At 71.3% G+C, this 57,671-nt stretch carries 50 protein-coding genes (1 of these 50 running past the window's edge); 18 read left to right on the forward strand and 32 right to left on the reverse strand.

The genetic code is table 11. The features are described 5' to 3' along the window. The first annotated feature begins 289 nt into the window (after positions 1 to 289). From DMB66_RS22515 to DMB66_RS22525, 3 genes are all read left to right on the forward strand, one after another. Entirely contained in the window at positions 290 to 772 is a 483-nt protein-coding gene (locus DMB66_RS22515) for a response regulator transcription factor (RefSeq protein ID WP_125806101.1), read from the forward strand. 157 nt (positions 773 to 929) lie between these two features. Next, the gene (locus DMB66_RS22520; protein ID WP_125806102.1) at positions 930 to 2,471 is read left to right on the forward strand and encodes a DHA2 family efflux MFS transporter permease subunit; all 1,542 of its coding nucleotides are present in this window, start codon (positions 930 to 932) and stop codon (positions 2,469 to 2,471) included. 73 nt (positions 2,472 to 2,544) lie between these two features. Then, positions 2,545 to 3,588, forward strand: a complete 1,044-nt coding sequence (locus DMB66_RS22525) for an LD-carboxypeptidase (RefSeq protein ID WP_125806103.1) — start codon at positions 2,545 to 2,547, stop codon at positions 3,586 to 3,588. A gap of 33 nt (positions 3,589 to 3,621) precedes the next feature. On the opposite strand, the gene DMB66_RS22530 is transcribed toward DMB66_RS22525, so the two are convergent. The 5 genes from DMB66_RS22530 to DMB66_RS22550 form a co-directional block, all read right to left on the reverse strand. After that, positions 3,622 to 4,242 (reverse strand): TetR/AcrR family transcriptional regulator, encoded by a 621-nt coding sequence (locus tag DMB66_RS22530; RefSeq protein WP_125806104.1) that lies wholly within the window; start codon positions 4,240 to 4,242, stop codon positions 3,622 to 3,624. Positions 4,243 to 4,279: 37 nt separating this feature from the next. Next, a complete protein-coding gene (locus DMB66_RS22535; protein ID WP_125806105.1) occupies positions 4,280 to 5,092 on the reverse strand; it encodes a hypothetical protein in 813 nt (270 codons plus the stop codon). A 3-nt stretch (positions 5,093 to 5,095) separates the two neighbouring features. After that, positions 5,096 to 6,805 carry an RICIN domain-containing protein gene (locus tag DMB66_RS22540; protein ID WP_125806106.1) on the reverse strand — a complete coding sequence of 570 codons (1,710 nt, stop codon included), beginning with the start codon at positions 6,803 to 6,805 and terminating at the stop codon, positions 5,096 to 5,098. A 113-nt stretch (positions 6,806 to 6,918) separates the two neighbouring features. Then, complete coding sequence (locus DMB66_RS22545; protein ID WP_125806107.1) at positions 6,919 to 7,542, reverse strand: response regulator transcription factor; 624 nt, start codon at positions 7,540 to 7,542, stop codon at positions 6,919 to 6,921. A 159-nt stretch (positions 7,543 to 7,701) separates the two neighbouring features. Next, on the reverse strand, positions 7,702 to 8,043 hold the full coding sequence (locus tag DMB66_RS22550) for a hypothetical protein (protein ID WP_125806108.1): 342 nt from the start codon (positions 8,041 to 8,043) through the stop codon (positions 7,702 to 7,704). A gap of 391 nt (positions 8,044 to 8,434) precedes the next feature. Between DMB66_RS22550 and DMB66_RS22555 the strand changes: the two genes are divergently transcribed. The 5 genes from DMB66_RS22555 (at position 8,435) to DMB66_RS22575 (ending at position 18,037) form a co-directional block, all read left to right on the forward strand. Continuing rightward, the gene (locus DMB66_RS22555) at positions 8,435 to 10,762 is read left to right on the forward strand and encodes a BTAD domain-containing putative transcriptional regulator (protein WP_125806109.1); all 2,328 of its coding nucleotides are present in this window, start codon (positions 8,435 to 8,437) and stop codon (positions 10,760 to 10,762) included. Positions 10,763 to 10,809: 47 nt separating this feature from the next. Continuing rightward, on the forward strand, positions 10,810 to 14,292 hold the full coding sequence (locus tag DMB66_RS22560; RefSeq protein ID WP_125806110.1) for a BTAD domain-containing putative transcriptional regulator: 3,483 nt from the start codon (positions 10,810 to 10,812) through the stop codon (positions 14,290 to 14,292). A 68-nt stretch (positions 14,293 to 14,360) separates the two neighbouring features. Continuing rightward, positions 14,361 to 14,813, forward strand: coding sequence for a DUF4913 domain-containing protein (locus tag DMB66_RS22565; protein ID WP_125806111.1), 453 nt, complete (start codon positions 14,361 to 14,363; stop codon positions 14,811 to 14,813). Between the two features lie 812 nt (positions 14,814 to 15,625). After that, positions 15,626 to 16,552 (forward strand): hypothetical protein, encoded by a 927-nt coding sequence (locus DMB66_RS22570; protein WP_125806112.1) that lies wholly within the window; start codon positions 15,626 to 15,628, stop codon positions 16,550 to 16,552. 99 nt (positions 16,553 to 16,651) lie between these two features. Further along, positions 16,652 to 18,037 (forward strand): glycoside hydrolase family 19 protein, encoded by a 1,386-nt coding sequence (locus tag DMB66_RS22575; RefSeq protein ID WP_125806113.1) that lies wholly within the window; start codon positions 16,652 to 16,654, stop codon positions 18,035 to 18,037. On the opposite strand, the gene DMB66_RS22580 is transcribed toward DMB66_RS22575, so the two are convergent. The 12 genes from DMB66_RS22580 to DMB66_RS22635 all read right to left on the reverse strand — a co-directional run bounded on the left by DMB66_RS22580 (position 17,980) and on the right by DMB66_RS22635 (position 31,403). Beyond that, positions 17,980 to 19,854 (reverse strand): type IV secretory system conjugative DNA transfer family protein, encoded by a 1,875-nt coding sequence (locus DMB66_RS22580; protein ID WP_125806114.1) that lies wholly within the window; start codon positions 19,852 to 19,854, stop codon positions 17,980 to 17,982. The two genes, DMB66_RS22575 and DMB66_RS22580, sit on opposite strands and share 58 nt — an antisense overlap. Continuing rightward, positions 19,851 to 21,620, reverse strand: a complete 1,770-nt coding sequence (locus DMB66_RS22585) for an ATP/GTP-binding protein (protein WP_233624771.1) — start codon at positions 21,618 to 21,620, stop codon at positions 19,851 to 19,853. The genes DMB66_RS22580 and DMB66_RS22585 overlap by 4 nt, the downstream gene beginning before the upstream one ends. Next, positions 21,617 to 23,110, reverse strand: a complete 1,494-nt coding sequence (locus DMB66_RS22590) for an SCO6880 family protein (RefSeq protein ID WP_125806115.1) — start codon at positions 23,108 to 23,110, stop codon at positions 21,617 to 21,619. The genes DMB66_RS22585 and DMB66_RS22590 overlap by 4 nt, the downstream gene beginning before the upstream one ends. A 59-nt stretch (positions 23,111 to 23,169) precedes the next feature. Continuing rightward, a complete protein-coding gene (locus tag DMB66_RS61300; protein ID WP_158647323.1) occupies positions 23,170 to 24,681 on the reverse strand; it encodes a hypothetical protein in 1,512 nt (503 codons plus the stop codon). 1 nt (position 24,682) lies between these two features. Further along, positions 24,683 to 25,423: a hypothetical protein gene (locus DMB66_RS22600; protein ID WP_125806116.1), complete on the reverse strand. Its 741-nt coding sequence runs from the start codon at positions 25,421 to 25,423 to the stop codon at positions 24,683 to 24,685. A 41-nt stretch (positions 25,424 to 25,464) separates the two neighbouring features. Continuing rightward, entirely contained in the window at positions 25,465 to 25,794 is a 330-nt protein-coding gene (locus DMB66_RS22605; protein WP_125806117.1) for a hypothetical protein, read from the reverse strand. Positions 25,795 to 25,838: 44 nt separating this feature from the next. Continuing rightward, positions 25,839 to 26,525 carry a hypothetical protein gene (locus DMB66_RS62655; RefSeq protein ID WP_199752573.1) on the reverse strand — a complete coding sequence of 229 codons (687 nt, stop codon included), beginning with the start codon at positions 26,523 to 26,525 and terminating at the stop codon, positions 25,839 to 25,841. Then, positions 26,522 to 27,046 carry a DUF6668 family protein gene (locus DMB66_RS22615; protein WP_233624772.1) on the reverse strand — a complete coding sequence of 175 codons (525 nt, stop codon included), beginning with the start codon at positions 27,044 to 27,046 and terminating at the stop codon, positions 26,522 to 26,524. Before DMB66_RS22615 ends, DMB66_RS62655 begins: the two co-directional genes overlap by 4 nt. A 72-nt stretch (positions 27,047 to 27,118) precedes the next feature. Next, positions 27,119 to 27,631 carry a DUF6668 family protein gene (locus DMB66_RS22620; protein WP_125806118.1) on the reverse strand — a complete coding sequence of 171 codons (513 nt, stop codon included), beginning with the start codon at positions 27,629 to 27,631 and terminating at the stop codon, positions 27,119 to 27,121. A gap of 97 nt (positions 27,632 to 27,728) precedes the next feature. Further along, complete coding sequence (locus DMB66_RS63930; RefSeq protein ID WP_125806119.1) at positions 27,729 to 29,369, reverse strand: beta-1,3-glucanase family protein; 1,641 nt, start codon at positions 29,367 to 29,369, stop codon at positions 27,729 to 27,731. A gap of 87 nt (positions 29,370 to 29,456) precedes the next feature. Continuing rightward, a complete protein-coding gene (locus tag DMB66_RS22630; protein WP_370318984.1) occupies positions 29,457 to 30,899 on the reverse strand; it encodes a zf-HC2 domain-containing protein in 1,443 nt (480 codons plus the stop codon). A gap of 234 nt (positions 30,900 to 31,133) precedes the next feature. Beyond that, entirely contained in the window at positions 31,134 to 31,403 is a 270-nt protein-coding gene (locus tag DMB66_RS22635; RefSeq protein ID WP_125806121.1) for a hypothetical protein, read from the reverse strand. A 107-nt stretch (positions 31,404 to 31,510) separates the two neighbouring features. Between DMB66_RS22635 and DMB66_RS22640 the strand changes: the two genes are divergently transcribed. Then, positions 31,511 to 31,783 carry a response regulator transcription factor gene (locus tag DMB66_RS22640; protein ID WP_125806122.1) on the forward strand — a complete coding sequence of 91 codons (273 nt, stop codon included), beginning with the start codon at positions 31,511 to 31,513 and terminating at the stop codon, positions 31,781 to 31,783. Here DMB66_RS22640 and DMB66_RS22645 read toward each other — a convergent pair. The 4 genes from DMB66_RS22645 to DMB66_RS22660 form a co-directional block, all read right to left on the reverse strand. Beyond that, a complete protein-coding gene (locus DMB66_RS22645) occupies positions 31,780 to 33,249 on the reverse strand; it encodes a S8 family serine peptidase (RefSeq protein WP_125806123.1) in 1,470 nt (489 codons plus the stop codon). The two genes, DMB66_RS22640 and DMB66_RS22645, sit on opposite strands and share 4 nt — an antisense overlap. Positions 33,250 to 33,257: 8 nt before the next feature. Further along, positions 33,258 to 34,022: a zf-HC2 domain-containing protein gene (locus DMB66_RS22650; RefSeq protein ID WP_125806124.1), complete on the reverse strand. Its 765-nt coding sequence runs from the start codon at positions 34,020 to 34,022 to the stop codon at positions 33,258 to 33,260. After that, positions 34,015 to 34,650, reverse strand: coding sequence for a sigma-70 family RNA polymerase sigma factor (locus tag DMB66_RS22655; protein ID WP_233624773.1), 636 nt, complete (start codon positions 34,648 to 34,650; stop codon positions 34,015 to 34,017). Before DMB66_RS22655 ends, DMB66_RS22650 begins: the two co-directional genes overlap by 8 nt. A gap of 147 nt (positions 34,651 to 34,797) precedes the next feature. After that, positions 34,798 to 36,615 carry a S8 family serine peptidase gene (locus DMB66_RS22660; protein WP_125806126.1) on the reverse strand — a complete coding sequence of 606 codons (1,818 nt, stop codon included), beginning with the start codon at positions 36,613 to 36,615 and terminating at the stop codon, positions 34,798 to 34,800. 422 nt (positions 36,616 to 37,037) lie between these two features. Here DMB66_RS22660 and DMB66_RS22665 point away from each other — a divergent pair, with 422 nt between their 5' ends. Next, positions 37,038 to 39,791: an AbfB domain-containing protein gene (locus DMB66_RS22665; protein WP_125806127.1), complete on the forward strand. Its 2,754-nt coding sequence runs from the start codon at positions 37,038 to 37,040 to the stop codon at positions 39,789 to 39,791. A 53-nt stretch (positions 39,792 to 39,844) separates the two neighbouring features. Beyond that, complete coding sequence (locus DMB66_RS22670) at positions 39,845 to 40,252, forward strand: thiol-disulfide oxidoreductase DCC family protein (RefSeq protein ID WP_125806128.1); 408 nt, start codon at positions 39,845 to 39,847, stop codon at positions 40,250 to 40,252. A gap of 5 nt (positions 40,253 to 40,257) precedes the next feature. Here the strand turns inward: DMB66_RS22670 and DMB66_RS22675 are convergent, their stop codons facing one another. The 5 genes from DMB66_RS22675 to DMB66_RS22695 form a co-directional block, all read right to left on the reverse strand. Next, a complete protein-coding gene (locus tag DMB66_RS22675) occupies positions 40,258 to 41,163 on the reverse strand; it encodes an aminoglycoside phosphotransferase family protein (RefSeq protein WP_125806129.1) in 906 nt (301 codons plus the stop codon). A 15-nt stretch (positions 41,164 to 41,178) separates the two neighbouring features. After that, the gene (locus tag DMB66_RS65585) at positions 41,179 to 41,925 is read right to left on the reverse strand and encodes a hypothetical protein (protein WP_125806130.1); all 747 of its coding nucleotides are present in this window, start codon (positions 41,923 to 41,925) and stop codon (positions 41,179 to 41,181) included. Positions 41,926 to 42,249: 324 nt separating this feature from the next. Further along, complete coding sequence (locus DMB66_RS22685) at positions 42,250 to 42,945, reverse strand: zf-HC2 domain-containing protein (RefSeq protein WP_125806131.1); 696 nt, start codon at positions 42,943 to 42,945, stop codon at positions 42,250 to 42,252. Then, entirely contained in the window at positions 42,942 to 43,463 is a 522-nt protein-coding gene (locus DMB66_RS22690; protein ID WP_125806132.1) for a sigma-70 family RNA polymerase sigma factor, read from the reverse strand. The genes DMB66_RS22685 and DMB66_RS22690 overlap by 4 nt, the downstream gene beginning before the upstream one ends. Positions 43,464 to 43,591: 128 nt before the next feature. Then, complete coding sequence (locus DMB66_RS22695) at positions 43,592 to 44,620, reverse strand: neprosin family prolyl endopeptidase (RefSeq protein ID WP_125806133.1); 1,029 nt, start codon at positions 44,618 to 44,620, stop codon at positions 43,592 to 43,594. Between the two features lie 393 nt (positions 44,621 to 45,013). Between DMB66_RS22695 and DMB66_RS22700 the strand changes: the two genes are divergently transcribed. Next, the gene (locus DMB66_RS22700) at positions 45,014 to 45,952 is read left to right on the forward strand and encodes a magnesium transporter CorA family protein (protein WP_233624774.1); all 939 of its coding nucleotides are present in this window, start codon (positions 45,014 to 45,016) and stop codon (positions 45,950 to 45,952) included. Here the strand turns inward: DMB66_RS22700 and DMB66_RS22705 are convergent. Further along, positions 45,878 to 47,125, reverse strand: a complete 1,248-nt coding sequence (locus DMB66_RS22705) for a glycosyltransferase family 4 protein (protein ID WP_233624775.1) — start codon at positions 47,123 to 47,125, stop codon at positions 45,878 to 45,880. The two genes, DMB66_RS22700 and DMB66_RS22705, sit on opposite strands and share 75 nt — an antisense overlap. 70 nt (positions 47,126 to 47,195) lie before the next feature. Between DMB66_RS22705 and DMB66_RS22710 the strand changes: the two genes are divergently transcribed. From DMB66_RS22710 to DMB66_RS22720, 3 genes are all read left to right on the forward strand, one after another. Further along, the gene (locus tag DMB66_RS22710; RefSeq protein ID WP_125806135.1) at positions 47,196 to 48,935 is read left to right on the forward strand and encodes a serine/threonine-protein kinase; all 1,740 of its coding nucleotides are present in this window, start codon (positions 47,196 to 47,198) and stop codon (positions 48,933 to 48,935) included. Between the two features lie 289 nt (positions 48,936 to 49,224). Continuing rightward, the gene (locus tag DMB66_RS22715) at positions 49,225 to 49,698 is read left to right on the forward strand and encodes a cysteine dioxygenase family protein (RefSeq protein ID WP_125806136.1); all 474 of its coding nucleotides are present in this window, start codon (positions 49,225 to 49,227) and stop codon (positions 49,696 to 49,698) included. Continuing rightward, positions 49,695 to 50,111: a rhodanese-like domain-containing protein gene (locus tag DMB66_RS22720; RefSeq protein WP_199752574.1), complete on the forward strand. Its 417-nt coding sequence runs from the start codon at positions 49,695 to 49,697 to the stop codon at positions 50,109 to 50,111. The genes DMB66_RS22715 and DMB66_RS22720 overlap by 4 nt, the downstream gene beginning before the upstream one ends. A gap of 114 nt (positions 50,112 to 50,225) precedes the next feature. Here DMB66_RS22720 and DMB66_RS22725 read toward each other — a convergent pair whose 3' ends face one another. Together DMB66_RS22725 and DMB66_RS22730 are read right to left on the reverse strand one after the other, a co-directional pair. Beyond that, positions 50,226 to 50,927, reverse strand: a complete 702-nt coding sequence (locus DMB66_RS22725; RefSeq protein WP_233624776.1) for an anti-sigma factor — start codon at positions 50,925 to 50,927, stop codon at positions 50,226 to 50,228. Then, complete coding sequence (locus DMB66_RS22730; protein ID WP_125806138.1) at positions 50,924 to 51,475, reverse strand: sigma-70 family RNA polymerase sigma factor; 552 nt, start codon at positions 51,473 to 51,475, stop codon at positions 50,924 to 50,926. Before DMB66_RS22730 ends, DMB66_RS22725 begins: the two co-directional genes overlap by 4 nt. 202 nt (positions 51,476 to 51,677) lie before the next feature. Here DMB66_RS22730 and DMB66_RS22735 point away from each other — a divergent pair, with 202 nt between their 5' ends. After that, positions 51,678 to 52,445 carry a hypothetical protein gene (locus DMB66_RS22735; RefSeq protein ID WP_125806139.1) on the forward strand — a complete coding sequence of 256 codons (768 nt, stop codon included), beginning with the start codon at positions 51,678 to 51,680 and terminating at the stop codon, positions 52,443 to 52,445. Here the strand turns inward: DMB66_RS22735 and DMB66_RS22740 are convergent. After that, positions 52,439 to 53,365, reverse strand: a complete 927-nt coding sequence (locus DMB66_RS22740) for a DUF1996 domain-containing protein (protein ID WP_125806140.1) — start codon at positions 53,363 to 53,365, stop codon at positions 52,439 to 52,441. The genes DMB66_RS22735 and DMB66_RS22740 overlap by 7 nt on opposite strands. Before the next feature lie 153 nt (positions 53,366 to 53,518). Here DMB66_RS22740 and DMB66_RS22745 point away from each other — a divergent pair, with 153 nt between their 5' ends. After that, the gene (locus tag DMB66_RS22745; protein WP_233624778.1) at positions 53,519 to 55,078 is read left to right on the forward strand and encodes a diguanylate cyclase; all 1,560 of its coding nucleotides are present in this window, start codon (positions 53,519 to 53,521) and stop codon (positions 55,076 to 55,078) included. A gap of 46 nt (positions 55,079 to 55,124) precedes the next feature. Continuing rightward, entirely contained in the window at positions 55,125 to 55,643 is a 519-nt protein-coding gene (locus DMB66_RS22750) for a GNAT family N-acetyltransferase (RefSeq protein WP_199752575.1), read from the forward strand. A 257-nt stretch (positions 55,644 to 55,900) separates the two neighbouring features. Here DMB66_RS22750 and DMB66_RS63940 read toward each other — a convergent pair whose 3' ends face one another. Beyond that, complete coding sequence (locus tag DMB66_RS63940; RefSeq protein WP_233624779.1) at positions 55,901 to 56,335, reverse strand: transposase family protein; 435 nt, start codon at positions 56,333 to 56,335, stop codon at positions 55,901 to 55,903. 815 nt (positions 56,336 to 57,150) lie between these two features. Next, positions 57,151 to 57,671: the 3' portion of a 4,5-DOPA dioxygenase extradiol gene (ygiD, locus tag DMB66_RS22760; RefSeq protein ID WP_125806141.1), read on the reverse strand. It continues 334 nt past the right edge of the window; only the last 521 of its 855 coding nucleotides appear in the window; its start codon lies beyond the right edge, outside the window; the stop codon is at positions 57,151 to 57,153.

Raw genomic sequence — 57,671 nt, forward strand, 5'->3', positions numbered from 1 at the left:
GGCGAAAACCCCGCGAAAGCCCGGCGAAAGCCCGACGGAAGCCCGGCGAAAAGCCCGACGGAAGCCCGGTCGAAAGCGCGGCGAAAAGCCTGGCGAAAGCCCGGCGAACTCGGCACGCGCCCGCGGCCACGCGTCGACCCGGCGGCGGCAGGGCGACGGGAGGCAACGGCCGGGGCCAGGGTGACCGCTGAGGCATTCGGCAGGGCCAATACCCGAGAACGCCTCAGCGACCGGAACAGGTGTGCCGAACAGTCCTGCAGATCCTGGACCAATGGCTGGAGGTGTTGCCGTGACTACCGTGCTCATCGCCGACGATGACGCCGACCATCGTGAGCTGATCACGCTCGCGCTGGCCCGGCTCGGCCACGACGTCGTACAGGCCGCCGACGCCGAGTCCGCGCAGCGGGCGGTCGACGCCGGCGGAATCGACGCCGTGCTGCTTGACGTGCGGATGCCGGGCACATCCGGCATCGAGCTGTGTCAGCGGCTGCGCGCCGAGCCGGCCACCGCGCACCTGCCGATCATGCTGGTCAGCGCCGACGTCAACAATCACCGGATCCTCGCCGGGATAGACGCGGGCGCCGACGACTATCTGACGAAGCCGTACCACCGGACCGAGTTGCAGAACCGGCTGGAAATGTTGCTGGCCCGGCGCGGCGGCGTCGTGACCAAGCCGGCGACCGCGGCCAACGCCGCGCTGTTCGCGGCTCGGGCGGCCCTGCCCCGCGGCCTGCCGGTTCCGCTGCCCCGGCCGGTCAGCCACACCGCCTGACCGGCCCGGCGAGCGGCACCGGACTACCGTCGCCTGACGGATGCAGGGCGCGGCCGGCCGGGCGTAGGGTCCGGATTATGGATCTCGGGCTGGCTTGCAGAGCGGCGGTCGTCACCGGCGCCACCTACGTGATCGACCGCGGCCGGGCAGGCGGGCTGTGACGGCCGCCCCGATCGCCTATCGCAGTCCCGCCGGGCGGTGGGTGCTGCTGGCCACCGTGCTGGGGTCGAGCCTGGCGTTCATCGACTCCACGGTCGTCAACATCGCCCTTCCGGCGATCGGCGAGGACCTCGGCGGCGGCGCGGCCGGCCTGCAATGGACCGTCAACGGGTACGCCCTGACCCTGGCCTCCCTGATCCTGCTCGGCGGCTCGCTCGGTGACCGCTTCGGTCGCAAACGGGTGTTCCTGATCGGGGTCGGCTGGTTCGCGGTGGCGTCCCTGCTGTGCGGCCTGGCGCCGTCCACCGAGGTGCTCGTCGCCGCCCGCGGGCTGCAGGGCATCGGCGGCGCCCTGCTGACGCCGGGTGCGCTGGCGATTCTCGAGGCGTCCTTCGCCCGCGAGGATCGGGCCAAGGCGATCGGTGCCTGGTCCGGGCTGGGCGGCATCGGCGGTGCGCTCGGCCCGTTCCTCGGCGGCTGGCTGATCGAGGTGGGCAACTGGCGGCTCATCTTCCTGATCAACGTGCCGATCGCGGCGCTGGTCATGCTGGTCGCGGCCCGGCACATCCCGGAGACGCGCAACCCGGCCGCACCCCGCGAGTTGGACGTCGCCGGCGTGCTGACCGGCGCGGCTGGGCTGGGCGGCCTGACGTACGGCTTCACGGCCTGGCCGGCCAACGGCCCCGGCAGCCCGCAGGTGCTGATCTCGCTGCTGATCGGCGTGGCGGGCCTGGTCGCCTTCGTGCTGACCGAACGCCGCTCGCGGCACCCGATGCTGCACCTCGAGATCTTCGGCGCCCGGGCCTTCACCGGCGCCAACCTGGTGACTTTCTTGGTATACGCGGCCAACGGCGGCGTCTTCTTCCTGGTGGTGCTCAACCTGCAGGTGGTGGCCGGCTTCAGCCCGCTGGCGGCGGGCCTGGCGCTGCTGCCGGTGACCGTGCTGATGCTGCTGCTGTCGGCTCGCGCGGGTGCCCTGGGCCAGCGCATCGGCCCTCGCATCCCGATGACGGTGGGCCCGGTGATCTCCGCGGCGGGCCTGCTCTGGATGAGCCGCATCGACGCGGGCGCGGACTACTGGACGGACGTGCTGCCCTCGGTCATCGTCTTCGGGGTGGGCCTGTGCCTGCTGGTGGCCCCCCTGACCGCAACGGCCCTGGGTGCCCTGGACGACCGGTATGCGGGCGTCGCCAGCGGTGTGAACAACGCGGTGGCCCGAGCCGCCGGCCTGCTGTCGGTGGCGATCCTCCCGCTAGCGGCCGGCATCGGCACCGGCGACCTGACGAACGCGGCGGACCTCCACCCGACCTATCGCAACTCCCTGATGATCTGCGCGGCCCTCATGATCGCGGGTGGCGGCGTGGCGGTGGTCCTGATCCCCGCCCGCCTCCGTGCCCACGCCCCCACCCCAGCGCCTCCGCCGGCCGACCGCGACGCCGGCCCGGTGCGAACCATCAGCGCGGCGACGGCATCAGCCAGCCCGATCCGCACCTACTGCGACATCTCGGGCCCACCGGTCCACCCCCGCAGCAAACCCTGAACACCTGGCCGGGATGAGGATCGGCATTGTCGCCGCGCCCCAAATCAGTTGCCCGGCGTATTTGAATAGTCCTATGCGTCCTGACTTCAGCCCTCCGCCCAAGCTCTCCCCCGGCGACCGGGTGGCCGTCGTGTCACCCGCCTACGCCGCCCCGGCCGACTTCCCCGCCGTGCACGAGCAGGCGATGCGGCGCATGCGGGAGATCTTCGGCCTGGAGCCGGTCGAGTATCCGACCACCCGCCGGCACTCCTCCGCCGAAGCGCGGGCCCAGGATGTGATGGCCGCCTACGCGGATCCGGACATCCGCGCCGTCTTCGCCACGATCGGCGGCGACGATCAGATCACCGTGCTGCGGCACCTGGATCCGGGGCCGTTCCGGGCCGATCCCAAGCCGTTCTTCGGCTATTCCGACAACACCAACCTGTTGAACTGGCTCTGGACCCACGGCGTAGCCGCCTATCACGGGATGTCCACGATGGTGCAGCTCGGCCGGGGCGGCGGGGTGCAGCAGGCCACCGTCGATTCGTTGCGGGCGGCGCTGTTCACCGGCGGTGAGCTTGAGCTTCCTCCGGTGGAGACGTTCAGCGACGAGGAAGTGTCGTGGGGCGAGCCGAACACGCTGACCGAGGCGCCCGTCCCGTACGCCAGTCCGGGCCGGGTGTGGCACCAGGCCGACCGGGTGATCAGCGCGCCGACCTGGGGTGGCAATCTCGAGATCCTGCACTGGACGCTGGCCGCCGACCGGTGGGTGCGGCCGGTCGAGGACTACGCCGGGTGTGTGCTGCTGCTGGAGACCTCCGAGGAGATGCCGTCCGACGTGGAGGTGTTCCAGATGCTGCGCAACTTCGGGGAGCGTGGCCTGCTGGAGCAGTTCCCGGCGATCGTCGTGGGCACCGCCAAGGGCACCGTGTTCACCAGCCCCCGGCCGATGGCGGAGCGAGTCCGGTACCGGGAGGATCAGCGGGCGGCCGTGCTGCGGGCCGTCGAGAGCTACCACCCGGGTGCCATGGTCGTCTTCGGGGTGGATTTCGGGCACACCAATCCACAGTGGGTGGTGCCTTACGGCGGCCGGCTCACCGTCGACGGGCCGGCGCAGCGGATCATCGCGCACTTCTGAGCCCACCCGCGGCGGAAAGCCCAGGCGAATTCGTTACCTGAGCGCGTCGACCTCCGTCGCGAAGATGTGGTCGGGGTCGAGGCCCATGGTGCGGAACTTGCCCTCGATCTCTAGGCTCACGAAGCCGTGCAGTCGGCTCCACGCGGTGACCGCCTGCAGCGCCACCGCCGGGTCGACGCCCTCCGCGCCCTGCTCGCGCACCCAGCCGCGCAGGTCGCCGGCCAGCGCGGGCGTCGGCTCCGGGCCCGGGCCGACGCAGGAGATCAGCACCGCCATCGTCCGCCGCGCCGCGCCGGTCAGCCGCTCGTCGGGATCGTCATGGCCGAGCGGAGGCGCGCCGAACAGCAGCCGGTAGCGGTGCGGGTGGGCCGTCGCCCAGGACCGGTAGGCCGCCGCGAAGGCCGGCAGCCGGCCGGCGGTGGCGGAGATCTCCCTGGTCAGGTCGGCGTAAGCGTCCAGGATCAGCTCGGTGAGCAGCGCGTCCCGGCCGGCGAAGTAGCGGTAGAGCGCCGGGCCGGAGACTCCCAGTTCCTTGGCGATCGCGTTGATGGACAGCGCGCCGGGGCCACCCTCCGCGAGCTGGCGCAGCGCCGCGTCCTTGACCTCCTGGCGCATCTGCGCCCGGAACCGGTCCCTGATCCCTCCTGCGGTCATCCCGCAACGTTACAACCAGGACTCAAGGTGAGAACCCCTAACCAGTCGGCACCGCGGGGAACATGCCGGGCACGGCCGTGAAACGATGCAGCGCCGCCGGACCCACGACCGAGGGCAGCCCCGGCGCCCGCCACTGCTCGACCGCCCGGTGCAGCGCCGCCGCCGTGAGGTCGTCGAACGGGACGTGGCCACGATCGGGCTCGTCGGCCGCGACCTCGCGCAGCAGCAGCCTGCCGCGCATGCCAGGGCCGGGCTCGGCGGCGTCCAGCACCTTGAACGACGTGCCGGGCAGGAACACCACCCGGTCGTCCGCCCGATGGCCGTCCCGCGGTTCGAGCAGCCGCGTGCGGCGCGCGGACAGCGACCAGATCAGCACGTCTGTGCCTCCGGACAGGCCGGCGTGCGGTTCGGCCAGGGCCTGGGTGAAGCCCCAGTCCGTGAGGATCCGGCGCTGCCGGATCTCGGCCAGGTCGTCGGCCGTCAGCCCGGCGGCCAGTACGGTCGCTCCCCGGTACGCCGGCAGCCGGCTCAGGCCACCGGAGACGCAGCGGGCGAAGGGCACCTGCGGCCCCGGCTCCCCGTTGCGCAGCACCGCGTCGAGCCCGTCGCCGAGCGCACCGAGATAGAGCCGGACGGCGATCGCGTCGGCCATCGTGTCCGGGCCCGGCCGGAAGCCCGGGTGCCCCGCCAGCACCCCGGCCACCTCGGCCGACGCCGCCTCGAACTCGGCGGGCAGCGTGCTCCGCAGCCACGCCCGCTCGTCAGCCAGGCCGTACCGGGTCGGCAGGGCCCGGGCGTCGGGCTCCGGGGTGACCTGGAAGACCGGCCGGTCCGTCACGTACGCCGGCATCGGTCACCACTCCGACTTCTGGATCAGCGACCAGTCGTGGTCGTTCTTCGCCCGGCAGGGCGACAGGGCCAACTGGATGTCCTTGGCGGCGTCGGCGTTGCCCGGCACGTCCAGGCAGTAGCCCGAGGCCGCGTTGCGGATCCAGTAGTACTGGATCTTGCCGACCTTGACGCTCTTCTGCAGCCGCCAGTCCTGGTTGTCGTTCTGGAAGCAGCCGGTCTCGACCAGCCTGCTGCCGTCCGCGGGTGCGCCCAGTCCGGGCAGGTCCAGGCAGTAGCCGCTGTCGATGTTGCGGATCCAGTAGAGCTGGTTGCCGTCACCGTCGACGAAGCTCGGCACGAACGAGAACTCCTGGTTGTCCACAGTCTTGGGCTGGCAGGTGAACTGGGTGACCTTCCCGTCCCGCGGGCCCGCCCCGAAGTTCGGAATGTCCATGCACAGGTCGGTGCCGAGGTTGTGGATGAAGTAGGCGCCGTAGACCCGGCCCGAGCCGTCGCCGTCGGCCGCCTTGATCGGGGGCTGGTTGGAGCGCTCCGATGCGGGGGCCTTCGTCTTGGTGGGCTTCGGCGCGTTGGGCTTGGCCGGCTCCGTCGGCTTGCCGGCCGACGGGGCGGGCTTGGCCGAGGCGATCGGCTTGGGCGCGCCCGGCACCGCCAGCCGGGCGTCCTTGGCGTACTCGCCCTCATAGCGGGCGACCAGCGCGACCAGGGCGGTGAGGCTCTTGGAGGCGGCGACGTCGGCCTTGGTCCGGACCGACGCGTCACCCCGCTGGAAGGCGGCCAGGGCGACCGGGTACGCGGCCTTGCCCTGCTTGGCCTGCTCCTTGACCATGGCGCACATCGTGGTGCCCAGCGCGCGCACCGCCGCCACGCCGCTCCACGGGGTCGACGTGGTCTGCGGGACGTACCTGACCCAGATCTGCGGCAGGAACTGGCCGATGCCCTGCTGACCCGCCGGGCCGAGCTTCTGCGCGTCGAACGCGGAGGTGGCCATGATCTGGGCGGCGATCCGGGCCGGCGGTACGGCCGCACAGAACCGGCCGGCCTCGACGACGGCGGCCACGTACTGGTCGGGCACCGGAAGCGCCGGCACGTCGACCACCTCGGGGTCGGTCGGCGAGCTCACCGGCGCGGGGTCGCCCGAGCCACCGAACTGCGGCTGCAGGGCATACCAGACGGCGTAGCGCTCCACTGTGTCCACGTACTCCCGGGCGCCGGCCGGGACCGTCGCGGCCTGGATGACCGGGGCCATCCCGACCCGGTGCGCCGCCAGCGCGAGGCGCCACTGGTCACCGGCCAGGTTGACCACCCGGAGCTGGCCGACGAGGTCGCACATGCCGTGGGCCAGGGCCACGATGCTCGCCTTGTTGTCGGTCTGCTTGGCGTTCTGCCAGGGCGCCCACTTGCGCCAGGTCTGCGGGGTGAGGCCCGCGGGCCCGCGGCCGCCGGCCGCGCTGACCGCGTGCACCGGGTCGCCGCTGAACTGGGACGCGGCCATCACCTGCCCGGCCAGCCGGGCCGGGGTCAGCGCCGGGCAGGACTTGGCGGCCTCGACGAGGATGCCCAGGTCGGCGTCGGAGACCTCGGTGCCGGGCAGCGCGGGTACGGCGTACGCCGAATCTGGCCGCGCGGACGCGGCCAGGGTGATCAACGCGGCCAGTCCCAGCACGGTCACCATGACGAGCTTGCGGCCACCCGGTGTCGGTCTCTTCATCCCTGCTGTCTCCTGTAGAACGTGCTGACGCACTATCAAGAACGGCCGTGGTCAACCCCATGACGGACGCGAGGCGTCCCCGGTTCACGAAAACCCGCGACAATCGGTGAGGGTCAGATCATTCCGGTCCGCAACGCGTACGCGACGGCGTGCGAGCGGTTGCGCAGCTTCAGCCGGTGCGTCAGCCCGTAGATGACGTTCTTCACGGTGCGCTCCGAGTAGCACAGCTCACCGGCGATCTCGCTGGTGTCGAAGCCGTCCGCCATCAGCCGCAGCACGTCGATCTCGCGCGGGGTCAGGCCCGAGGAGTTCAGCCCGTGCGGGGTGAGCACGTCGCGCTGCAGGCGCTCGATGTGCTTGAGCAGCTCGCCGACCAGGTTGGGGGGCATCACGCCGCCGCCGGAGGCCGCCGCGAGCACGCTGTGCACCAGGCGCTCGGCAGTGACCGCCGCCCGGGGCAGGACCGCGACCACCCGGCACTCGACCGCGGTGAGCAACTCCGTCTCGTTGATCTCGTTCGTGATCAGCACGACCGGCACGCCGCTGTCGGCGGCCGAGCGCCGCAGCGTGGCCACCACGTCGGTGCTCAGGCGGTCGGTCGACAGGACGAGCACCTTGGCGTCCGCCCGCTCGGCGGTGCGAAGCAGGGTGAGCTCCGGACGGGACTGAAGAAAACTGGCAAGCCCCGCGTGGCTGAGCGGGTCCATCGCTTGCAGGGCGACCCGAACCTGGTCCACTGCTACCTCCGGTTGATCGATATGGCTGGGCCAGTCTCCGGAAGCGGTCTTCAGAAAATCTTCACGGAACCTTCATGGCCACCGATCCGCCGTGAAGATTAGGAGATCGACGCAGCTCTCTGCCGATCTCTTAACCTGTTTTTCGGTCGGGCATCCCGGCTATTCGCGCGGGGATCCGCCGGAGCGGGCGCGCCGCAGGGCCTCGATGTACTTCGGCAGTTCGGCTGCCGCGCGTTCTAATTGACCGGGCGCCAATTGGTCGACGAATACCGCGTCGACGACGTCCTGCACCAGTTCCGCCGGCAGTTCACCCACGCGCTGGGCGGGCTGCTGCTGCCAGATCCGGATGACCCGCAGCCGCGCGCGGATCTGGGCGAGGGTGTGCTCCAGGCCGGCGATGACCTCGTCCGCGCGGCCCGCGTCGACGACCAGCCGGCCCTCCTGGGCCAGGTTGAGAAAAAGCTCACCGGCGAAGGGCAGGGGAGATGCGTCCCCACTCATGTGGCCTCCTCGCCCGGGTCGCCGACCGGCCCGCGGAGTGCGGCGCCGGCCCGCACGTCACCGGGGAGTCCATCAAGGTCACCGCGCCCACGGAACCCCGCGCCACCCGAAGTGCCCTGTCCCACCAGCAACCTTGCCCAGCCGCCCCGCCGCCAAAAACCGCCCGATGTCCGCTCGATGTCCGCCGAACGTCCCGGCCCGGTTACGGAAAGACGCGTAGTGATTGCGTTACAGAAAGACGGCGAGTCGCGAATATCACTTGCGACGATATGCTTCCGGGCGGGCGGCTCATATACACGCTTGCGGGCATTGGCTAGAAATGGTGGGCAGTAGCCGTGACAGCACACCCGACGAGGGACATTGACCGACGGTGAACATAGAGCACGAAGGCATGGACCTCCGCCTGCTGGGGCCCGTACGGGCGTGGCGGGACGAGACCGAGCTTCAGCTTGGATCGGCGCGCCGCGGTGCGGTGCTGGCCGTGCTGGCCCTGCACGCGGGCCACGCGGTCTCGCGCCAGCAGCTCGTGACCGCGCTGTGGGGTGACGAGCCGCCCGCGAGCGCGACCGGCAACGTCTATACCTACGTCTCCACCCTGCGCCAGGTGCTGGAGCCGGGGCGGGACCGCTGGGCCGCCGGCCAGCTGCTCACCTCCGGCGGCGGCACCTACTGCCTGCACATCCGCAAGCAAGACGTGGATGTGTTCCGGTTCGAGTCGCTGCGCGAAGAGAGCCGGCGCCACCGCAGCGCCGGTGACCGGCTCGCCGAGCTGGCCGCGCTGGAGGCCGCGATGCAGCTGTGGCAGGGCGAGGCGCTGCTCGGCCTGCCCGGCCCGTATGCCGTGGCCCAGCGCCTGCGCCTGGCCGAGTTGCGGCTGGCCAGCGCGGAGCGGCATGCCGCCCTGCTGCTGGAGATGGGCCGCAACGAGGAGGCCATCGCCGCGCTGCGACTGCTCGTGGAGGCCTATCCGTTGCAGGAGGCACTGCACGGGATGCTGATGACCGCGCTGCACGCCAGCGGCCGCCGGGCCGAGGCGCTGCGGGTGCACGACCACCTGAGCAACGTGCTGCTGGAAGAGACCGGCACCGAGCCCGGCGCCGCGCTGCGGGCCATGCGGCTGCGGATCCTCACCGGCACCAACGACCAGTCGGCACCGGCCCGGATCGCGGTCGCCCCGGCCGCGCCCGCCGAGCCGTTGCCACTGATCGGCCGGGATTCCCAAACCCGCCTGCTACGCGGCGCCCTGCTCGACGTGGCCGCCGGCCGGGGCCGCAGCATCCGGGTCGAGGGCACCCCGGGGATGGGCAAGTCGGCCCTGCTCACCGTCGCCCTGCGGACCAAGCTGCCGCCCGGCTGCCGGGTGGGCTGGGGCGTCGGTGACGAGCTGGCCCAGCGGATGCCGCTGGGTGTCCTGCTCGAGTGCGTCGAGTCCGCGATGTCCGGCGACGCGACCCGCGGCCTGGTGCGGCAGCTCTTCACGGTGGCCGCCGACGCGCTCGACGGTCCCGGCCCGCAGACCGTGGAGCGGGCGGTGGCCCTGGTCCGGCAGGCCGCCACCGAGACCCCGCTGATCCTCGTCGCCGACGACCTGCAGCGGGCGGACAGCACCACCCTGCGCGTCTGGGCCGCCCTGCACGAGCTGACCCGCGAGCTGCCGCTGCTGCTGGTCGCCTCCGCCCGCCCCGGCAACCCGGGGCTGTACGGCGTGCCCGCCGACGAGCTGCTCACCCTGGCGCCGCTGACGGCGGAGGAGGCGACGGCGCTGGTCCGCGCGGTCTCGCCCGAGCCGTTCGACCCGCGGATCCTGCGCCGGCTGCTGTCCGACGCCGGCGGCAACCCGTACTACCTGCGGCATCTGGCCGCGACCCCGCGGGCCGGAGCCGGCTATCGCGGCGCGCCGCCGGCCGAGTTGGTCGCCGCCGTGGACGCGCACCTGGCCACGTTCGGCGAGGAGACCCGGCACATGCTGCGGGCCGCCGCGTTCCTCGGTGGCAACTGCACCGTGGCCGAGATAGCAGCCGTCACCGGTCGGCCGGCGGCGGAGCTGGCGGTCATCATCCAGCCGGCCCGGGCCGCCGGTGTGCTGACCGACGACCCGGAGACCCTGGCCTTCCGGCACCGGATCGTGTCCCGGGTGCTGCACGAGAGCACCCCGGCGGCGCTGCGGATCATGCTGCACCGCTCGTTCGCCGGGAAGATCGCCGAGGTGGGCGGGGCGCCGGAGCGGGTGGTCGGGCAGCTGCTGGCCGGCCCGGTGCCGCTCGACGGCGCCGCGAGCCGCTGGCTCGCCCAGCACGTCGAGCAGCTCTCGGCGCGGGCTCCGCAGGTCGCGGTGAGCATGCTCAAGCGGGTGCGCACGGAGTACGCCCTGGACGAGGAGACCCGTCTCGAGCTGACCGCCTGGCTGGCCCGCCTGCTCGACAAGCAGCTCGAGAACGCGGTCGCCGAGGCCGGCTGGGTCGCGGCCCGCACCACGGACGTGGGGCTCGAGGCCGAGATGCAGTGGATCATGGCGAGCAGCCACGACCGGCAGGGCGAACACGTCGCCGCGGCCGACGTGGCCAGGTCCGTGCTGAGCGCCCGCCGGCTGCCGGAGCCTTGGCTGCACCGGTTCCGGATGCTGATCGCCCAGCTCCGGCCGCACCTGCCCGGTGAGCCGACCGCGCCCCACCTCAGCCGGTCGATGCTCCTCGGTGGCAGAGTTCCTGTCATCCGTTGACCGGGCCGTGGTCTCAGCCCGGCCCCCGGCGCGGAAACGGAGGACAGATGTCGGACTCCCCGGACGAGCAGCTCCGGGTCTCGGTCCTGGGCCCGCTGCGGGCGTGGTACGGCGACCGCGAGCTCAGTCTCGGCCCGGCCCGGCAACGCTCGCTGTTCGCCGTGCTGGTCGCCGACGCCAACCGACTGGTCAGCCGGGACGAGATCATCGAGGCGGTCTGGGGTGCCGCCGCGCCCGCGACGGCACCCGGGAGCGTCTACACCTACATCTCCGGCCTGCGGCGGGTGCTCGCCTCGGGCCCGGACCGCCGCCCGGCGGCCGACGTGCTGACCTCCGGCCCGGCCGGGTACGCGCTGCGGATAGCGCCGGGAAACCTCGACAGCGACCGGTTCGCCGAGCTCTGCGCCCGGGCCGAGGAGCAGCAGGCGGCGGGTGACCCGGCGGCCGCGGCTGCCACGCTCGACGAGGCGCTGCGGCTCTGGCACGGCGACGCGTACGCCGGGATCCTCGGCGACCGGATCGAGCTGGAGCGCACCCGCCTGACCGAGCGGGCGCTGGCGGCCGTCGAACGGCGCGCCCGCATCACCATGGACCTGGGCGACGACAGCCTGATCGCGGAGCTGGCCGGGCTGGTCAGCGCCCACCCGCTGCACGAGCCGCTGCACGAGTTGCTGATCCAGGCGCTGTACCGGGCCGGCCGCAGCGCGGAGGCCCTGGAGGCGTTCCAGGCCGCCCGCCGCACCCTCAGGTCCGAATTGGGGGTCGAGCCCGGCCCCGCGCTGCGCGAGCTGCAGCGCCGGGTGCTGGACGGCTCGATGGCCGAGGCCGAGCCGCCGCCGGTGCCGGCCGCGGTCGTGCCCACCCAGGTCGCCCGCGCGATCCGCGACGGGCTGACCGGCCGGCCGCTGTTCGGCCGCGCCGACGAGGTCACGATGTTGCGCGGGCTGGTCGCCGCGGCGGCGGAGGGCGCCGGCGCGGCGGTGTGGCTCGAGGGCGAGCCCGGCATCGGCAAGACCGAGATGCTGACCAGCGCCTTCTCCGACGCTGACCGGGCCGGCTGCGGGCTGTTCTGGGGCGTGGCGAGCGAGCTCGACCGGCACGTGCCGCTGCAGGTGCTCACCCGCGCGCTGGGTCTCGCGCCGACCTCGGCGGATCCCCGCCGCGCGGCGCTGGCCGCCGAGCTGCACGGGGCCTCCGGCGACGGCGAGAGCGACGACGCCGGGCCGGCGATCGCGGCCGAGCGGGTGCTCGCCTACCTGCGGGCCGCCTGCGCGGTCACGCCGATCGTGCTGGTCGTGGACGACATGCAGTGGGCCGACGAGGCCAGCGTGCTGCTCTGGGACCGGCTGGTCGCGGCGACCCGGCACCTGCCGCTGCTGCTGGTCGCCGCGGCGCGGCCGGAGCCGAACGGGCGCGAGCTGGGCCAGTTGCGGCGCAGCGTGCAGCTGCGCGGGGGCCACGTGCTGAGCCTCGAGCCACTGCCGGCGGAGGCCACCGAGGAGCTTCTCGCCACGGTGGTGGGCGCCCCGGTCGGCCCGCACCTGCGGAAGGTGGTCGCGCACTCCGGCGGCAATCCGCTCTGCGCCCGGGAGATGGCCGCGGCGCTGGTCCGTCGCGGCGTCGTGACGATCACGAACGGCCGGGCCGACATCGACGAGTCGGTGCCGGTGGAGGCGCCGGGGTCGCTGCTGGCGGTGATCCGGACCACTCTGGACTTCCTCACCGACGACACCCAGGAGGTGCTGCGGCAGGCCGCGCTGCTGGGCTCCGAGTTCGCCGTCGACGACGTGATCGCGGTGACCGGGCGGCCGCCGTTCGGCCTGATGGCCAACCTCGAGGAGGCGCTGGCCGCCAACATCGTGGTGGACGCGGGCACCGACCTGGCGTTCCGGCACCCGTTCCTGCGCGAGGCGCTGTACAACAGCATCCCGCGGGCGATCCGGTCGATGCGGCACAGGCAGACGGCCGAGATCCTCGCCCGCGGTGGCAGCCCGGTGACCAGGGTCGCCGAGCAGCTCGCCGCCGGGACCCCGGTGCTGGACGCCTGGGTGGTCGGCTGGCTCACCGAACACCACGCCGAGGTGATCAAGCGGCTGCCCAGGACCGCCCGCGAACTGATCAGGCAGGCGCTGGGCACCGGCCTGCCGAGCGCCGAGCAGCGGGAGACCCTGCTGGTCGCCCTGGTCAAGCTGGAGTTCCGGGACGGGAGCTACCCGATCGACGAGGCCCGCGAGGCGCTGGCCAGCGCCACCGACCCGGCCGACCGGGCCGAGATGCGGCAACTGCTGGCGGCGATGCGATTCCGGCAGGGCGAGACCGGCGAGGCGATCGAGCTGCTGGCCGGTGCGGTCGACGACCCGGCGACGCCGGAGATCTGGCGCACCCGGCACCGAGTGCTGCTGGCCAACTTCCGCCGCGGCAGCCTGGACGACCTGGACCGCGCGGACCGCAACGCCCGGCGGGTGCACGACGAGGCGGTGACCGCGCAACAGCCGTACGAGGCGGCCTTCGCCCTGCAGACGACGTGGCTGACCAACTCGATCCGCCGCGACCACGAGCGGGCGCTGGAGTACGTCGACCGGGCGCTGGACATCATGCGGGACCACCCGGCCTTCGCCGGCATGTACTTCGACCTGCTGGACAACCGGATGTTCACGCTGCAAAACCTGGACCGGCTGGACGAGGCCGAGCGAACCCTGCGCGAGGCCGCCCTGTTCGCGATCCGCCACCGGCTGCCGGCCAGCCTCCAGGTCGCCTCGGCGGTGCAGTACTACTGGCTGGGCCGCTGGGACGACGCGACCGCCGAGGTCAGCGCGGTCACCGACGACGCACCCGGCATCACCTTCCTGGGCATGCGCGAGCCGGGCGCGGTGGGCATGCTCCTGCACGGCGTCGCGGCGCTGATCGCCGGCCACCGGGAGGACCGGGGCCTGGCCACCGCGCACCTGGACGCGGCCAACGCGCTGCCGGTGACGGACGCGGAACGGGAGAGCTGCGACTTCCTGCTGGTCGCCCGGGCCCTGGTCGCGGAGCAGCAGGACCGGGCCGGTGACGCCCTGGATGAGCTGGCGCCGCTGCTCACCCCCGAATACGCCCCGATGATGCTGCGCCACCAGTGGCTGCCGGACATCGTCCGGCTCGCCTCGCACACCGGCCGTCGAGACCTGGCCGAACGAGCGGCGGCGATCTGCGTGGCCGAGGCGGCCAAGGAGGTACGGCCGGCGCGGGCCTTCGCGGCGGCCGCACGGTGCCGGGCGCTGTTGAACGAGGATCCGGCACCGGCGCTGGCGGCGGCCGCGCACTACCGGGCCGTGGGCCGGGTGCCCGAGTTGGCCGCGGCGCTGGAGGACGCAGCGGTGCTGCTGGCGGCGAACCGGCGCCCGCACGAGGCGGCCCGGACCGGCGGGGAGGCAGCAGAGCTGTACACAGTGCTCGGTGCTCGGTGGGACCTGCACCGTACGAGACGCCGGCTCAGCGAGTACGGCGTCGACCCGTCCCGCGGTCCGACACCCACGATGTCGCCCCGCTGATTGAACCGGGTCGTCGTCCCATCCGTCGTTGCGTTGACAGCTGACGCAATGAGATGGAGCAACTGACCATGACGCAAGTCGCCCAGCCGGAGACCGACGAGACCGGCGGCTCGGACACCCCGCCTCAGCAGCCGGCGGGGGACGGCCAGAAGAAGCCGTTCTTCATCCTGTACCTGAACGGCGAGGAGTACTTCGCCGAACTCCGCCAGCTGGCGTTCTGGGTCGACCATCTGTTGATCCCCGTGTACGGCAAGGAGGTCACCTCCAGCGCGCCGTGGTGTCCACGCTGGCGGGAACACCCGGAGGCGATCGCGCAACTGCACGGACTCTGGCTCGCTTGGCAGTCACTGACCGGGCCGAACGCGGAGGTGACGGGTCCCGCGCAGTGGCACCGGGACTATCTCGGAATGATCATGGACGCTCTCCGCAACCCGTCCGGGCCCTTCGCGGGCTGCAAACCGGGATCGCATCGCGAGGTCGCGAGGCCGCCGGTCGCTGACGACGGTTTCCTGGACCCCTAGGCACGGAAAAGTCCGGCCGGCGTGAACCCACGCCCCCGCTCCCCCGTTCGGTCAGTAGCCAATCGGCTGCACGACGATCTCCGACGGAACGGGAGAGCCGGCTATGTACGAACCGAATGATCTGGACAATCCGGATCGAACAACGCCTCCGCAGAACTGGCAGCCCAGCCAGCCGATCTACGCGAACAATTACCCCGCACAGCGGGACGCCGAGCGGTCTCAGCAGTTCGTTGGGGGGAGCACCCTCCCGGCAGGGGGTTATCAGCCGCAGCAATACATGGGTCAGGCCTACGGTCAACAGCAGGCCTATCAGCAGCCGGGCCAGCAGCCGGCATATGCGTTCCCCGCCTACCAGGAGCCGGCGCCGGGCTCGGACGGCCAGTACGGACAGCAGGACGCACAGCCAGATATGGGTTCGATGACGTCCAGCTCCGACAGCTGGCAGCCGCCCCCGCCGCCGCGGCAGCCCGCCCAGCGGGAGCGCGCCCAGGACCGCGCCCAGCGTGACCGCGGCGGCGAGAGGCGCCCCCGGGACCGCGATGCCCGCGGTGGACAGCGCGGTGGTCAGCAGCCGAGCCGGGGTCGCGGAAATTCCTACAGCGCGGCAAGCAGCGCGTGGCAGGCGGATTCGACGCGGCGGGACGCTGCGGCGGCCTCGGGACGCGGAAGGGGGGACTCCAACCCTGCGGCCGTAGCCGCCGCCAAGGCAGCCGCCAAGGCCGCACGACGTGGCTGACGGCTCACTTGCTCGTTGATGCGGGGCGGGGCACGCCGCCCCGCCCCGCATCAGCACGTCCGGAGGGAGAACCCGAATGTCCGGTGGCCAAGACCAGGACACCCAATATCAGCATTGGTATCAGCAGCAACAGGAATGGCAGAACGCGGGGACCGGCTCCAGCGATTCCGCACCGAACTACCAGTACCCGGGGAGCGACAGCTCCAACGTCAGCCCCTTTGACGTCGGCCCCGACCGGTCCGGTGGTGACGGCCAGGGGTTCGGTGGCCCTCATGACCTGGCCAGGCCTCGCACGCCGGACGAGGACCTGAACGCCCTCCGCAGCATGGCGGGCAAGATCATCAGAGGCATCGACAGCCTGGTGGACAAGGGAAGCAAGCTGACGCCCGACAGCATCCAGCGGATCGCAAAGCCCTTTCAGAGCATCTACCAGGATTTCGCCCCTGAGGTCAAAGCCATCATCCCCTCGGCGTTGATGCTGTATTCGGCGAGCGAGAAGGTCGGGAACAACATCGCGCTCGTGAGTGGAATCGCCGGCATGGCGAACACGTCCGCCCAGCTCGGTTACCAGGCCCTCACGGACATCAGGGACGGCAACTTCGTCGTCCAGCTTCCCCAGAACATCGCCACCGCGGCGGGTGTCTCGATGGACGTGCTGACCGCGGTGCATGCCAACCCCAACACCTCGCTTGCCGCGTTGATCACGCACGGTTTTGCGCCCCAGGCGGGCAAGCGGGCAACCGAGGCCCTGAGCAACATCAAGGCCGCCTACCAGCACACCGCCGACATGATGTTCAGGGAGCAGCGAAACACACTGCCTCAGCAGGAGGACGTCAATCGCGCGAGGCAGAACGTCGCGGGGATTCCCGACAACACCTTCGCTTCCTCCGCGAATCACAGGTCGGGTGCGGACCTGCAGACGCAAAGCGTGAGCGTTTCCCGGCCGGGTCGGGCGTACCGGCCGGAATCCAGTGGCCGTCAGCGGTCGGGCGCGCCGAAGTAAACGTGAGTCTCCTCCGGCCGGCTCCGCACCCCGTGGAGCCGGCCGGAACCGTGGCTGGTGATCCGCAGGACGCAAGGCCGGACGAGCGCGAGGGAACACATGGTTGTCAGCAAACTGCAGAAGGCGCGCCAGGCCCAGCAGGCCGCCAAGAACCCGTTGGACGCCACCCAGCTGGCCTGGTTCGCCGTGACCGCGCTGGGGCTCGGCCCCGCCCTCGGCGTGGTGCTGGTCTGCCTGGTCGGCGTCATCGTCCTGACCGGATCGTCCGGGCTGAACGGGAGCGCCGATCCCTCGGCCTCCGGCTCCGCCGTCGACGGGTCGGCCTACGTCGCCGCGATGAGCGGCGGTGACGGCAAGGGTGCGCTCGCCGAGGACAAGGTGCCGGATCCGTTGCTGGTGGAGACGCTCAAGGAGGCCGCCAAGGAGTGTGATCTGCTCGGCCCCGCCGTGCTCGCCTCGCAGATCGAGGTCGAGTCGCAGTGGGATGCGAGCACGGTCGGGCCGGACGGTGAGAAGGGCCTCGCCCAGCAGAAGACCGCCGACTTCGAAAAATTCGGCAAGGACGATGACAAGAACGGCAAGATCTCCGCGCTCGACGCCAAGGACGCCATCTTCGCCCAGGCCCGTCAGCTCTGCTCGCTGGGCACCGAGATCAAGAAGCTGCTCGACGACAAGAAGATCATCGGCGATCAGCTGACCTTGACGCTGCTGGCCTGGGACTACGGCGTCGACGCCGTCAAGGGCGCCGGCGGGGTCGCGATGCCCAGCATGGACAGCTACCCGATGATGGTCCGGACCCTGTTCAAGAAGTACGAAGGTGACGGCAAGGCCGCGTCGGCCTCGCCGTCGGTGACGTCGACCGGGGGATCCCCGGGGGTCACCGAGGCCCAGTTCCAGAAGATGTTCCCGAGCCGCAGCACCTTCTACTCCTACGCGGGTCTCACCGCGGCGATGGGCAAGTTTCCCACGTTCGCGGCGGTCGGTGACGACGCCGCACGCAAGCGGGAACTCGCGGCGTTCCTCGCCAACGTCGACGCCGAGTCCGGCGGCCTGCTGTACGTCGAGGAGATCGACGAGGCGGCCTGGGGCAACTACTGCGACCCGGGCCAGCCGTACGGGTGTCCGGCCGGCCGGACCGCCTACCACGGCCGCGGGCCGATCCAGCTCAGCTGGAACACCAACTACAAGGCCGCCGGCGACGCGCTCGGCGTCGACCTGCTGACCAACCCGGACAAGGTGAAGACCGACGCCGCGGTGGCCTGGCAGACCGGGCTGTGGTTCTGGATGACGCAGAGCGGGGCGGGTTCCCTGACTCCGCACGCCGCGATCACCGGCGGGGGCGGCTTCGGCGAGACGGTCCGCAGCATCAACGGCGCGCTGGAGTGCGGCGGGCGCAACCCGAGCCGGGTGCAGGCCCGAGTCAGCGCCTACCAGCGGTTCACGGAGATCCTGGGGGTCGCCCCGGGTGACAAGCTGAGCTGCTGAGAGCTCAGTTGCCGGTCCAGGGAGGGGGCGACCGGATACACCTCGGGACGACCGGCCGCGGGCCTGCGGGGTCCCGGCCGGGCGGCCCAGCTCGCGGCGGCGCGCCGGGTGATGGCCTCGACCTCCTCCTTGGCCGCCCGCGAGATCGGGCCGGCGTTCGGCTCCTTGTACCAGGGCCGGAGCTTGATCATCGCGGGCCGCACGCCGGTGGCGAGCAACAGCGCGGTGCCCTTGGGCAGCGCCCGGATCTTGTCGGCGGGCAGCACCTGCTCCTGCCGGTACGAGTACGACCGGGACGACCCGTCGCGGCTCCGGGAGTAGCTGGGCGTCTTCACGTCATGCTGGCCGATCAGGCGGGCGACCTTGTCGACGAAGTCGGCGTCGTCCAGGCCGGCACCGAGCAGTTTGACCGTGGCGGCGCTCCACAGCGCGTCCATCCCCGGCTCGCCCCAGACCCGCACGCCCTGCCGGTAGCTCTGCAGCAGCGTCACGACGTTGATCCCCCGGGAGCCGAGGTGGCTGTAGAGGTCGGGCAGGTCGCTGATCCGGCAGACGTTCGCGGCCTCGTCCAGCACCGCCGTCAGGGGCGGGTCCAGCCGGCCGCCCATCCGCTCGGCCGCCACCACCCCGGCGCGCATGGTCGCGTCCGCCAGCCCGGCGATCACGCCGGCGGCCGAGCCACCGCCGTCCTTGCTGAGCAGGTAGAGCGTGTCCTTGCCCAGCACGTGGCGGTCCGGGACGAACTCGGGGCGCGTCGGGTCGGGGCTGACCCAGGCCAGGATGCCCGGATCCAGCAGGCAGGCGACACACTGCCGGGCGGTCTCGTAGATGCCGTCGCGGGTCTCCACCGCGCCGCGTACCGTGCCTTGCAGTTGCTCGGCCATGGCCGTCAGACCGACCTCCCGCAGCAGGTCGATCGGCGTCCGGTCCGCGGGGTCCGCCAGCCAGGCGAGCAGATCCGGTACGGTCGCCCCGCCCCGCGCCGCGGCCAGGAACAGCGAGGTCAGGGTGTTCTGTGCGGCCGAGATCCAGAAGTCCTTCTTGGACGCGTCGTCGTTGACCGAGCTGACGAAGTGGCCGGACAGCCGGCGCGCACCCTCGATGGTGTCGCAGTCGGCCAGCATGTCCCACCACATCTCCCGGGGGGTGTGCGCGATGCCCTGCGGATCGAAGGTCCAGACCGTGCCGACCTTCGTCCGCTCCTGCCGGGTGACGGTGTAGACGTCGGCTTTGTTGGAGGTCAGCAGCACCGCACCGGTGGCACGCAGCAGCCGCGGGATGGCGATGCCGGTGGACTTGCCGGCCCGCGGCGCCATCAGGTCGAGCTCCACGTCCTCGAAGGACGACCGCAGCTCAGGCCCGGACGGGGCGAGGTCGCCGAGCAGGTTCCCGGTGTCGTCGGGGCGCAGGGTCTTGACGCCCTTGAGCGACGGCCGCAGGTCCCGGGCGCGGGCCGCGATCCCCTTGGGCATCATGCTCTGCATCTCGCGCGTCCCGGCCAGGCCGTCGGTGCGGTTCGAGAACTTCTTGACCAGCGGGATGACGGCCAGCAGCGCCAGCACGACCACCACGGCGAAGGTCACGGCGATCCCGGCGTAGATCGCGGCCGGATCCGCTCCCGGCCAGACCTCGCCCGCCGAGCCGGTGAGCACGTCGAGGTAGACGTCGATGAGGAAGGGCGGGGGGTGCCATCCGTGGCCCGTGATCGCGGCGCCGAGCGTACCGCCGAACCAGCTGACGCCGAACAACACGACATTGAGCAGCGCGAGGCCGGGGATCACCCAGGTCATCTTCTCGCCGCCGCCGGACCGGCTCATGGCAGGTCCGTTCCGGGGGCGGGCAGCGGCCCGTCGCCGGCCTTCAGGGTCTCCTCGGCCGCGATCCGCTCGGCCTCCACCCGTTCGGCGTAGCCGTTGGAGACCCACCGGGTGTTGGTGTCGTGCAGGTGGCTCTCGGTGTCGGTGATCGTCACCCGGATCGGGATGCCGGGGCGGCCACCCACCTTGATCAGGAACCGGCCGCGGCCGGGCGGTTCCTCATGCTCGCCGCTCTGGGCCCAGCCGGGCGGCGAGGACCAGGACGAGACCAGGTCGATCTCGCGCCGCGACAGGCCCACCACCTTGCCCAGCTCCTGCATCTCGGCCTTGGGCAGGCCGGCGACCGCCACCATGCCGGCGCGCTCGACAAAACCGCGGGCCTTGGCCTTGTCCGCCTCGCTGCCCAGCGCCTCGGCGTCCTTCAGGGTGTGCGTGATCTTCGCGTCGGCCAGGCCGAGCGAGCGGTTGAGCCGGGTCAGCGCGTCGATCCGGTCGACGATGCCGGAGGCCGCCCGCATCGGCCGCCACAGCTCGTCGAGGACGGTGAAGAACCAGCGCCGCGGTGCCAGGCCGGCATCCGCGAGCGCGTGCGACGCCGCCACCGTGCCGAGACCGTCGGACCAGGCCGCGAGCATCGCCGCGGCGGTCAGCTGGCCGTCGGCCTCGCCGATCCGGGAGATGTCGATGCACACCGCGGTGGCGTTGGGGTCGATGTGCGTCGAGGTCGGTGAGGCGAACGTGCCGCCCAGCGGGCCGTCGAGGATGCCGAGCAGGGACCGGTGCAGCGGGTCCACCGCGTCGCGGTACCGGGACTCCTGACCGCGGTCCAGGGTGACCTGCCGGATCTGCGGTGGCCCCTCGTCGAGGACGCGGAGCAGGTCGGTCAGGTGGAAGGGCTGGCCCGGCGCGGTTCGCTCCCGCAGGTGCCGCAGGCAGGCCGACAGCACGGACTGCTCGTGGTCCGAGATCGCCTGACCCCGCACGATGGTCAGCAGCGCGGCGACCATGTTGAGCACCCGGCCGTGCGCCTCGGCCACCAGGGTCTCGCCGGCCTGGCCGCCGATCCTCAGGGCCGCGGCCCCCATCGCGCCCGGGTCCAGGACGTTCAGGCCGCCGACGCCCCGGCCGATGGAGATCACCTGACCGCCCAGCGCCCGTACGGTGTCGGCGTAGTCGGGCTTGAGGTCGCCCAGCACCAGCGGCACCACACCCTGCGCGCTCAGGCCGATGAGCATCCGGTTGATCAGCGTCGACTTGCCCAGGCCCGGCATGCCCAGCATGAACAGCGACGGGTTGGAGATGTAGCGGGCCCGGGTGAACCAGTTGAGCGGGTCACCGCAGACCGTCGCCCCGGTGGCGAGGTGCTGTCCCAGCGGCACGCCGACCATCGGCGCCCCCGACCCGGCGGCGAACGGCCACAGACCACACGCCTGCACCGTGGTGGCTCGCCACATCGTGGGTGGGTCCAGGGCCGCGACCCGGCCGCCACCGACACCGGGTGACCCGCGGTGCGGCACGACGTCGTCGTCGTTGGCCCGGGCCATCCGCTTGAAATGCCTGGCTTCCGCCGCCTCGTTCCTGGCCCGCAGCTTGCTCGCCTTCCGGCGGGCCCGGGGCGTCTGGTCACCGGTCTCGTCGGCCTCCCGCGCCTGCTGGTGGTGCGGCGGGACGACGAGGTCACTGAGCGCGGTGGTGGCGCCCGACGCGCCCCGTGGCCAGTCCGCCCCGAGGTCGTGGACCCGGATCCGGGATTCCTGCGGGGTCACAGCGCCTCCTGCAGCTCGTGCGGAATCATCGTCTGCTCCCACGGCAGGATGCCGACCGGCAGTGCGCAGGTGAACGCGGCGGCCTGCATGCGGTCGGCCGCACGCATCGAGATGCGCGTCGCGCCGAGCAGGTTGCGGACCGTCACGTTGGCGTCGGCAACCTCGGCGGCGGAGTCGACGGTGACGGTCACGACCATCGAGAACTCCACCAGACCCGCGCCCGAGGCCTCCTCCGCGGCGGTCTGCTCCGCCGCCGCCACTTCCGAGGCCGCGCGGGCCCGGACCATGCCCCGCGTCGAGGTCGCCATGAACTGCGAGGAACGGCGGTCCGACTCGACGATCTTTGCCGAGGTGGCCGGGTCGAGGGGGCGGTAGAGCAGGGCCACCCGCTTGCGCCGCAGATCCGGTGCGGGCTCGAGCAGGTTGCGCAGCACGCTCGACCGCACGGTGCCGCGCGGGGCGAGGGTCAGCAGCCAGCTGCGGGAGACACCGGAGTCGTGGTGGTAGGCGTTCACGGTCTCCCGGGAGGCGGCCGGACCCGAGTCCGCCCATTCCAGACCGGTGCCGCCGTGCTGCGCGCGGACGTCGAGGACGTCGGCGGCGACCGCCGGGTCGTAGGCCACCCGGACGACCTCGGCGATCCGCTCGGCCGACAGCGGTTCCGCCGCGCCCCCGCCGGCACCGACCAGGCCGGTGAGCAGGCCGTGCAGCCGCAACGACAGGTCGGTCAGGATCTCCTCCTTGTCGCGTTTGCCGCCGCCCGGCAGCCCGTAGGTGAGGGTGATGTAGGTGTTCATCTCCGAGGAGGCCGAGGGGTAGCGATCGACCACCTCCTCCATCACCGCCCGGGCGGCCGGTGCGGCGCCGGGGGCGATGCGGGTGAGTACCTCGGTGGAGAGCCGGGTGCCGGGATCGGGCGCGGTCTCGACGATCAGGGAACAGCCACGCAGCCCCGGTTCGTGGGCGAGCCGGCTCAGCCAGTCGCCCCACATCGCCACCCAGATGTCCACCTGATCGGTGTCGACCAGGGATCCGCCGTCGGGCTCGCAGCCGAGCACCACCGTGTAGAGGTTGCGGTAGCGGTGGTGCAGCACGCCGAACCGCCGGTCATAGGGGTCCCGGCCCTCCAGCATCGTCACCTTGCTGAGCATCCCGGGCGGCCGGAAACGACCACCGGGACGCGACGACAGCGGGCCCGACACGTAGAGGTGCTGCCTGTTGGACTTGCGGCGCAGCCACCCGACGCGCAGCGCCAGCACGTTGTAGACGTTGCGGCCGTCCTGGGTGCGCAGCGCCAGCGGTCCCACGACCACGATGATCGGTACGGCGAGGATCAGTGCCGCCTGTATCGAGATCAACGAGGCGAACAGCACCAGGATGAGGCCGCCGAACACGCCGATGGTCCCGACCAGCCCGAAGGATCCGAGCCCGGCCTTGCGGGGCCGGCGCCAGTTGCCGTAGGTCCGGGTCTTGATCACTTCCGCGCTCATGATGGAGGTGTCTCTTTCCGTGAGAATGACGAGGGCCTGACCTGCCGGCGGGACAGGCCCTAGTGGCCGGAGCCGTCCGGGCCGTTCGGCAGGGCGCCGTCGATGACGGGTGCGCCGTAGCTGGCCGCCGTCGCGCCGACCCACGCGCCTCCCGCGGTGACAGCCGTCGCGGCGGCGAGTCCTCGCCCGGCTCCGGAGACCGCCCTGCGCCTGACGGACCGGCCGCCGACCGACCCGGAATCACTGCCACCGCCGGAACCTGACGCACCATCGACATCCGAAGCACCACCGGATGCGCTGCCGACGTCACTACCCGCGTCGCTGGAACCCGACGGACCGCCGGCGTCGCTGCCACCGGACGTGCTGCCGGCGTCGCTGCCGCCGCCGATGCTGGCCGTGTCGCTGCCGCTGGCGATGCTGGCCGTGTCGCTGCCGCCGCTGCCGGTGCTGCTGCCGCTGCTGCCGCTGCTGCCGCTACTGATGCTGGCCGTGTCGCTGCCGCCGGCGGCGTCGCTGCCACCGGCATCGCTGCCGGCGTCGCTGCCGCCCGACGCTCCGCCGGACTTCGTGGAAGCCGGCCCCGTGGCCTTGGAACCGGACGATCCGCTCGCCGACGCCGCACCGCTCGGTGCTGACTTCCCGCTTCCGGCGCCACGCCCCCGGGCCGCCAGGCCCGCGGCGCCGGTGGCGACCGCCCCGGTGGCCTTGGCTGCCCCGCTCGCCGCACCCGCGGCGGCGCCGGACATGCCGTCGGAGGCGCCCAGCGCCGCTGCGGCGGGAACCACCAGCCGGAGCAACGCGGGCAGTGCCACGGCCGAGAGCAGCAGGACGCCGCAGCCGGCGATCTTCTGTTGGGTCGAATCGGCGCCGGAGGAGGTGATCATCGCCGCGCCCGCGTACAGAACCAGACCGGTTGCCGGCTTGAAGACCAGCCAGGCGACCATCCACGCGATGTGCTTGCGCCACCACGAGCTGCCCCACTCGGTCATCGAGGCCGCCGCGGCCAGCGGCAGGGTGCCGGAAAGGATGACCATCACGCCGAGCCGGATGTAGAGCAGGATGATGTGGATGATGCCCGCGATGATCAGCAGCAGCCCGACGATGATCAGCAGGAAGGCTGTCAGGCTGTCGGTTCCGCACTGGGCGATCAGCTTGAGCTGCTCCTTGACGCCGCTCTCGTAGAGATGCGTGGTGTACCTGTCCGTCAGGGCGGCCAAGGCGTTGATGACGTAGGTCGCGGCACCGGCGACCAGGATCATCCGCAGGATTCCCTTGACCGCCATCGTTCCGGGCTGTGCGCGGCGTTCCAGCGCCATGCGCGCGGAGGCGAACAACAACGACGCGACGGCCAGGGCGATCACCAGCCACCGGATCTGCAGACCGATCTTGCCGTTCACCGAGGCGTCGGTGGTCGTGGGGATGTTCTTGGCGACATCGGCGAACAGGCTGACGGCCGCGCTCAGGATCGCGTTGGCGATCGAGCTGAGAATGCCGTCGATGCCACTGTCCAGGACGGAGGCGACACCCCCCAACGCCCCGCCGTAGGTGGCGTCGCCACTGCAGGAAGCCATCTCACACCTTCCACATCACGAAGCCGGCGTTGGCCGTCACGACCTTCAACGGGGTGTGCAGGTTGCCGTCGCTCAACGGCTGCACCTTCCAGTCGCCGCCGGTCCAGGCCACCGTGTAGTCGGCGATCCCGTAGACCTCGGCGGTGTCCTTGATCAGCAAGCGGACCGTGGCCTCGTCCGGCGAGTAGGTCAGCAGCATGAAACCGGCCAGCGACCGGGAGGTGTACTGCGGCGGCGCCCCCCGGTCGGACGAGCGCATCGCCACGAAGATCTCGCGCGAGATGCCCGGTACGACCTGCTGGTCCGTCACCGTCTCCCAGTCGCTGCCGCTCATCTGCCGCGGAATGACGTGCGCCGCCATGACCGCACCCATCGGGGTGTGCGCGTAACACCACAGCAGCGCACCGCTGGTCATCAACGGTCCCGACGTCGGTGAGAGCGGAATCCTGCCGCCGTTCAGCTGCTGCCAGGTCACGTCCTTCGGCGGCGCCGCCGGCGGCTCCTGGTCGGAGTCGTCGGACCGGCACCCACCCGGCCGGGACCCGTCCGGGCCGACGCCGCCGGAGAGCGGGCCGGCAGCCGCTGCGCGCTCGACGCCGTCCCCGGCGTCCGGGCCACCGGTCAGCACGGTGGCGCCTCCCGCACACACCACCAGGACCAGGAAGACGGCCGAGACCTGCCATCCCCGCTGCTGCCAGAACGGCCGATCGTCCACTTCACCGGACTCGGATCGACGCCACACCGCTGGTTCCCCTCGCTCGAAACGAACTGGTCGCAGAACTGCTACTTGGCCGCGGGCGTCTCCGTGCCGCCGTTGGTGAAGAACCAGCCGATCACCGGGCCCGCCACGGCGACGAGGATGCAACCGCCGAGGACCATGCCGAGGCGGCTCATGTGCTCCGAGCTCTCGCCCCGCTTGTGCGAGATGGCCATCATCGTTCCGGTGACCAGCACCCCGCAGACCCCCGCGGCCGTACCGGCCCAGGCGATGAGGTTGAGGCCGAGCTCCACGAACTTGACGAGCTCCGGCGGGGCCTTGCCGCCACCGGTCGGCTTGGGGACATCGCTGAGCAGCCCCGTGGTCACGGTGTAACGAAGGTCAGACAGAGTCATGGCGCTTTCTCCTTAGAAAATGTGTTCCTCAACGCCGGTGGGCGTCAATTCCAGGGGTGCAGAAACTCCATGATCGGGCCGGCCGTGAGGCCGACGATGCAAGAGATTCCGATGAGGACGATGCCGCGCCAGTGCTCACTGAATTCGCCCGGTTCACCGCGCCGCAACTGCAGCCCGAGATTGGCTCCGACAATGATCAGGCCCGCCACCGCGGCGGCCGAGACCGCCCACGCCAGCAGATTGAGCAATTTCATACCCGCGTCATCGGGTTGACCGCTGTCGAATGCGAAGGCCGAGAGCGGTTTCTCGCTGAATGAATGACCCGGAACCTTCACGCCGGGGCAGTTCATCTTGAACCCGATCGTGACACCGGTGGCCGTGCACTGGCTCGAGCCGGTGATTTCCTTGAAGTTGTCGTGGGTGTGTTCGCCGAACACCTCGAAGTCGAGCCACACGTGATCGTTCGGCCCGCCCTCGACGTAAAGGGTCTCGGTCTGTCGTGCCAGCAGATGTTTCGAGCAGGCCCGGTCGCTTCCCCGCGGCTTCTTCATGGACGTGTCGCTCTTGATGCAGAACTGAACCGTCGCACCCATCTGGTTGTCGACATCCACCTTGATCATTCCCGGCCTGTCGTCCGCCCGCGCCGGCGCCGGCGCGGAGGCCAGGGCGCCCAGCCCCAGGACCGCCGTTGTCCCGGCGACAACCATGCCGATCCACGTCGCGCGCTTCACCGTCCTCCCCCTCGCTGCGTGGTCTGCACCACGCGGCCGAGCTTGACCAGTTGCTTGGGCAGCCGGTCCACCTGCCGTCCCAGCCGCCACTGGGGAATCCACGGGACCTGCCACATCGGCGCCTTCGACCGCAGCATCCGGACGCGGCTGCGCAGTGTCTGGGGCAGCCGGCCCGGCAGGTCCGCGACCAGGACCAGCCCGAGCAGGTCCATGCCCGCCGGGTAGCGGTTGTCGATGACCGCGTTGAAGGCCCGCGCCGCCGCGAGCAGACCCTGCGCATCGGTACGTGCCACCAGCAACACCCGGGCCGGCTCGTCCAGTGTGGAGTCCGGCCAGCGGCAGCCGATGTCCGTACCGCCGAGCACCTTCGCCAAGGTGGAGGCGCCGGCACCGCCGTGCGCCGCCACCCAGCAGACGCCGTCCGCGGTGAGCGGGCGGGCCGTCACATCCCGCACTCGCCGCGGCGCGGTCTCGTGCCAGGGCGGGGCGTCGGACGACGGCGCTGAGGTCGCGTTGGTCAACGTTCTCGCCCCTTCGTCAGGCGTCGGGAAATGCTTGTCAGATCCCCACAACGGCCCGGGGCAGGCGCCGGTTCACGCCGTCGCGGGTTTCTTCGAAGCAGACCCCGCCGGCACCGCCTGGCGCCGGTCGCCGGTCTCGCAGAGCTGCACGATCCGGCCCAGCCCCACCGCCTGTTTCGGCAGGCCGGGCACCTGCTTGCCGAGCCGCCAGGGTGCGATCCACGGGACCCGCCACACCGGGACGATCGAGCGCAGCAACCGGATCCGGGTAACCAGCGGCGGCGGCAGCGGGCCCGGCGCGTCCGCCACCAGAACCAGGCCCACCAGTTGCATCCCAGCCGGGTGCCGGCCCTCCCGCAGCGCGTTCAGTCCCCGGGACGCGGCCCGCAGCCCCTGGGCGTGGGTCCGCGCCACCAGCATGATCCGGGCCGGTTCGGCGCGGGCGGCGTCGGGCCAGCGGGCGCCCAGATCCCGGCCGCCCAGCACGATGGAGAGGGTGGTGACGCCCGCGCCGCCGTGTGCGGCCACCCAGCCCAGGCCGGGGGCGGACAGCGGGCCGGGTGCCGCATCGGGTGCGTGGATCATGCCGGGCTTCTCTCTGACGAAGGTGTGCCGGTGGACCGGCGCCGTGGCGATGCCCGCCATAACGGCCACCGGGCCGCACCGGTTCACCACCCCCGGGTCAGACCGCCGCGAACTGGACCCAGCTGACGTTGACGAACTCCTCCGGCTGGCCGCTGGTGAAGGTCAGGTATACGTCGTGCTTGCCTGTCACCGGCGCCAGGTTGCCGGGAATCACCCGCCAGCTCTCCCAGCCGCCGGTGTCCGCCACCGCCACTGAGCCCAGGACCGGGCCGGTCGCGCCGTCGATCCGGATCTCGACCAGGCCGGAGATCCCCGGGCCGGCGCCGGCGGCCACCCGCACGGTGAACTGGGTCGCCGGGGTGCCGCCGAACTCCACCCCCGCGTAACAGGACCAGTCACCGTTGCTGAGCTTGCCGAGATAGCCACCCGGCCACGTCGTGGTGCCGTGCTCGGACGAGGGGCTGCCCGCCGGGATCTGGCCGTAGGCGTCGTGCTTACCCGGCCCCGCGACCGGCGGGACCACCACGGCCTCGGCCGCGTCCGGGACGACCGGCTGACCGGCGTCGCCCCCGCCGGCACCGAACGGCGTCAGCGTGATGTGCAGGTGCTGCGGCGCGTGGTCCTGGGTGTATGACGCCTTCTCGGTCACGTCGTCGAACGGGAAGCCGTACGCCATCCCGTCGGCGGCGTACTTGTGCATGATCCGCGAGTAGTGGTTCGTCACCGACCCTCGGTAGAAGGCGCCCGCGTCGGTTGTCGGCTGGTCCGGGTTGCCGAGCACGGAACGGTTGAACCCGGCGCCGAGGACGGCGGCCACCGGCCCGCCCAGCGAGTCGTTGGGTGCCAGCAACGCGCCGTCGCAAAACAGCACGTCCTTGGTCGAGGGCCGGGCGAAACTCCGAACCCCGCCGGTGAAGGTCAGCTGCCCGCCGTTGACCCTGCCGGTGAACGAGCCCTGCATCGTCCGCACGCGCAGATCCGTGCCGGCGTACTTGTCCCAGATCTCGCCGATGTAGCCGTCGAAGTAGTTCGCCGGGAACCGGCCCATCCCGATGGCGTGCCCGGGCGCGACGATCCGCCGGTTGTCGCCGATGACCAGGCGCTCGAAGCCGGGCTGACGCCGCATCTCGTCGAAGATCCGGTCCCGGCTGCCCGGTGCGGGATCACCGGCGGCCTTCTCACCGCCGCCGCCCCGCAGCCGGATCGCCATCGGGATGCTGAACATGTCGACCTGCGTGGTGTTGCAGAACATCCCCTGGTCGTTGAAGGTGAACTCGCAGCAGTCGTGCAGCACGTCAAAATTCGGGTCACCCTCGGTCCACGCCACCGGATACTGCAGCGCGGGCCGGCCGTCGCCGTCGACGACCGCCTTGAACCGCAGCTTCCCGTCGATCGCGAAGTAGATCCGCCCGGACATCTTCGGCAGGACGAACGAGCCTTTCCCGACCGCGGACAACGGCACGCCCAGGTCCAGGTAACCGTCGCCGCCGCTGTCACCGGTCGACACCTGACTGAATTGGCCGGAGTTCTTCACGTACCCCATCCGGCCGGTCGCCGCTTCGGTGCCGACGACGTACATCGTGATGGCCGAATCGGGGAACCGGCCGGTGTCGTTGGCGACGGTGATCGGCAGTGCGGCGGCGGCCTCGGCGCGGGAGAAAAGCGCGGAGCCGAGGAAGGGCACGCTCGCCACCGCGCCGCCCGCGGCGAGTCCGAGGACCATTCTTCTACTGGGCATGTTTTTCTCCTCCGGGCACAGAAATGGATCGTCCAGAGTCAAGCAACGGCACCCCGGAAAGCGCATGTCCCGTTTCCGGTGTCCCTTTCACCGGCGGGCGCCGCCGGGCCCCAGATAGGCGGAGACCACGGGCCCGCTGCCGGCCCGGCTGACCGTGAAGAAGACCAGAGTGGACAAAGGCACCCCCACGTCGGCAGTGATCTCCTGCAGCTTGCCGTCGCTGGTCCAGTTGACGACCGGCCAGGCATGGCCGTCGGAGGTCACCGCCTGCAGCCGGTAGCCGACACCGGGCCGCAGCCCGTCGACGGTGGCCCGGACGTTGACCCCGGCCTCCTGCTGGGTGACGAAGACCGAGAGCGAGGCCCCGGTCGTGCGGTCCGCCGCGGTCGCCGCGGCCGTGACCACCGGTACGGCGGCAGTGCGCGCCTCCCGTTCGCCTCGCAGCAGCGCGCCGAGGGCCAGGCCGCCGATCACCAGGACCAGGGTCAGCAGCATGCTCATCCGGATCAGGGCGGTTCTGCGCGGGTTACGGCCCCGCGGCCGGACCAGTTCCAGCTCGAGCGCGAGGGGTGGGCGTGCCTCGGAGACCTCCCTGCGCACCAGCTCTGCGCGGCGGGGGGCGGGGCTCTGAGGGAGCACGAACGCGGGCGGCTCGAGCTTGACCACCGGCTTCTGCTCAACCGGCTTGACCACCGACGGCTGCTCCACCGGCTTCTGCACAGCCGGCTTGACCACCGACGGCTGCTCCACCGGCTTCTGCACAGCCGGCTTGACCACCGAGGACTGCTCCACCGGCTTCTGCACGACCGGCGCAGGTGGTTTGACCGCCGGTTTCTGCTCGGGCGGCTTGACCTCAGGCTTCTGCTCGACCGGCGCAGGCGGCTTGACCACCGGCTTCTGGTCGATCGGGACGGGTTGCTTGGCCGCGGCGATGGGCGTCGGCTCGGCCTTCGCCAGCTTGCCCTTGGACGGCTTGACCGGCTCGGGATCCGGCACGGCGGAGGGCACCGAGACCGGCGGCGGCGCAACCGGCCGCGGAGCGACCGGCGGCGGCGCAACCGGCCGCGAAGCTATGGCCGGCGGAGCAACCAGAGGTGCAGCAACCGGAGGGGGAGCAAGCACCGGAGGCGGGGTGATGGGCGGCGGAGCGACAGGCGGATCCACCGGCTCGGGGCTCGGCACAGCCGCCCGGCGCTTCCGGAACGGCAGCCGCCGCGGTTGACGAGCGGCCACCGGCTGCGCGTCGTCGAGCGGCGGGTCCGCTTCCGGCTCAGGCGCGAAGAACCGCACGAACCGCTCCGAAGGCGGCCCGCTCCGGTTCAGTGCCCCGAAGCTGTCCAGCACCTCGTCCCGGTCCCGCTCGGAGAGCAGCGCCAGCGCCGCGACCGTGTCGATGACCTGCTGCGCCTCGTCCCGGCAGGACGCGCATGCCGGCAGGTGCTCCTCGATGAGCGCACCCTCGGCCGACCCGAGGGTGTCCAGGTAGTACAGCCCGAGCAGCTCCGTCACATGCGGCTCGTCGCCGCCCATGTCAGCCACCCGGCCCAACCCTTCCGACGGACGGCCCTCGCCGTCGCGTCCATCAGCCCAAGTGCCCCTGTCGGGTGGCACCAACGGGTCCTACCCACCCCGGGTTCACGAATTCCCGAATTCACCTGCCGCCTTGTGAACCACGGCCTCCCGGTGTCCGTCTTAGGGCCGGGCTCTCGCGCGTGCGGGGGCAGGCCAGGAGGAGCCCGTGTTCAGAGTCGCCGTCGTCGCCGATCAGCCCGTTGCCCGTGCCGGGCTGGAGAAGCTGGCGTCCGACGATCCCGGCATGGCGGTCGCCGCCGCGGTCGCGTCGGTGGCGGACCTGCCCGGTGGCGCGTACGACGTCGTGGTGATCGATCTGCCCCGCCTCGACACCGCCGCGCTCGGCACCGTCGCCGAGGTGGCGACCGTCGGCCATCCCCTGGTCAGCTCGGCGTGGGAGCGCAGCCCGGGCCTGCTGGGCACGATCCGGGCCGGTGCGCGCGGCTGCCTCAGCCGGTTCACCGAGCAGCAGGACGTGCGGGACGCCCTGCACGTCACCGCGCGGGGCGGCTTCTACCTGTGCCCCCGGCTCACCGGCCGGTTCCAGCTGGAGCTCGCCAGCCGGGGTGATGAGGACCCGGGCGGGCTGGCCCCCCCGGGAGATCGAGACGCTGCGGTGGATCGCGTCGGGGTTCACGCACGCGCAGATCGCCACCCGGATGGGGCTGTCGACCACCACCGTCGACACGTACGCCAAGCGCATCCGCGCCAAGCTGAACGTGAGCAACAAGGCCGAGCTGACCCGGGTGGCGATCGAGCTCGGCCACGTCGTCCAGCGCCGGCGGGCCGCACCGGCGCCCGACCCGCCCGGCACCATGGCTCTGCAAGCGGTCCGCCGTTAGGCGCTCAGCAGGCGGCGGATCCGGACGGCCAGGAACACCGCCCCGCCCAGCGCGCCCAGCGTCACCAGCACAAGCAGCATCACCTGGCCGCCGGACCGGCCGCCACCGGAGGTGGCGATCTCCTGCTCGGTGGAGCTCGGGGCGGCTTCCGCCTCCTCGGGCAGCACCAGGGTCACCGCCACCGCCGGGTTGATCATGCCCCAGCCGAACGTGGCGTCGGGTTGCCGGTCGTCGCCCATCTTGTCGGCGCTGACCTGCACCCGGTGCGTGACCTGCCCGGCGTCGAGCTCCGGGTACGCGGCACGGACCAGCGCCGCGGTGGCCGCGACGAAGGCGACGGCGTACTGGGTGCCGCTCGCGGTCGTCAGGCCCCGGGGCCCCAGGCTGCTCACGTTGACGCCCGGCGCCACCACGTCGACCCCGCCGGAGCGGTAGTCGGCGGCACCCTTGCCGTTCACGCCCACCCCACCGGCGCGCAGCACGCCGACGAGGGCTTCGGCGGCGGGAGCGGACCCGACCTGCGCGCCGTGCACCACGACGACGTCCTTCTTGACCGCCTCGGCGACGGCCGCGGTGACGCCCTTGTCGGCCAGGTCCACCGAGGATCCGACGGCGATGACGGTGGCGCCGGAACGGACAGCCGCGTCGATCCCCTTGGCCGCGTCGGCGGCCTTCGTACGGGATTCACCACCGACCACCCGGATCGGCAGGACGGTCGCGTCCGGCGCCACCCCGGTCACGGCGCCCTGCTCGTTCTTGCCGGGCTGCGCGGCGATGATGCCGGCCATCGCCGTACCGGTGCCGAAGCAGTCGGTGTCACCGCGGCCGGTGCCGGTGACGACGTCCTCCCCCGCCGCGACGTGCCCGGCGAGCTGCGGGTGCGACGCCTCCACGCCGGAGTCGACAACCGCGACGATCTGGCCCTTGCCGCGGCTCTGCGGCCAGGCCTGGTCGGCGGCGAGCCGCAGGCCGGCCCAGTCGGACCGGCTGGTCGAGGCGGCGACGGCGGTGCACCCGGCCGGCCTGGTGGGCTTCGCCGGCCCGGCGGACGACGGCGTCGCCGGCACGCGCGTGGACGTCGGGGCGGCCGGGGTGCTCGGAGCGGCGGGCGGGGTGGCAGCGGCCGGGGCGCTGCCCGGCAGCAGGCCGTAGCGGACCTCGGCGCCGACGGCGTCCCAGGGCAGCTGCAACGTCCAGCCGGGCTGCAGGCGTGCCGGGTCGGTCAGCTTCCCGCCGTCCGGCTGCCTGCGGTCCCGGTTGAGGTTGAACACCTCGGCCGAGCGGGCGCCGTCGCCCAGGAACCGGGTGGCGATCTCGGTCAGGTTCTCCGGCGCGCCCCGATAGGCGGCGCTGACCTGGTAGTACTTCACGTACTCGCGGTCGTCGGCGGCCGGGGCGGCGGTCGCGGAGAGACCGATCAGCGCGGCCACCACGCCCAGGATGAGGCTGATCCGGAGACTTCGCACGGCGCGGCTCATCGGGTCGGGGCGACGGGGACGCCCGGCAGGTACACCGAGACCACCGGACCGCCGCCGGCGAGGGAGACGGTGAAGAACGACAGGTCGTCGATCCGCACCGGGAGGGTGCCGGAGACGTCCTGCACGGCCGCCGTTCCGGTCCACCGGGCAACCTCCCCGGTCGCGCTGTCGGAGGTGACTGCCCACAGGACGTACGACGTGCCGGCGCGAAGGCCGCTGACGGTGGCCCTGATGGTCACCCCGTCGCCGCCGTTGTCGGAGACCGACACCGATGCCGAGGCACCGGTGGTGTCGTCGGTGGCCACGGCGGCGGCGGTCAGCACCGGGGTCGGCTCGCCCTGCGGCGAGCGGACGAGCGTCGCCAGGCCGAGCCCGGCGACAACCAGGACGAGGGCGAGCAGGGCGCCGGCTCGCAGGAGCTTTCCGGTACGGCCGGTACGGCGCCCGTCCCCCGGACGCGTGGAGCCCCCACGCCCGGATGGCCGGACCGGCCCGGTGCCACTGCGCGCCGGAACGGGTGGCGGCGTACGCGCCGGAGCAGGAGGCGGCGTGGCCGCCGTACCGGGAACGAGGTCGTCGGTGCCGAGCAGCGCAAGCGCGGCGACCGCCTCGACGACCTCGTCAGCCTGCGCCCGGCACGTCGCGCATTCCTCGAGGTGGCGGTGGATCACGTCGCTCCGCGCGGGATCCAGCGCATCCATGTAGTGGAGCCCGAGCAGCTCCTGGTCGACATGGGCGTCGCTATCGATGATCTCAGCCACCCTCGGTTCCGCTCTCTGCGCCGCTGCTGGTGAAGGTGAAGCCACGGCTGATCAGGGCCTCCCGCAGAGCCTTGAGACCGTAGAACGTCCGGGACTTGACCGTGCCCGACGGTACCGCGAGCAGGTCGGCCACTTCGGACACCGACCGCTCCTGGAAGTAGATCTCGATCAGCGTCACCCGGAGCCGTTCGGGCAGCGAGTTGAGCGCGGCCCGCACCTCACTGGCGTCCACCAGCTTGTCGATGCCGTCCTCGGCCCGGGCGTGGGCGTCGATGAACTCGTCGGAGCGTTCCTCCGGGCGCACCTCGGCGGCCCGGATCTGGTCGATCAGGATGCGCTTGGCGACGGTGAAGAGCCAGCCACGGCTCCACCGGCCCTCGGAGTTGCGGGCGTCGGGATTGCGCCAGGCCCGCAGCAGAGTCTCCTGGACGATGTCCTCGGCCCGGTGCACGTCGCCCTTGGTCAGCCGGGTCAGGAAGCTCAGCAGCACCGGCCCGTGCACCTGTTGCAGGTGGCGCAGCGCGTCCGCGTCGGCGGTGGTGACAGCGCGCGGCGGTGGCTGTGGCGGTGGCGCCGGCCGGAGGTCTCCCGCGACGTCGCCACTGGTGCTCGAAGATAGGTGACCCACGATGAACACGCTCGCAGCAGGTGGCCGCGAAGTCACTGCGAGGAGGGCACTCATGACCGTACGCCCCGGTGAAGGGGTCCCTTCTTACCTCCGGGGACCGGGCCGGCGTCCCTATTCCGGGACGCCGGCCCGCCGGGAGCGCCGGGGTCAGCCACGGCCGGGACCGGCCGGCCGGTCGGCCTGGTCCGACCAGTGGCCACCGACCCGCGACCAGTGATCCTCGCCGCCGTCGTCCACGGGCCGGTGCCCGGTGAAGGAGGGTCCGTTGACCGGCGGCGGGGATGGTGGTGGCGCGGGGCCGCCGCTGGTCACGAGCGCGGGCGCCGGGGTCCGGAACCGGGGGTCGTAGAGGTCGATCTCCTCCTCCGGGCCGGCGGCGGGCTCGTCGGCCGGGTCCCTGCGCAGCAGCCGCCAGATCCGGTGGCCGAGCAGCAGCGCGGCGGCGATCATCAGCAGGGCGGTGACGATCAGGACGGTCGACCGGCCGCCGGAGTCCTTCGCCTGACCCGCCGGCCCGGCGGGGGCCGGCTCGCTCACCACGCCGGTGGGCAGGGGGGCCGGTGGCTCCTTGGCCTCCTCGGTCAGCACCTTGGTGACCGCCTCACCCGGGTTGAGGAAACCCCAGCCGTACTGGCTGTGCGGTGGGTCGCCGTCGCCCATCCGGTCGGCCGTGACCTTGATCCGGTGCGTCACCTGTTGCGCGGTGAGCTCGGGGTAGGCCGCCCGCACCAGGGCGGCCTCGGCGGCGGTGTATCCGACGGCGTAGTGGGTGCCGCTGCCGGTGACCGGGCCACCGCCCGCGGTCCCGGCGGTGGGTGCGGTGCCGCCGAGGCTGCTGACGTTGACCCCCGGCGCGGCCACGTCGACCGTGCCCTTGCGGTAGTCCACGGCCCACTTGTCGTCGACGCCGACCCCGGCCACCCAGAGCGCACCCTCGCCGATCTTGGCCTGCGGGTCGGGCTGCTTCGCCGGCGTCGGCGCGCCCAGCACCACGACGACGTTGCGCGTGATCGCCGTCGCGATGGCTTGCGCCACCTTGGCATCGGAGGCGTCCACATAGGTGCCGAGCGCGAGCACGGTGGCGCCCGCCGAGACGGCCGTCTCGATCGCCTTGGCCTGGACCTCGGGCGTGGCCGCCGGCTGGTTGACGGCGATGCGGATGGGCAGCACGGTGGCGTCCGGCGCGGCACCGACCGGGCCGTCGCCGCTCACCTGCTTGGCGACCACGACGGCGGCCATGGCCGTACCGGTGCCGAGGCAGTCGGTGTCGCCGCGCCGGCCGGGCTGGACGATGTCGGAGCCGCCGGCGACCCGGCCGGCGAGCTGCGGCATGACGCCGTTCACCCCGGAGTCGATCACCGCCACGACCTGGCCCTTGCCCCGGCTCTGCGGCCAGGCCTTGTCGGCGGCGAGCCGCAGCCGGGCCCAGTCCGACTTGGTGCTCGACGCGGCGGCGGAGGCGCATCCGGTCGAGCCACCGGGCGTCTGCTGGGAGGCCACGCCGCTCGGTATCGCACCCGGGCTGGGCCGCGTCCCGGTCGCGGGCGTGCCGCCGCCGACGGCGGGCGGGCTCGGCTTCGACGTCGGAGACTTGGTCTTGGTCTTCGTCGGGGCGGGGGCCTTGTCCGGCAGGACGCCGTACTGGATGCCCGCGCCGACCGCGTCCCAGGGCATGACGAGCAGCCACCCGGCCCGCAGCCGCCCCGGGTCCGCGAGAACCTTCCCATCCGGCTGCTTGCGGCCGGCGTTGCGGTCGAAGATCTCCCCCGCGCGCCCGCCGCTGCCGAGGAAACGCCCGGCTATCTCGGTCAGGTTCTCCGGCGACCCGTTGTACGCCGAGGTCACGGTGTAGTACTTGACGTACTCCTCGCCCGCCGCCTGTGCCGTCGCGGGCAGCGCGAGCACCGCCGCGCCGGCCATCCCGGCCAGGAGCACGCGGATCGCCGTCCGGCTGATCCAGGACATCCAGTTCCCTCTCGTCGAATCCCGCGGTACGGCCCGGCCGATGGGGTGCAGCCGACGTTCCGGGCGTCGCCCACACGACGGCCGGCGACGGGCTCCGGTTCACGCCGACCGAGATCAAATTCCGCTCGAAGAGGAAGCCGCGCTCGTGCGGGGCCTCCCGCGGGACCCTCAGAATCGGCAAGCGTCTATGTCCAAATGTGAGCGGTAACAAATTTGGATTAACACGCTGCGGACGGTGTCATCACGCCACTGAGCTGCACTTTAGTCGATACCAGCGTGGATCTTGCGTTCGCTTCTGGGTGTTTGCCGGCGCGACCTTGACAGGAAAAGTTTGATAGTGCGTGAATGTGTTTCCGAATCATAAACGTCGATGCAATGCCAAGACGGACCTGACCAGCGACTACTGAGCCAGGAGAAAGCACGTGACTGATCCCCGTACCCGGCCATGGCGACGCTTCCTCGCCGTGACCACCGCCGTCCTCGCCGCCTCGACCGGCGCGCTGATCGCCACCGCCTCCCCCGCGGCGGCGTTCGCGCCGAAGACTCCCCCGCTGACGACGCCCTGGACCGGTCAGGTGTCGACCACCAATCCGCTGCCCGAATATCCCCGGCCGCAGCTGACCCGGCCCGACTGGCAGAGCCTCAACGGGATCTGGCAGTTCGCCGGCGCCGCCGCCATCGACACGCCGCCGGTGAACACGACGCTGAGCGAAGAGGTGCTTGTTCCGTACCCAATTGAGAGCGCTCTCTCCGGCATCATGCGGCATGAGAACCACATGTTCTACCGCAGAACCTTCACGGTTCCGGCCGGCTGGACCGGCCGCAACGTGCAGCTCAACTTCGGTGCCGTCGACTGGCAGTCCAAGGTTTGGGTCAACGGCACGCTGCTCGGCACGCACGAGGGCGGCTACGACAAGTTCTCCTACGACGTCACCGGCGCGCTGCGCGCCGGCGCCAACGAGGTCATCGTCGGCGTCTGGGACCCCACCAACGGCCAGGACATCCCGGTCGGCAAGCAGCGCACCAACCGCGGCGGCATCTGGTACACCCCGTCGTCCGGCATCTGGCAGACCGTCTGGCTGGAGCCCACCAACCCGGCCCGGATCACCCGGTTGGACACCACCCCGAACGTCGCCGCCGGCGGCCTCGACCTGGTGGTGCAGGCGGCGAATGCGAGCGGCCAGGCGGTCACCGCGCAGGTGCTCACCGGCGGCACGGTGGTCGGAACGGCAACCGGCACGGTCGGTGCCGGCCTGCGGGTCCCGGTCCCCAACGCCCGGCTGTGGACCCCGGACGATCCCTTCCTGTACGACCTGAGGGTCACCCTCGCGTCCGGTGACACCGTGGGCGGCTACTTCGGCATGCGCTCGCTGGGCAAGGCCATGCTCGGTGGCACCCTGCGCCCGACGCTCAACGGCAAGTTCGTCTTCCAGCTCGGCACCCTGGACCAGGGCTACTGGCCGGACGGCCTCTACACCGCGCCCACCGACACCGCGCTGCGCTTCGACCTGGAACAGCAGAAGGCGCTCGGCTTCAACATGGTCCGCAAGCACATCAAGGTGGAGAACGACCGCTGGTTCTACTGGGCCGACCGGCTCGGCCTGATGGTGTGGCAGGACATGCCGGCGCTGGCCAGCGGCCGGGAGCCCTCGGCCGCCGGGCGGGCCCGGTTCGAGAAGGAACTCAAGGAGATGGTCGACGAGCACAAGGGCATCACGTCGATCGTCCAGTGGGTGCCGTTCAACGAGGGCTGGGGCGAATACGACGCCGGCCGCATCGCCGACCTGGTAAAGAGCTGGGACGCCACCCGGCTGGTGAATCACAACTCGGGCTCCAACTGCTGCGACTCCGACCCGGACCCGGGCAACGGCGACGTGATCGACGACCACATGTACGTCGGCCCCGGCATGACCCGGCCCCCGACGGCCACCCGGATCGCGGTCAACGGCGAGTACGGCGGCCTCGGCCTGCGCGTGCCCGACCACGAGTGGCCGACCGCCGGCAAGTTCGCGTACGAGTGGCTGCCCGACACCAACGCGCTGACCAACCGCTACGTGCAGATCACCGGCAAGCTCGCCGAGCTGATCTCGGCCAACGGGCTCTCCGGCTCCGTCTACACCGAGCCGACGGACGTCGAGGAGGAGCTGAACGGCTTCTACACCTACGACCGGCAGCTCCAGAAGATGAACTTCGCCAGCGTGCGGGCCGTCAACCTGCGGGTGCTCGGCGCGGCCGCCGGCACCACCCTGCCGACCGGCAAGCTCGCGTCGCTGCGGGTGACCACCCCGGGATACACCGACCGGTATCTGCGGCACGCGAACGGCACCGCCGCCACCGCGGTGATCAACGCGGCCAGCTCCACCGGCGACAAACAGGACGCGACGTTCTGGGTGCGCCCGGGGCTGTCGAACAGCGCCTGCTACTCGTTCGAGTCCCGCAACTTCCCGGGTCAGTACCTGCGGCACCGGGCGTACCGGGTCTACCGGGAGGCGAGCACCGGCGGCACCTTCGACGCCGACGCCACCTTCTGCGCCCGGCCCGGCCGCACCGGCGGCGGCACCTCGCTGGAGGCGTCCAACATGGCCGGTTACTACCTGCGCCACCGCAACGCCGAGGTCTGGATGGACCGGGACACCGGCGGTTCGTTCAGCGCCGACGCGACGTGGGGCGTGGTCAATCCGTGGTGGCGCAGCGGTGCCGACCTGCCCACCGGGCAGACCAGGTCCTTCCGGGTCACCACCGCGGGTTACGACAACCGCTATCTGCGGCATCGCGACTCGCTGGCCCGGACCGACGTGATCAACGCCGGCAGCACGCTGACCGACCGGCAGGACGCCACCTTCACGGTGCGGGCCGGCCTGGCCGACAGCACCTGCTCCACCTTCGAATCGGTCAACTTCCCGGGCCGCTATCTGCGGCACGCCGGCTACCGGCTGCAGATCGCCACCAACGACGGCACGACCGTCTTCGCCCAGGACGCGACCTTCTGCGCCCAGCCGGGCCGCAGCGGCGGCGCCGGCACCGTGTCCCTGGAGTCGATCAACTACCCGGGCTACTACTGGCGGCACTACGCGGAGGTCGTGTACATCGCCACCGACGGCGGCGGCAACGCCTGGGACAACCCGGGCAGCTACGCCGCCGACGCCACCTGGAACAACGCCGCCCCGCTCGGGTAGCGGCTCCTACCCGGCCCGGCCCGGTCGCGCCGGGGACCTGAGACAATAGGACCATGGAAAAGCCGACCTTCGTGTACGACGGTGACTGCTCGTTCTGCACCACGTGCGCGCAGTTCATCGAGCGCCGCATCCCCTCGCACGCGACGGTGATCCCGTGGCAGTTCGCGGATCTGGGCCGGCTCGGCCTGACCCTCGAAGAGGTCGAGGAGGCGGTGCAGTGGGTCGGCCCCGACGGCACGATCGCCTCGGGCCCGGACGCGATCGCGCTGCTGCTGCGCGACGCGGGCCGGCTGTGGGAGGTGCCGGGGCGGGCGCTGCAGCTCAAGCCGGTCGGAGTGCTGGCCTGGCCGGCGTACCGCTGGGTGGCGGGCCACCGCCATCTCCTGCCCGGCGGCACCGCGGCCTGCTCTTTGCCCCAGGCCCAGCGCGAAAAGCTCTACGGCACCCCGGCGACCGACTGAGCCGGTCAGCGGAGGGTGGCGATGAGGCGTCGCAGGGAGGCCTCGGCGGGCGGTCCCCAGGTGGGTTTGCCGCCGGGGCCGCCGTCGTCGCCGACGAAAATGCAGCCGAGGGCGCGCCACACCGCCCAGCCACGAGCGCGTCGCAGGGTCGCGGCGTCCGGGGCCGGCTGGTAGGCCGCGTAGAAGCGGTCGATGGCGCCGTCCGGCAGCAGGATCCACGCGGCGGCGAGGTCACATGCCGGGTCACCGGCGCAGAGGGCACCGAAGTCGACCACGCCGCAGAGGGAGCCGTCGGCGGTGAGGACGTTGGCCGGATGCAGGTCGGCATGGATCCACAGTCCCGGGCCGGTCCATTCCGGCGCGGTGACCGCGTCGTGCCAGACGGCGGTGACGGCGGCCAGGTCAGAGATCAGCCCTCGCTCGGCAGCGGAGGCAAGCCCCCTGGTGACTCCCTCGGCCACGTCGGCCAGCGGGCCGCCGCGGTCCCAGCCGGCGGGCGCGCCCACGGGGGCGGGTTCGTGAAGGGCCGTCAGGAAAGCGGCCAGGGAGTCGGCCGTGTCCGCGGCGCGCGTGACCGGAGCACGGTCGGCGGATGTGCCCGGCACCCAGGTCGTGATGAGCCAGGGCCGAGGGAACCGTTCCGAGGGTTCGCCGATGCGCTGTGGGACGGGCACCGGCAGCGGAAGGCGGGCGGCCAGCTTGGGCACCCAGGTGTGCTCCTTGCGCAGCAGCTCGTCCGACTCCCCGGTTGCCCAGGGCAGCCGAACGGCGAGGTCGTCGCCGAGGCGCCACAGCTGATTGGCCCAGCCACGCGCACCCAGCCGCACCGGGTGATCGGCGAGGTCGGGATGCTGGTCACGCACCAGATCCCGGACCAGTTCCGCGGTGATCTCAACGTCAGCGTCGGGCATGCTGACGAACTCTAGCTAGATGGGGCGAGCGCAGTATGCGAGGGAAGACAGTCCGGCTTGGTCCAGCAGTGTGTCTGTGCTGACGAGGATGTCATTCTTTCGCGGGCAGCTTTGCCCTTTGAGCGTTTGTTTGACGATCTTGTAGGTGGCCCCGCCGCCGTCGCAGGCGACCTCGCGATAGGTGCCCGTTCCTGACAGGCAGTCGCCCACGCGGATTTCCATCCCGCCGCCGCCGGGGTCACCGGGATGTGGACCCTTGAGGTAGCGGACGCAGACGTAGCGGGGGGCGGTGGCGTAGCGAAGGATGTCGCTCGATCCGGCTCGGTCCGCTTCGTTCCCTGTCCGCGCGGCGATGCCCAACACGCCGTCGGCGTCGGCCGGGCAGTAGGGGGAGCCGTACAAGCTGAGGCTGGTCTTGCTGCGATAGCGGACCTTGCCGAGGGCCGCCGGGTCGTCGCACGCCATCTCCTGGACCTGGCCCGGCTCAAGGGCGAAGGTCGCGGGGCCATAACAGTCCCCCATTGCCAAGAACACGTCATCATTGTCCTTGTAGGGCGACGGCGATGGGGACGGGGACGGGCTGAGCGAGGCAGGCGCGGCAGACGACGCCACATCGACGATCGGGGATGCGGAAGCCTCCTTGCTGTCAGCCCCACCGCTGTCCGCACCGGAACAGCCGGCCAGGGCAAGGCCCGCCACCAGGACGCAGACGGCAACGGTGGAAAGGACTGCACCACGACCGCCTGTTCGTTCCAGCCTCATCGATCCCTCGCCTCCCCCGGACGAGCGCTTCGTGGCGCCCGATGCAGCAAGGATGGAGGAACCCAGATCCCTCACACAAGCTCACGGCGACCAGATCGAGCCGCTAGGCAAGGTTCACATCCGGGGCCCCGCTCGCCAACGAACATCGACGCTCTTGGCTATCCGAGGCTGCCTACTCGCTATCCGGCCAGGCCGATCTTGATCGCCAGATCGTTGGCGTCCCGGCGCAGCGTGCTCGGGCCGTTGAGCAGCTCCACCACCATCTGCCGCGGCGCCGTGCGCTGCAACAGCACGGTGTCGAACAGCTGGCCTGCTGACCGGCTGTCAGTTCAGGCGGGCGGTGCCCAGCACGTGTCCGTCGTTGTCAGCCACCGCGACCGCGCTGACGTTGCGGAGCTGGATCGAGCTGGCGCCGGTGACCTTGGCGTTTCCGCTGGGCGTCGGTCCCCAGATCGCCGCCTGTTCCACCGTCCCGTCGGCGTTCCGGACCCGGCAGACGAACGGCCCTCGGCCCCGCAGCTTCGACACGGTCAGGTCGATCGAGACGCCCCAGGTCTTGCCGGTCAGCACGGCCTGCCCGGCCAGCCCGCTGCCGTCCTCCGCCTCGAAGACCGCGGTGACCGCGGGTTGGCTCGGCGCGGCAGCGGGCGGCGTCACCGCCGGCGGGTCCTCGTCCCGGGCGATGACGACGCCGACTCCGGCCGCGACGACCAGCACGGCCGCGGCCACCGCGGCCAGCCGCCGGCCCAGGCCGCGCCGGTTTTCCCGGGCCTGCTCGGCCCGCATCCGGGCGAGCAGGCTCTCGATCCGCGCGGGGCTCGGTCGGCTGCCGGCGGCGACGGGTTGCTCCCGCTCCAGGGATTGGAGCAGATCCGGTACGGGCGCCAGCCGGTCCAGCTCGGCTCGGCATTCGTCGCAGCCCAGCAGGTGCTCGTCCAGCCGGTCGGTGTCGGCGTCGTCGAGCCCGCCCAGCAGGTAGCCGCCGAGCAGCCGGCGCAGCTCTTCGTGCTCGGCGCTCATCGCAGCACCCCCATCTCCTCGAACGCCTGCCGCAGGGCCCGCACCGCGTAGTAGGCACGTGACTTGATCGTGCCCTCGGGCACCGACAGCTGCTGCGCGGCGTCCGCCACGCTCTGCCCCTCGTAGTACATGGCCTGCACCACCGCGCGGTGGTCGGCGGAGAGCCGTTCCAGCGCCTCCGCGACCAGCCAGCCCTCGACGAGCTGATCGACGTTGTCGGCCGACGGCACCGCCGCGACGGCACCCTCGTCCGCGACCAGGTGCGGGCGGCGCTGCTCGGCCCGCCACGCGTTGGTGACCACGTTGCGGGCGATGGTGAGCAGGTAGGAACGGGTGCGGCCGGGCTCCGGGTCGAGGTGGTCGATGTGCCGCCACGCGCGCAGCAGCGTCTCCTGCACCAGGTCCTCGGCCTTGTGCCGGTCGCGGACGTACCGCGAGATGAAGCTGAGCAGCACCGCGTAGTGCTCGGTGTAGAGCGCGGTCATCAGCTCCTCGTCGGGATTCACCCGTCGCCTCATCCGCAGCTCCCTCGTCGGCCCACCCCCACGTTGTACCCCGGGTTCTGGCGGCCGGTTCGATCAGGGCGAACAAAAGACGCCCGAGTCCTCCCTGAGGGAGGGCCGGGCGCCTTCGACGGTACGGGTGGTCAGCAGGGCACTCCGGTGCCGCCGTACCGGAACGTCGTCGTCGTCGGCACGATTTCGTCCGCCATCTTCATCGTGTAGTACGGAACCTTCGCCATCTCCTTCAGGCTGACCACCGGTCCGTTGGTCATGGAGATGCTGCCGATCCGGGCAGCGGCGAGGTCGGCGGCCAGCTTGCCGTTACCCATCTCGGAGCAGGGCAGCACCGCGTCGGGGGACACGACCTCACCGAACCACTGGACGGCGCCGGCCTTGGTGTACTTGCCGCCCCAGAGGCTGTCGGGGAAGTGGCCGATCCACTCCGAGTCGTAGGCGATCCACCAGACCCCGCCGGAATGCTGGATGCCGAAGCGCTTCTGCGCGCCGGCCGGCAGGGTGTCGCCCGGTTTGACCGTCTTGCTGTACTGGACGAAGCCGCAGGCGTTGTAGCACTGCGGCTTCCCTTCCCTCCAGTGGAAGACGAACAGGTGTGGATCGGTGTCGCCGTTGACCGAGGGGTCCACGTTCCAGCCGACCTCGACGGTCTGCTTACTTTCTTCGTCTGCTGACCGCACGGCGATTTCCGCCAGGGTGTGGTAGTCACCGCCGAGCAGTTTGGACTGCTCGATGGTCAGGTTCGCCCAACTGCCGTCGGTCTCGCCTACTTGCTCGTAGCCGGCGTGGTAGAAGTCGGGCCTGCCATCGGGCGCAGGCGCAGCCGCGGCCTTGGCCACGGCGGGTGGAGCAGGCGGAACGGCTGGGGTAAGCCCCGAATCAACCCCGTCGAGGCCCTTCGGCCCGTACTTCGGCTTGGGGATCATCGACCCGCTCGTGTCGGCGGGCGCGGCGGCGGCGCCGGCGGCCGCGACGGCCTTGCTGTTCGCCCCGGCCTTCGCGCGCTTGAGCTTCTTCGGCTTCTCACCCCAGGGCAGCAGCCTCGGCGGTACGGGGACGGGCTCGGCGGCGGCGGACACCGGCGCCGTGACGACCGCGGGAGTTTCGACTCCGGGCGTCTCGGCGGCGTCGGCGTTGAGGGTCCAGACAACCCCCATGGAGCCGACTACGGCTACGGCTAGGCCGGCGGCGAGCAAACCACGGCGTGAGTTCGACACGTGTCCGTCCTCGTTCTTCGGGGGGCTCGGCGGGGTAGGCGGCAACGCCTCCGGCACCGGCTCTCAGCGGCGGTGCTGACCATATAACGTTCTGAATACCGTCAGCCCTCGTCGAACGGCTTTCCGCCTGAACGGCTGAGTCCGCGCACCGATCCGGTGACGCATCGGCCATTGTCATCGACGGTGCGTGTTCATCTCGTCGCTGAGCGGCATATTTTCGCGTGCTGTTCAGAAAGAGGCAAACCACCATGAGGCTCTTTCGGGTCTAGCGTAAGCGACATGGGCGACATCCGAGTTCTGGCAGTGACGCAGGACGGTGTCGAAATACACCCTGTGTCCGAGGTCGAGGCTTTGTTGCGTGATCCCGGCACCCTGCTCTGGGTGGACATTCCAGAGTGCAGCGCGGAAGCGGTCGCCCTGCTGACCGACGTCCTGGAGTGCCATCCGCTCGCCGTCCGCGACTGCCTGCAGCGCAACCGGGTGCCCCGGGTGCGGATCTACGACCATCAACAGCTGCTCATCCTGCACGGCCCGGAGCGCGGACCGTCCGGCCACGTGCACTACATCGAGCTCGACCAGATCATCGGCGACCAGTACGTGGTCACCGTGCACGGTCCACTCAACCCGGCCGTCGACCCGCAGGTCGCCCTGCGCGAGACCGAGGCGGTACGGCGGCGGCTGGAGTCCGGGCGGCTGCGGCCGGGCACACCGTACGAGCTCTCGTACGCGATCTCCAGCGCCCTGGCGCACACGCTGGAGTCGTTCATCGAGGAGCTCACCCGCGAGGTCTGGCTGCTGGAGCAGCGGGTGACCGGCGGCCACATGGGCAATCCGGAGGAGTTCCTGGAGGAATTGTTCCAGGCCCGGCACGGGCTGCTCGCCGTGCGCACGATGGGCGGCCTCGGCGCCGAGGTGTACGGCCGCATCGCCGCCCTGGAGAAGCGGGTCGCCCCGCACGACCTCCCGCTGGTCGCGGACATAGTCGATCAATTGACCCGGATTCGCGCCCTGGCCGACGGCGAACGCGAATACCTGCAGGGCGTGATCGAGTTCTATCGGGCCCGGGCGGAGACGAAAATGACCATTGCCGCGGAACGGCTCGCGGTGATCGCCGTCGTCACGTTACCGATCACCGCACTTTCCTCCATTTACGGCATGAACATCATCGTCAATGAACACACCCAATTGCCCCAGTTGCTAGCGGTACTGACGGTCATGGTGATCATGTCCGCTTCGTTGCTTACCTGGGCCAAGCGGCGCGGCTGGTGGTGATCCCCTGCGGGCCGCGGCCAGCTCGGTGAACAGCCGCACCCAGTCGTTCCGCACGGTGCCGATCGAATACCGGCTGTCGGCGCGGGCGGCGGCGCCCATGGCGCGGCGCTCGGCCGGGTTCTCGATCAGCCGCAACATGCCGTCGGCCAGGGCAGCGACATCCTCCGGCGGCACCAGCAACCCGGTACGGCCGTGGTCGATGATCTCGCGTGGACCCGTCGGGCAGTCGAATGCGACGGCCGGCACCCCGGCGGCGGACGATTCCAGCAGCACCATCGGCAGTCCCTCGAACCGCGAACTGAGCACGTAGCCCGACGCGGCCTCGAGCTCCTTGTTCAGTTGGCGGGTGGGCCCCGACAGCCGGACCTGGTCGGTGAGGTCGAGTTCCTCGATCTGCGCCGCCAGTTTGTCGCGGAGCTTGCCCCAGCCGAAGATCCGCAGCTGCCAGTCCGGGTGCCGGGCGGCGACCGTGGCGAACGCCTCGATCAGCAGGTCGAACCCCTTCTGCCGGGCCAGCCGGCCGGCGGCGACCAGCACCTTGTTCTCGAGCTTCGCCGGCGGCAACGGCCAGGGCGGGGTGCCGTTGGGCACCCGCACGACCCGCACGTCGCTCTCGCCCAGCGCGGCCCGGTAGGTGACCCGGTCGTGCTCGGTCAGCACCGCGAGGGCATCCAGCCGCGGGTATGCCCGCAGGAGCACCGCCCGCAACTTCGGCTTGTGGCTTTCCAGGTTCATGTGTTCCTGCGCGACCCGAATGAGCCGGCGCGGCGCGAACCAGGCCGACAGCAGGTTCAGCGCAGGTCGCGTGGTGACCAGCACACCGTCCGGTATGGACCGGAGGTACCGGACGATGGTGAGGTCGACCTGCGGATCCCAGCGCCGGTAACGGACATCGTGCCGATGCGGCAGCATGTTGCGGAAACGCCGGGTCTTGTTGGCCAGCCGGCTGTTCTTCCCCGCCGGGTCGGTGCGGTAGGAGCCGGTCTCCTTCAGCTGAGTCAGGGTCACCAGGCGCACCCGCGGGTCGATCGCGAAGACCGTCTCTCTGGACGTGCGATAGACACTGGCGATCTCAACGTCGTGTTCGTCGCACAGCGCATTGGCCTGATTGATTACGGTTCGGATCGTTCCCCCGCCACCGTAAGCGTTGTGCAACAGGTACTGGATTCTCACGTCGGCAACGTAGCAACGGCTACAAAACGGTCTCGGCCATCCGCGAGGCGCACTGCGCCGAACCACAGCCATGAATGTTGAACAGGATCTGGTCGGCGGCCGGTACCGGCTCCTGGAGATCATCGGCGCCGGCGGCATGGGCCGCGTCTGGCTCGCCGACGACGAACTGCTGCGCCGCCGGGTCGCCGTCAAGGAGATCGGTACGCCGGCCGGCGTCGGCTCGGCCCGGCTGCTCGACGCGCAGCTCACCACCATCCGCGAGGCCCGGGCGGCGGCCCGGCTGGACCACCCCGGCGTGGTCGGCATCTACGACGTGGTGCGGAGCCCCGACCGCTCGTGGATCATCATGGAATACGTCGAATCCCGCTCGCTGGACGCCGTCGTGCGCGAGGACGGCCCGCTGTCACACCGCGAAGCCGCCCGGATCGGCCTCGGCGTGCTGGCCGCCCTCCGGGCCGCGCACCGGGCCGGGGTGCTGCACCGCGACGTGAAGCCACACAACGTGCTGCTCGCCACGGACGGCCGGGTGGTGCTCACCGACTTCGGCCTGGCCAAAATCAAAGGTACGGAACACGGCTCGGAGCCCCTGATGGCCTCGCCCTACTTCGTCGCGCCCGAGCGCCTCGGCGGCGACGACGCCGGCGAGGCCGCCGACCTGTGGTCACTGGGAGCCACGCTCTACGCCGCGGTCGAGGGCCAGGCGCCGTTCCAGCGGCCGACCATCATCGGCTCGCTGACCGTGATGATGACCGAGCCGCCCGATCCCGCCCGGTTCCCCGGCCCCCTCACGCCGATCATCGACGGGCTGCTGATCAAGGACCCGGCTCACCGGATGACCGCCGAGGACGCGCAGTCCCGGCTGCGATGGGTGGCAGACCACGCGGTCGGCATCTTCCCGATGCGAGCCGGGCGGCGACGCACTCCGACGCCGGCCGGTTCACCCGCACCGCACACATCGGCGCCAGGAACGTTCACCCCGGGAAGATCCACAGTGGGCACGGCGACGCCGAGCACGCTCGCACCAGCAAGACCCACGCCAGCACCCGCCGCGCCAGAAGTGCCCATGCCGGGCCCGGCCGCGCCGGGTACGGCCGTGTCACGCACGTCGGCTTTGAGCATGTCCATGATCCTCGGCCGGCTGGACGACGCCGGGCCCGTCCGCAGAGGCATCGCCCGCGGCACGAAGATCGCCCTCATCGCCGCGGCCATCCTGCTGGCCGGCTCCACCGGCACCGCCCTGGCCGTCAATCACCGGACCGGCGCCACCCCCGCAGCCCTCGCCCCGACGACGGTCGCGAGCGCCGGGCCGGTCGCCGCCTGTGCCGCGGGCGGCCAGGCTGTCACCGGAAAGACCGAGAGCCGGGGGTACGCGGTCCCCGCCGGCTGGCTGTGGCACTCCGACCCCACCGGTTTCGACGTCGCGGTCCCCCAGGGCTGGGCCCGGTCGCAGGATGGCACCGCCGCGTGTTTCCGCGACCCGGGAGGCAGCCGCTCGTTCCGGGTGGACGCCTCGGCCCGGCTGGCCGGCTCCGCGCTTCCCTACTGGCGGGGTCAGGAGCAGAACGCCCTGACCGCCGGGAAGCTGCCGGGCTACCAGCGGGTGACGGTGGGTGCACTGCCCGGCAAGCAGGACGGCGCGGTCTGGGAGTTCACCTGGCAGCCCGAGGGCGAACCGGCCCGCCGGCACGAGCGCCGGCTCCTGTTTCCGATCGGCGACGAGCGCGCGTACCTGGTGGAGTGGACGACCCCCGAACAGGATTGGACCGGCACCGAGCCGTACTTGCAGCTGGTCCTCGCCAGCCTCTCCTGATCATCGTTCCCGCATGGTGGTACAGGTTTGATTTCGGCCCTGGCGGCCGACGACGATGGTTCGATGCAGCGGCAGGGCATCCCCCTCACGGCCCGCCGGGTGATCGACCTGGCGCGCTGCGCCAGCGCGCGCTGTCCGCGCTGACCAGCACGTTCCGCGCCCCATCGGGTGCCACCCCGGCCTGAGTGCCGATTTTCAGGTTTCTTTCCGCGCGTCGCCCACTCCCGGCCGTACTGTGGCGGTAAACCTATAGAACTGATAGGCAATATATGCAAAGCGAGGAGCTCCCGTGACCGTCGTCGACATCCGCCTCGACCATCTCGCCACCGCCACCCGGTACGCCGCCGACCCGAACTCCTGGCCCGTCGCGCCCCGTTTCAACGCGGTCGACCGGTGGTACCACCGGTTGGCCCAGGAGCCGGACCATGAAGTGTGGCTGCTGACCTGGCTGCCCGGGCAGGGCACCGACCTGCACGACCACGGCGGCTCGGCCGGCGCGTTCTACGTCTACTCCGGCGCCCTCACCGAGGACACGGTCGCCACCGGCCCGGACGGCGCGCCCCGGATCACCGCCCGCGAGCTGGGCGAGGGCGCCGGCCGCCGGTTCGGCACCCGGCACATCCACCGGATCACCAACCGCTCCAACCGGCCCGCGATCAGCATCCACGCGTACGGCCCGGCGCTGACCACCATGACCCGCTACCGGATCGGCGCCGCGGGCCTGGCCGTCGTCACCGTCCAGCGGGCGGGAGCGCAGTGGTGAGCGCCACGCCGTCCCTCACCACCGCGCCGCCCGAGGGCGCCCGGAGCATCGACGAGTTACTGGCGGGCGCCCGGGCCCGGCTCTCCCGGCTCGGCCCGCACGAGACCTACCGCGCCGTCGGCCGCGGCGCCGTACTGGTGGACATCCGCCCGGCCGCGCAGCGCGCCGAGCACGGCGAGATCCCCGGCGCGATCGTCATCGAGCGCAACGTGCTGGAGTGGCGGCTCGACCCCCGCAGCGAAGCCCGGCTGTCCTTCGCCCGGTACGACCTCGAGGTGATCGTGACCTGCCAGGAGGGCTACACCAGCAGCCTGGCCGCGGCGGCCCTGCAGGATCTCGGCCTGCTGCGGGCGACGGATCTCGACGGCGGCTTCAAAGCCTGGCAGGCGGCCGGCCTGCCGACGCTCCACTAATCAGACGACCTTTGTGGCCGCGGCGGCCGCCGAGCCGGTCTCCTCGTCGTCGACCCCGGGTACCACCACAGCGAGCCGGAGTGGCCCCCACGGCCACCCCGGCTCGCCCTCAATTCAGACCGCGACGCTCACGTACCGCTTGCCCGTCTCCGTCACGACCCGGACCGAGGCGACATCGGCCGGCGCGACCAGCGCGCTGCCGTCCAGGGTCGTGCCCTCGCCCGCGCCCTTCTCCGAGACGACCCAGCTGCCCGCGAGCACTACCGTGCCGTTCTTGGCGACCACCTCGAGCAGGCACCGCTCGCCCTCCGGGATCTCGGCGACGGCTGCCTTGATCCGCACCCAGCCCGGCGCCGGGGCCACCGCGACGGTGATCCGCGCGCCGGTGCTGGCGTCGACCGCGGTGGCGGTCTTCGTGCCGGGGATGGTCGTCGGCTCCACCACCGAAGTGGGCAGCGCCCGCGGCGGCTCCGGCACCGCCGTGCCGCGGCCTACCACCACCCCGGACGCGATGGCGGCGGCGACGACCACGGCCGCGGCGGCACTCACCAGCGCGGTGCGCCGATGCCGCCTCCCGGCAGACTCGTCCCGGATCTGCCGCAGCGTGCGCTGCAGCAACAGGTCTCCGCCCTCGGGCGGCCCGTCCAACAGCATCGCCTCGGGCACAGCCTCGAGCGCCATCGTCCACTCCTGGAGTGATTCCACCTCGCCCCGGCATTCGGCGCAGCCGGCGAGATGCTCCTCGACCAGGCGTACCTGCTCCGCGTCCAGCGACTTCGTCAGATAGCCGGCGAGGTCCACGTGATTCGTATTCATGAGGCAGACCGTTCCGTTCCGGCTGCGCTCAGCGACCGGAGCTCGCGTAATGCCCGTAGGGCGTAGAAAGAGCGCGACTTGACCGTCCCGGGCGGGATGCCCAACGCCTTGGCCGCCTCCGCGACCGTGCTGCCCAGCAGGTAGACCTGCTCCAGCACCTCGCGGTGCTCGGTGGAGAGCCGGCTGAGCGCGTCCACCACCACGACCGAGTTGACCACCTGCTCCGCATGGTCGTCCGAGACCGCGACCTCGACCGGCGACTCGCGCACCTCGGGTGCGCGGGCGTTGCGGGCCCGGATCTGGTCGGTGACGATGTTGCGGACCACGGTGAGTAGCCAGCCGCGGACCGAGCCCTTGCCGTTGACCAGGCTGTCCGGATGTCGCCAGGCCCGTACCAGCGCCTCCTGGACCACGTCCTCGGCGGCGACCCGGTCCCGGGTCAGCTGTGTCGCATAAGCGAGCATCGCCGCCCCGTGTTCCGAGAACAGGGATCTGACCAATGCTTCATCGGCCACCTCCCGGCGACGTTGGAGCCTCAACCCCGGCATCTATATCCCCCCGGATACGGCGATTTACCACGCCGAGGCTGACCGGACGGAGCGCTTGTCCGGCCACCCTCGACCCCCGTTTCGTTGGTCTGACTCCCCTCACACGTACCACGTGCACGCATCGGTTCAGAGCAATTTTCGGCTGAACCGGATCCGGCCCGGTGCCGTGTGGATGGCGTACGGCTCACCCACAGGGGGAATCATGAAGCGCAGCCACATCGTCGTAGCCGGTCTCGCCCTGACCAGCGCGCTCAGCCTCGCCGCCTGTGCGCGGCCGGGCACCAACCCCACGCAGGTCAGATACGTCGCCGCGGAGGGGGAGACGCCCGCCGCGCCGACGGTGCCGCCCGAACCGACCACGCCGCCGGAGCAGCCCGAACTGGCCGGCGAGGAGACCCCGGACGCGCAGTCCGAGCCCATTCCCGAGCCCACCGTCGCGAAGACCCAGAAGTGGGTCAAGATCTTCAGCGGCGCCTCCGACGAGGACATCACCCCGCCGAAGAGCATCCGGTCGGGCAGCAAGACCGTCGAGCTCAACACCGCCGAGAACGCCGTCATCGGCACCTACGTCACCGACGGCGCCGGCCGCACGCTCTACCGCTTCGACGAGGACTCGGCCAAGCCGCCGAAGGCGACCTGCAACGGCGACTGCGCCAAGGCCTGGCCGCCGCTGTTGATCAAGTCGCCCGGCAAGATCTTCCCGAAGGGCATCGACCCCAAGATCCTCGGGTACGTCGAGCGCGCCGACGGCACCTGCCAGGTCACCATCAACGGCTGGCCGGTGTACTACTTCGCCAAGGACGCCAAGCCGGGCGACATCCTGGGCCAGGGCGTCAAGGGCACCTGGTTCGCGGTCGACCCGAAGGGCGGCAAGACCGGCAAGCTGCCCGAATCCGCCGGCGGCACGGGTGGCACCGACAACTCCGGCGGCGACGCCGGTGACGACGCTCCCGTCGACCCCGGCTACTGACAGTCCCGGCCGGCGTTCAGGCACCGTACGACCTCGCGCATCAGGGCATTCGGCATCAGATTGACGAACAACGCGTGATCGGTGAGCGGGCTGTGCCGCTGCGCGTCGAACGAGTCGATCCGGTACCGGGTGCCCGGCGCGATGTCGTAGGCGGCCACGATCCGCAGCCGGGGAACCGCGAAGGTCGAGATCGGACAGCCACCGCCGGGTGCGGGAAAGACGAGATGCCGGCGATGGTCGTCACTGTCGACCCGCCGGCCGTCCCAGCAACTGGGGAAGTCGAAGACCCGGAGCACCTGCTCACCGCGGGGACAGACCACGTACCGCAGGGCCCGGCGCTCCGGACTGCCGGAACAACTCCAGACCGCGGCGGCCCGAGCACCGCCGTTCGTCACGGCGTACGCGTCCCCGGCCGCACCCCGCAGCAACCGCGGCATCTCCACCACCGGCCCCCGCGCGTTGCCGAGGAAAGCGAAGCTGACCGAGGCCGCCACCTGCACCGCACCGCCGTGCGGACCGTCATCGGGGCCGACCGTCCGCAGCACCGGCCAGTAATAGGTCGACTCGTCCCCGTTGGCGCAGGTGGTGCCGCCCCCGACGAGGCTCGGCACGGTGCTGCTGATCTCGACGGAGAGATTCCCGAGATAGTCGTGCAGATGGTGCACGGGGCCGGTCCGGCCCGGGGTCACGACGACGTTGCCGGTGTTGCGGTGGCCGTCGGCGTTGCGCCCACAGTCCCAGGTGTACGAGCCCGGGCCCGCGTCCTCCGAAACGGCGGCGACCTGGTCGATGTCCACATAGTCGGCGCCCAGACCGGGCCGGCGCAGCATGCCGGCGGCGATGGCGACCCCGGCGAGCAGCAGCTCGATCGCCAGGGCCCACGCGGCGGCCCGGCGCCGGCCCCTCGCGGCGTACGCCATAACGTCACCTTACGCACACCAGCGGCGACTCCCAGTGTTGCAAACTGGACAACAGTCGCCTCGGTGATCCACTTCGGGAAGTAGTCGGAACCCAGACCAAGGCGTATCGGTACGGTGGATTTACTCCCGAACAGAACAGCTGATACTGGGCAGATGGCGGACTGGATCTCGGGCGACCGGCGGCTGCCGGTCCCGGTCACCGCGTACGGACCGCTGCACCTGCTGGCCATCCACGTGCACAGGATGGCGAACGACGGACAGGCCTACGAGGCGGTCACGGCCGCCGACGCGTACCTGATGATCGCCCGCACGGTCCGCGACGACAAGACGGCCCGGCTCCTCATCCAGGGAAAGATGTACGCCCTGCTCACGATGGGCCGGCTCGTCGAGGGCACGGCGCTGGGCGAGGAGCTGCTGCGCACCGCCGGTTCCCTGCTCAGCGAGGCCAAGACCCGCTGCGACCTGGCCCAGCTGTACCTGCTGCGCGGCCACTACGTCGACTGCATGCAAAACCTGGCCCGGGCCGGCGTCCTGCTGAACGTGGGCCCGCCCGGCACCGACCGGCACCGCTCGGCCATGTGCTCGTTCGCCGAGGCCGCCACCGCCGCGGAGATGTACGAGACGGCGGCCGCCGCCTACGACCGGCTTTGCGCCTCCGACGCCCCGAACCGCTCGACGTCGTTCGACCTGGTGCACGCGGTGACCCTGCTCTACTGGGGGATGCGGCTGGCCCACGTGGGCCGGGCCGAGGAGGCGCGCAGCCGGCTGCGCCGCAGCGCCGAGATAACCCGGCACCGCCTGGACACCCGGCCGGACATGCACACGACGGCCGTGCACGCCCTGGCCCTGGCGAAACTCGGCGAGACGACGGTCGCCGAAAAGCTCGCCCGCGAGGCGATCATGCCGCTGCGCAGCGGCCGGACCTACCAGTACGCCCGGATGGCGCACCTGGCGCTGGGGATCAGCCTGCGCGCCCACGGGTTCCCGCACGAGGCCCGCCGCGAGTTCATCGCGGCCCGCGAACTGAGCGAACACGGCTCCCGCCCCGACGAGCGACCGATCATCCGCTTCGAACTGGCCCTGACCGCGCTGGAGCTCGACGGCGGCCAGTCGAGCCGCGACCTGTTCGAAACAATCGAGGGGCAGATGCGCGAGCTGTGGCGGCTCCGGCTGCAGCGGCTGGCGATGCTGCGCCAGGCGGGCCAGCGCGAGCAGGCCGAGGCGGCCAGGGCCCGCGCGGAACGCGAGGTCCTCCTCGACCCGCTGACCGGGCTCGGCAACAGGCGCAGGTTCGACCTGCTGATCGAGGAGGTGGATCGGGCGGCGGGCAGCCGCCCGCTGACCGTGCTCCTCATCGACCTGGACCACTTCAAGGCAGTGAACGACGCATACTCGCACAGCGCGGGCGACCGCGCCCTGCGCGAGGTGGCGACGATCCTGCGGGCCCACTGCCGCACCGGCGACGAAGCAGTCCGGTACGCGGGCGACGAGTTCGTGGTCTTCCTCCAGGGCGACGGCACGGCGGGCCGCGAGGTGGCAGAACGCATCCGCACCGCGGTAGCAGCCGCGACGATCCTCCCGGAGGCGCGCCTGACGGTAAGCGTGGGCGTGGCGACCTGGTCCCCGGGCATGACCGGCGAGGCGCTGTTCCGCGCCGCCGACGACCGCCTGTACGCGGCCAAATGGAGCGGCCGCAACACCACCGCCGCCTGACCGGCGCGGAATCTTGCCGGGTTCGAGGCAGTGTCAAGCTTTCTTCGTGGAACAGCAGACACCGCAGGTTCGGATCGTGCACCTCACCGTTCCCACTTTCGCCGCGCTTGCCGCAGGCGACCTTGCCGCCGCGGAGGCCGCCAGTCCGGTTCCGCTCTCCGGCTACCTGGCCGGGCCGGATAACAGTGGCGTTTGGGAGCGCCGCCGGGCCCAGGTCGAGCAGGATCCCGCCGACGCCGACTGGGTCACCGGGATCATCTGGGACGAAGAGCAGCGGGTTTCCGTGGGCCGGGCCGGTTTCCACGCCAAGCCGGACGCCGCCGGCCTCGTCGAGATCGGCTACGCCGTCGATCCCGCCTACCGGCGCCGAGGTTATGCCCGCGCCGCGTTCGAGGCGCTACTGGCCCGAGCCGCGGCCGACCCCCTGGTGCGCACGGTACGGGTGACGATCAGCCCGGACAACGCCGCTTCCTACGGCCTGGTCGCCCAGTACGGCTTCACCAAGGTCGGCGAGCAATGGGACGACGAGGACGGCCTGGAGATCATCTACGAGACCGACGCCTAACATTTCGCCATGGCCACCCAGCACCGACCCGCCACCAATCACCGCACAGCGACCACCCATGCCACTACTCAGCGCCACGGCAGCCGAAGGGGTCCGGGGCACCTGACCGGAAACAGCGTGGTTGACGGGCGGGTGGAGCCGGGTTGTTGAGGCTTTCGGGTTATGCGGCGGTTGGGCTGAGGGTGACGGTGTGGCCGAGGGCCTCGACTCGTCTGACGTACCTTTGCTCTGCTTCCCCATCGGAAACACCGGGAAGGTCATTCAAAACCTGGTGCGGCGGTTCTGAAGATCTCCAGGGCGCTGACGGTGCGTAACACGTCGGGGAAGTCGGTCATGATCCGGTGGTAGCCGGTCTTGAGGATCTTCCAGTTCTTCAAGTGACTGATCACGCGTTCAACGGCGGCGCGGAGTCGGTTGACGCTGTAGGCCTTCTGCTTGGTGGTCAACTCTCCGCCGGGAGGCTTCTTGGGTGGGGCGATCGGGCCGGTGCCCTGGTAGCAGCCGTCGCCGATCATGCCTGGTCCGCCGGGAGTGAGGTGATCTGCCCAGCGTTGCGCGATGCCGGAGATGAAGAACGCCGCCACGTCGTAGCGAGCGCCGTCGACGGGCTCGCCCACGTCTGCGACCCGGCCGTCGAGATCGGCGACGACCTGGACGTTCTGCCCTGACAGGTGTTTCTCGCCGGAGAACATGCCGTGGTAGTTCTCGCGTTCGCCGACCGGGGCGACGAACCCGTCGACCAGCACACCCTCGCGGCCGGCCTGTCCGAGACCCTGATCGACCTCGGGTCGGGTGAGCCACCGCGGGATTGGCTGGAGAATCTCGCGACAGCGAGTGATCGAGGACCTCGTCGGGCAAGTTGTGCCGGAGCCCGAACAACACCGCGATGACCGCCGCGGGCAGGGGTAACTAACACGTGCGGACGTCCGATCGGCGGCTTCTCCCACTGTTCGCCGACGATCTCGCGGATCCTGCCGATCAGGTCGGCGAGCCGACCAGTCAGGAGTCCTGCCATACTTTCGCAGCGCAGCGGCTGGCCCTCGATCAACTTCCTCACAAAGATGATCTATAGGATCCCACCCGCCGCGCCCACTCCGGACAGTCACCCAAGTCGCGGGCCACCCCTCGAACCTCACCCAACGTGACATCCATGAGTGTCGACGGACTTTGAATGGCCCTCCGGGTGGGATGTCCGGGTTCCGCTTGTCGGTTGATGGCGGGCATCGGCCGCGAGTGTTTCCGATGGGCGGCGTTTCCGATAGGGAAGCAGAGCAAAGTAAGAATCAATGACCCCCTTCGGATCGCCTGGGGCCAGCGCAAATCGGCTGAAAACCACAGAAGTACCCCTACGGGGAGATCGAGGCGGGCCTCGATCTAGCGCCGGGCTATGGCTACGAGATCTCCTCGCGGCCCCGAAGTCGCGGCCCCGAAGTCGCGGCACCGAAGTCGCGGCACCCAGAAGTCGCGGCACCCAGAAGTCGCGGCACCCAGAAGTCGCGACGGCCGGTTAGATGTTGACGCCGTCCGCGGGCAGGCCGGCTGGGATCGCGGCCGCGGCCGTGGCGTCCGTCGACGGGGTCGCCGCCGGCATGCCGAGCGTGTACGCCGTCATCGACAGGCTGCCGTAGGCATACCCGTCGACCAGCACGTCCGCGCCTTCCTTGCTCGTGCCCGCCAGTCCCGCCAGGTAGAGCAGCGGTAGGAAGTGGTCCGGGGTCGGCACCGCGTGCCGGAAGTCGCGGTGAGCGTCCAGGCGAGCCGCGTTGAGCGGGTCGTCCAGCATCGTCTCCTTGGCGTCGGAGTCGAAGCGCTGGGCCCAGTCGTAGCCCGCGTCCGGCATGGCGCGGTTCGCCCCGCCGAGGTTGTGCACCACGTTGCCGCTGCCGAGGATCAGCACGCCGTCCTCGCGCAGCGGGGCCAGCTTGGCGCCCAGTTCCAGGTGGTAGTCGAAGCCCTTGTCCGCGTTGATGGACAACTGGGTGACCGGGATGTCCGCGTCCGGGAACGCGTGCACCAGCACCGACCAGG

The sequence above is a fragment of the Actinoplanes sp. ATCC 53533 genome (assembly GCF_003947245.1).

Coding starts and splice junctions, on each gene's coding strand:
- DMB66_RS22525 (WP_125806103.1), top strand. CDS start 2,545: ATGCGTCCTGACTTCAGCCCTCCGCCCAAGCTCTCCCCCGGCGACCGG.
- DMB66_RS22530 (WP_125806104.1), bottom strand. CDS start 4,242: ATGACCGCAGGAGGGATCAGGGACCGGTTCCGGGCGCAGATGCGCCAG.
- DMB66_RS22535 (WP_125806105.1), bottom strand. CDS start 5,092: ATGCCGGCGTACGTGACGGACCGGCCGGTCTTCCAGGTCACCCCGGAG.
- DMB66_RS22540 (WP_125806106.1), bottom strand. CDS start 6,805: ATGAAGAGACCGACACCGGGTGGCCGCAAGCTCGTCATGGTGACCGTG.
- DMB66_RS22550 (WP_125806108.1), bottom strand. CDS start 8,043: ATGAGTGGGGACGCATCTCCCCTGCCCTTCGCCGGTGAGCTTTTTCTC.
- DMB66_RS22555 (WP_125806109.1), top strand. CDS start 8,435: ATGGACCTCCGCCTGCTGGGGCCCGTACGGGCGTGGCGGGACGAGACC.
- DMB66_RS22560 (WP_125806110.1), top strand. CDS start 10,810: ATGTCGGACTCCCCGGACGAGCAGCTCCGGGTCTCGGTCCTGGGCCCG.
- DMB66_RS22565 (WP_125806111.1), top strand. CDS start 14,361: ATGACGCAAGTCGCCCAGCCGGAGACCGACGAGACCGGCGGCTCGGAC.
- DMB66_RS22570 (WP_125806112.1), top strand. CDS start 15,626: ATGTCCGGTGGCCAAGACCAGGACACCCAATATCAGCATTGGTATCAG.
- DMB66_RS22575 (WP_125806113.1), top strand. CDS start 16,652: ATGGTTGTCAGCAAACTGCAGAAGGCGCGCCAGGCCCAGCAGGCCGCC.
- DMB66_RS22580 (WP_125806114.1), bottom strand. CDS start 19,854: ATGAGCCGGTCCGGCGGCGGCGAGAAGATGACCTGGGTGATCCCCGGC.
- DMB66_RS22590 (WP_125806115.1), bottom strand. CDS start 23,110: ATGAGCGCGGAAGTGATCAAGACCCGGACCTACGGCAACTGGCGCCGG.
- DMB66_RS61300 (WP_158647323.1), bottom strand. CDS start 24,681: ATGGCTTCCTGCAGTGGCGACGCCACCTACGGCGGGGCGTTGGGGGGT.
- DMB66_RS22605 (WP_125806117.1), bottom strand. CDS start 25,794: ATGACTCTGTCTGACCTTCGTTACACCGTGACCACGGGGCTGCTCAGC.
- DMB66_RS22620 (WP_125806118.1), bottom strand. CDS start 27,631: ATGATCCACGCACCCGATGCGGCACCCGGCCCGCTGTCCGCCCCCGGC.
- DMB66_RS63930 (WP_125806119.1), bottom strand. CDS start 29,369: ATGCCCAGTAGAAGAATGGTCCTCGGACTCGCCGCGGGCGGCGCGGTG.
- DMB66_RS22630 (WP_370318984.1), bottom strand. CDS start 30,899: ATGGGCGGCGACGAGCCGCATGTGACGGAGCTGCTCGGGCTGTACTAC.
- DMB66_RS22640 (WP_125806122.1), top strand. CDS start 31,511: ATGAGGACCCGGGCGGGCTGGCCCCCCCGGGAGATCGAGACGCTGCGG.
- DMB66_RS22660 (WP_125806126.1), bottom strand. CDS start 36,615: ATGTCCTGGATCAGCCGGACGGCGATCCGCGTGCTCCTGGCCGGGATG.
- DMB66_RS22670 (WP_125806128.1), top strand. CDS start 39,845: ATGGAAAAGCCGACCTTCGTGTACGACGGTGACTGCTCGTTCTGCACC.
- DMB66_RS22675 (WP_125806129.1), bottom strand. CDS start 41,163: ATGCCCGACGCTGACGTTGAGATCACCGCGGAACTGGTCCGGGATCTG.
- DMB66_RS65585 (WP_125806130.1), bottom strand. CDS start 41,925: ATGAGGCTGGAACGAACAGGCGGTCGTGGTGCAGTCCTTTCCACCGTT.
- DMB66_RS22685 (WP_125806131.1), bottom strand. CDS start 42,945: ATGAGCGCCGAGCACGAAGAGCTGCGCCGGCTGCTCGGCGGCTACCTG.
- DMB66_RS22690 (WP_125806132.1), bottom strand. CDS start 43,463: ATGAGGCGACGGGTGAATCCCGACGAGGAGCTGATGACCGCGCTCTAC.
- DMB66_RS22695 (WP_125806133.1), bottom strand. CDS start 44,620: ATGGGGGTTGTCTGGACCCTCAACGCCGACGCCGCCGAGACGCCCGGA.
- DMB66_RS22710 (WP_125806135.1), top strand. CDS start 47,196: ATGAATGTTGAACAGGATCTGGTCGGCGGCCGGTACCGGCTCCTGGAG.
- DMB66_RS22725 (WP_233624776.1), bottom strand. CDS start 50,927: ATGAATACGAATCACGTGGACCTCGCCGGCTATCTGACGAAGTCGCTG.
- DMB66_RS22730 (WP_125806138.1), bottom strand. CDS start 51,475: ATGCCGGGGTTGAGGCTCCAACGTCGCCGGGAGGTGGCCGATGAAGCA.
- DMB66_RS22735 (WP_125806139.1), top strand. CDS start 51,678: ATGAAGCGCAGCCACATCGTCGTAGCCGGTCTCGCCCTGACCAGCGCG.
- DMB66_RS22740 (WP_125806140.1), bottom strand. CDS start 53,365: ATGGCGTACGCCGCGAGGGGCCGGCGCCGGGCCGCCGCGTGGGCCCTG.
- DMB66_RS22745 (WP_233624778.1), top strand. CDS start 53,519: ATGGCGGACTGGATCTCGGGCGACCGGCGGCTGCCGGTCCCGGTCACC.
- DMB66_RS63940 (WP_233624779.1), bottom strand. CDS start 56,335: ATGTTCTCCGGCGAGAAACACCTGTCAGGGCAGAACGTCCAGGTCGTC.